The sequence below is a fragment of the Simkaniaceae bacterium genome (assembly GCA_021734805.1).
Classification (GTDB): domain Bacteria; phylum Chlamydiota; class Chlamydiia; order Chlamydiales; family JACRBE01; genus Amphritriteisimkania.
In genome coordinates this window covers 1-46,079 of record JAIPIG010000015.1, presented here as the reverse complement: position 1 = coordinate 46,079, position 46,079 = coordinate 1, and the positions used below count along the sequence as shown (strand labels likewise).

General features: G+C 42.5%; 45 protein-coding genes and 3 tRNA genes. 26 read left to right on the top strand and 22 right to left on the bottom strand.

The features are described from left to right. On the top strand, positions 1-1,082 hold a 1,082-nt coding region (locus K9M07_04210; GenBank protein MCF7852429.1), incomplete at its 5' end, for a phosphotransferase. On the opposite strand, the gene K9M07_04205 is transcribed toward K9M07_04210, so the two are convergent. From K9M07_04205 to K9M07_04195, 3 genes are all read right to left on the bottom strand, one after another. Continuing rightward, entirely contained in the window at positions 1,079-1,564 is a 486-nt protein-coding gene (locus K9M07_04205; protein ID MCF7852428.1) for a GNAT family N-acetyltransferase, read from the bottom strand. The genes K9M07_04210 and K9M07_04205 overlap by 4 nt on opposite strands. A gap of 92 nt (positions 1,565-1,656) precedes the next feature. Further along, positions 1,657-1,767 (bottom strand): DUF1016 N-terminal domain-containing protein, encoded by a 111-nt coding sequence (locus tag K9M07_04200; protein ID MCF7852427.1) that lies wholly within the window; start codon positions 1,765-1,767, stop codon positions 1,657-1,659. Between the two features lie 17 nt (positions 1,768-1,784). Then, positions 1,785-2,306 carry a hypothetical protein gene (locus K9M07_04195; GenBank protein ID MCF7852426.1) on the bottom strand — a complete coding sequence of 174 codons (522 nt, stop codon included), beginning with the start codon at positions 2,304-2,306 and terminating at the stop codon, positions 1,785-1,787. Between the two features lie 178 nt (positions 2,307-2,484). On the opposite strand from K9M07_04195, the gene K9M07_04190 reads away from it, so the two are divergent. Both K9M07_04190 and K9M07_04185 read left to right on the top strand, forming a co-directional pair. Then, on the top strand, positions 2,485-4,011 hold the full coding sequence (locus K9M07_04190) for an NAD(P)H-hydrate dehydratase (GenBank protein ID MCF7852425.1): 1,527 nt from the start codon (positions 2,485-2,487) through the stop codon (positions 4,009-4,011). Between the two features lie 153 nt (positions 4,012-4,164). Further along, positions 4,165-5,325 carry an ATP-binding protein gene (locus tag K9M07_04185; protein MCF7852424.1) on the top strand — a complete coding sequence of 387 codons (1,161 nt, stop codon included), beginning with the start codon at positions 4,165-4,167 and terminating at the stop codon, positions 5,323-5,325. 73 nt (positions 5,326-5,398) lie between these two features. Here the strand turns inward: K9M07_04185 and K9M07_04180 are convergent, their stop codons facing one another. Further along, positions 5,399-6,361 carry a GDP-mannose 4,6-dehydratase gene (locus K9M07_04180; GenBank protein ID MCF7852423.1) on the bottom strand — a complete coding sequence of 321 codons (963 nt, stop codon included), beginning with the start codon at positions 6,359-6,361 and terminating at the stop codon, positions 5,399-5,401. 60 nt (positions 6,362-6,421) lie between these two features. Here K9M07_04180 and K9M07_04175 point away from each other — a divergent pair, with 60 nt between their 5' ends. Beyond that, complete coding sequence (locus K9M07_04175) at positions 6,422-7,474, top strand: polysaccharide biosynthesis/export family protein (GenBank protein ID MCF7852422.1); 1,053 nt, start codon at positions 6,422-6,424, stop codon at positions 7,472-7,474. 11 nt (positions 7,475-7,485) lie between these two features. Next, positions 7,486-9,876, top strand: a complete 2,391-nt coding sequence (locus K9M07_04170; protein ID MCF7852421.1) for a hypothetical protein — start codon at positions 7,486-7,488, stop codon at positions 9,874-9,876. Here K9M07_04170 and K9M07_04165 read toward each other — a convergent pair. Both K9M07_04165 and K9M07_04160 read right to left on the bottom strand, forming a co-directional pair. Then, on the bottom strand, positions 9,838-11,046 hold the full coding sequence (locus tag K9M07_04165) for a hypothetical protein (protein ID MCF7852420.1): 1,209 nt from the start codon (positions 11,044-11,046) through the stop codon (positions 9,838-9,840). The two genes, K9M07_04170 and K9M07_04165, sit on opposite strands and share 39 nt — an antisense overlap. A gap of 64 nt (positions 11,047-11,110) precedes the next feature. Further along, positions 11,111-14,467, bottom strand: a complete 3,357-nt coding sequence (locus K9M07_04160) for a hypothetical protein (protein ID MCF7852419.1) — start codon at positions 14,465-14,467, stop codon at positions 11,111-11,113. A 92-nt stretch (positions 14,468-14,559) separates the two neighbouring features. Between K9M07_04160 and K9M07_04155 the strand changes: the two genes are divergently transcribed. The 7 genes from K9M07_04155 to K9M07_04125 all read left to right on the top strand — a co-directional run bounded on the left by K9M07_04155 (position 14,560) and on the right by K9M07_04125 (position 18,741). After that, positions 14,560-14,630 (top strand) — tRNA-Gly (locus K9M07_04155). A gap of 521 nt (positions 14,631-15,151) precedes the next feature. Next, complete coding sequence (gene rpsB / locus K9M07_04150) at positions 15,152-16,030, top strand: 30S ribosomal protein S2 (protein ID MCF7852418.1); 879 nt, start codon at positions 15,152-15,154, stop codon at positions 16,028-16,030. A 2-nt stretch (positions 16,031-16,032) separates the two neighbouring features. Then, the gene (tsf, locus tag K9M07_04145; GenBank protein ID MCF7852417.1) at positions 16,033-16,875 is read left to right on the top strand and encodes a translation elongation factor Ts; all 843 of its coding nucleotides are present in this window, start codon (positions 16,033-16,035) and stop codon (positions 16,873-16,875) included. 20 nt (positions 16,876-16,895) lie between these two features. Next, positions 16,896-17,621: a UMP kinase gene (gene pyrH / locus K9M07_04140; GenBank protein MCF7852416.1), complete on the top strand. Its 726-nt coding sequence runs from the start codon at positions 16,896-16,898 to the stop codon at positions 17,619-17,621. 5 nt (positions 17,622-17,626) lie between these two features. Next, a complete protein-coding gene (gene frr / locus K9M07_04135; GenBank protein MCF7852415.1) occupies positions 17,627-18,178 on the top strand; it encodes a ribosome recycling factor in 552 nt (183 codons plus the stop codon). A gap of 409 nt (positions 18,179-18,587) precedes the next feature. After that, positions 18,588-18,662, top strand: a tRNA-Glu gene (locus tag K9M07_04130). 7 nt (positions 18,663-18,669) lie between these two features. Then, positions 18,670-18,741, top strand: a tRNA-Lys gene (locus tag K9M07_04125). 124 nt (positions 18,742-18,865) lie between these two features. Here K9M07_04125 and ispD read toward each other — a convergent pair. The 4 genes from ispD to K9M07_04105 all read right to left on the bottom strand — a co-directional run bounded on the left by ispD (position 18,866) and on the right by K9M07_04105 (position 22,309). Further along, positions 18,866-20,167, bottom strand: coding sequence for a 2-C-methyl-D-erythritol 4-phosphate cytidylyltransferase (gene ispD / locus K9M07_04120; protein ID MCF7852414.1), 1,302 nt, complete (start codon positions 20,165-20,167; stop codon positions 18,866-18,868). Between the two features lie 21 nt (positions 20,168-20,188). Beyond that, positions 20,189-20,674, bottom strand: a complete 486-nt coding sequence (locus tag K9M07_04115; protein MCF7852413.1) for an 8-oxo-dGTP diphosphatase — start codon at positions 20,672-20,674, stop codon at positions 20,189-20,191. Between the two features lie 65 nt (positions 20,675-20,739). Further along, a complete protein-coding gene (locus K9M07_04110; GenBank protein ID MCF7852412.1) occupies positions 20,740-21,798 on the bottom strand; it encodes a hypothetical protein in 1,059 nt (352 codons plus the stop codon). Further along, positions 21,791-22,309: a UvrB/UvrC motif-containing protein gene (locus K9M07_04105; protein MCF7852411.1), complete on the bottom strand. Its 519-nt coding sequence runs from the start codon at positions 22,307-22,309 to the stop codon at positions 21,791-21,793. The genes K9M07_04110 and K9M07_04105 overlap by 8 nt, the downstream gene beginning before the upstream one ends. 280 nt (positions 22,310-22,589) lie before the next feature. On the opposite strand from K9M07_04105, the gene K9M07_04100 reads away from it, so the two are divergent. The 3 genes from K9M07_04100 (at position 22,590) to pgeF (ending at position 25,092) form a co-directional block, all read left to right on the top strand. After that, complete coding sequence (locus tag K9M07_04100; protein ID MCF7852410.1) at positions 22,590-22,916, top strand: hypothetical protein; 327 nt, start codon at positions 22,590-22,592, stop codon at positions 22,914-22,916. A 251-nt stretch (positions 22,917-23,167) separates the two neighbouring features. After that, positions 23,168-24,361, top strand: a complete 1,194-nt coding sequence (locus tag K9M07_04095) for a methyltransferase domain-containing protein (GenBank protein MCF7852409.1) — start codon at positions 23,168-23,170, stop codon at positions 24,359-24,361. Further along, entirely contained in the window at positions 24,358-25,092 is a 735-nt protein-coding gene (pgeF, locus tag K9M07_04090; GenBank protein MCF7852408.1) for a peptidoglycan editing factor PgeF, read from the top strand. Before K9M07_04095 ends, pgeF begins: the two co-directional genes overlap by 4 nt. On the opposite strand, the gene K9M07_04085 is transcribed toward pgeF, so the two are convergent. After that, a complete protein-coding gene (locus K9M07_04085) occupies positions 25,089-25,502 on the bottom strand; it encodes a hypothetical protein (protein ID MCF7852407.1) in 414 nt (137 codons plus the stop codon). The genes pgeF and K9M07_04085 overlap by 4 nt on opposite strands. A gap of 186 nt (positions 25,503-25,688) precedes the next feature. On the opposite strand from K9M07_04085, the gene rfbC reads away from it, so the two are divergent. Genes rfbC through kdsB form a run of 4 tightly spaced genes read left to right on the top strand, consistent with a single transcriptional unit; the run spans position 25,689 to position 28,874 of the window. Next, a complete protein-coding gene (rfbC, locus tag K9M07_04080) occupies positions 25,689-26,219 on the top strand; it encodes a dTDP-4-dehydrorhamnose 3,5-epimerase (protein MCF7852406.1) in 531 nt (176 codons plus the stop codon). Then, positions 26,216-27,070, top strand: a complete 855-nt coding sequence (gene rfbD / locus K9M07_04075) for a dTDP-4-dehydrorhamnose reductase (protein MCF7852405.1) — start codon at positions 26,216-26,218, stop codon at positions 27,068-27,070. The genes rfbC and rfbD overlap by 4 nt, the downstream gene beginning before the upstream one ends. Further along, a complete protein-coding gene (gene rfbB / locus K9M07_04070) occupies positions 27,064-28,137 on the top strand; it encodes a dTDP-glucose 4,6-dehydratase (protein MCF7852404.1) in 1,074 nt (357 codons plus the stop codon). Before rfbD ends, rfbB begins: the two co-directional genes overlap by 7 nt. After that, positions 28,134-28,874 (top strand): 3-deoxy-manno-octulosonate cytidylyltransferase, encoded by a 741-nt coding sequence (kdsB, locus tag K9M07_04065; protein MCF7852403.1) that lies wholly within the window; start codon positions 28,134-28,136, stop codon positions 28,872-28,874. Before rfbB ends, kdsB begins: the two co-directional genes overlap by 4 nt. Positions 28,875-28,897: 23 nt before the next feature. On the opposite strand, the gene K9M07_04060 is transcribed toward kdsB, so the two are convergent. Continuing rightward, the gene (locus tag K9M07_04060; protein MCF7852402.1) at positions 28,898-29,386 is read right to left on the bottom strand and encodes a tryptophan-rich sensory protein; all 489 of its coding nucleotides are present in this window, start codon (positions 29,384-29,386) and stop codon (positions 28,898-28,900) included. Between the two features lie 135 nt (positions 29,387-29,521). Here K9M07_04060 and sufB point away from each other — a divergent pair, with 135 nt between their 5' ends. From sufB to K9M07_04040, 4 genes are read left to right on the top strand one after another with little or no spacing between them, the layout of a single operon-like run. After that, positions 29,522-30,952, top strand: a complete 1,431-nt coding sequence (sufB, locus tag K9M07_04055; protein MCF7852401.1) for a Fe-S cluster assembly protein SufB — start codon at positions 29,522-29,524, stop codon at positions 30,950-30,952. Between the two features lie 3 nt (positions 30,953-30,955). Beyond that, positions 30,956-31,711 (top strand): Fe-S cluster assembly ATPase SufC, encoded by a 756-nt coding sequence (gene sufC / locus K9M07_04050; protein MCF7852400.1) that lies wholly within the window; start codon positions 30,956-30,958, stop codon positions 31,709-31,711. Positions 31,712-31,722: 11 nt separating this feature from the next. Continuing rightward, positions 31,723-32,931 carry a SufD family Fe-S cluster assembly protein gene (locus K9M07_04045; protein MCF7852399.1) on the top strand — a complete coding sequence of 403 codons (1,209 nt, stop codon included), beginning with the start codon at positions 31,723-31,725 and terminating at the stop codon, positions 32,929-32,931. Continuing rightward, complete coding sequence (locus tag K9M07_04040) at positions 32,907-34,145, top strand: SufS family cysteine desulfurase (GenBank protein ID MCF7852398.1); 1,239 nt, start codon at positions 32,907-32,909, stop codon at positions 34,143-34,145. Before K9M07_04045 ends, K9M07_04040 begins: the two co-directional genes overlap by 25 nt. On the opposite strand, the gene K9M07_04035 is transcribed toward K9M07_04040, so the two are convergent. The 10 genes from K9M07_04035 to K9M07_03990 form a co-directional block, all read right to left on the bottom strand. Next, on the bottom strand, positions 34,123-35,232 hold the full coding sequence (locus K9M07_04035) for a hypothetical protein (protein MCF7852397.1): 1,110 nt from the start codon (positions 35,230-35,232) through the stop codon (positions 34,123-34,125). The two genes, K9M07_04040 and K9M07_04035, sit on opposite strands and share 23 nt — an antisense overlap. 311 nt (positions 35,233-35,543) lie before the next feature. Further along, positions 35,544-36,629, bottom strand: coding sequence for a hypothetical protein (locus tag K9M07_04030; GenBank protein MCF7852396.1), 1,086 nt, complete (start codon positions 36,627-36,629; stop codon positions 35,544-35,546). Positions 36,630-36,869: 240 nt separating this feature from the next. Beyond that, complete coding sequence (locus tag K9M07_04025) at positions 36,870-37,718, bottom strand: flagellar biosynthetic protein FliR (protein ID MCF7852395.1); 849 nt, start codon at positions 37,716-37,718, stop codon at positions 36,870-36,872. 4 nt (positions 37,719-37,722) lie between these two features. Next, the gene (gene sctS / locus K9M07_04020; protein ID MCF7852394.1) at positions 37,723-37,992 is read right to left on the bottom strand and encodes a type III secretion system export apparatus subunit SctS; all 270 of its coding nucleotides are present in this window, start codon (positions 37,990-37,992) and stop codon (positions 37,723-37,725) included. Positions 37,993-38,013: 21 nt separating this feature from the next. Further along, a complete protein-coding gene (gene sctR / locus K9M07_04015) occupies positions 38,014-38,844 on the bottom strand; it encodes a type III secretion system export apparatus subunit SctR (protein ID MCF7852393.1) in 831 nt (276 codons plus the stop codon). Positions 38,845-38,851: 7 nt separating this feature from the next. Next, on the bottom strand, positions 38,852-39,478 hold the full coding sequence (locus tag K9M07_04010; GenBank protein MCF7852392.1) for an HrpE/YscL family type III secretion apparatus protein: 627 nt from the start codon (positions 39,476-39,478) through the stop codon (positions 38,852-38,854). 6 nt (positions 39,479-39,484) lie between these two features. Next, positions 39,485-40,345, bottom strand: coding sequence for a hypothetical protein (locus K9M07_04005; GenBank protein ID MCF7852391.1), 861 nt, complete (start codon positions 40,343-40,345; stop codon positions 39,485-39,487). Between the two features lie 25 nt (positions 40,346-40,370). Further along, positions 40,371-41,300, bottom strand: a complete 930-nt coding sequence (sctJ, locus tag K9M07_04000; GenBank protein ID MCF7852390.1) for a type III secretion inner membrane ring lipoprotein SctJ — start codon at positions 41,298-41,300, stop codon at positions 40,371-40,373. A 139-nt stretch (positions 41,301-41,439) separates the two neighbouring features. Further along, positions 41,440-42,390: a glycosyltransferase family 2 protein gene (locus tag K9M07_03995; GenBank protein MCF7852389.1), complete on the bottom strand. Its 951-nt coding sequence runs from the start codon at positions 42,388-42,390 to the stop codon at positions 41,440-41,442. Then, complete coding sequence (locus K9M07_03990) at positions 42,387-43,463, bottom strand: glycosyltransferase family 9 protein (protein ID MCF7852388.1); 1,077 nt, start codon at positions 43,461-43,463, stop codon at positions 42,387-42,389. The genes K9M07_03995 and K9M07_03990 overlap by 4 nt, the downstream gene beginning before the upstream one ends. Before the next feature lie 43 nt (positions 43,464-43,506). Between K9M07_03990 and K9M07_03985 the strand changes: the two genes are divergently transcribed. Genes K9M07_03985 through K9M07_03975 form a run of 3 tightly spaced genes read left to right on the top strand, consistent with a single transcriptional unit; the run spans position 43,507 to position 45,773 of the window. Next, positions 43,507-44,289: a ParA family protein gene (locus K9M07_03985; protein ID MCF7852387.1), complete on the top strand. Its 783-nt coding sequence runs from the start codon at positions 43,507-43,509 to the stop codon at positions 44,287-44,289. After that, a complete protein-coding gene (locus K9M07_03980) occupies positions 44,282-45,019 on the top strand; it encodes a pGP6-D family virulence protein (protein MCF7852386.1) in 738 nt (245 codons plus the stop codon). The genes K9M07_03985 and K9M07_03980 overlap by 8 nt, the downstream gene beginning before the upstream one ends. 7 nt (positions 45,020-45,026) lie before the next feature. After that, on the top strand, positions 45,027-45,773 hold the full coding sequence (locus tag K9M07_03975) for an ABC transporter substrate-binding protein (GenBank protein MCF7852385.1): 747 nt from the start codon (positions 45,027-45,029) through the stop codon (positions 45,771-45,773). The last annotated feature ends 306 nt before the right edge of the window (positions 45,774-46,079 follow it).

Sequence of the window (46,079 nt, the reverse complement as noted above, 5' to 3'; positions counted from 1 at the left end):
ATAATGGATTAAGCTTAAGTGATAGAATCTGGGAGTGTCCTTCTTGTAAGAAAACGCTCGATAGAGATATCAACGCAGCTAAGAATATTTTAACCGTCGGGCTGGCGGGGTTAGCCTTTGGAGAGAGTGGAAGACTCGGCAACAATAATTTGTTGCAAAGCTGTTCTCTGTGGATTAGGAATCCCCTGGTTTTAGCCATGGGGAGCTGTCAAAAAGAACAGTTTGCTCTGCAATCGGCTACATTTACTCATATCGATCATACTGATACCATCATCGCAGAAGTCTATAAAGTCACCACTTCTGACAATCAATCTTTCATTTTAAAGATTTGTCCGCGCGTTGATGATTATTTTCGAGAAGTCTACTTTCTTTGCCGGCTCAAAGGCTGCATCCCCGTGCCCCGGATGATTGCCTCTGTCGAACCTTCAAGTAGCCATTTTGGAGCCATTTTAATGGAATATCTGGAAGGTGAACTTCTGAAAGAAGAGGATTGGACAGATGACCTAGCTTTTGAAATGGGTGTTGCCTTGGCTCGCCTTCATAACAATCGAATAGATGGGTATGGGGATTTAACAAAACCTAAGACTTTAACTCGAGATGCTATTTTATACTTCAACAAAAAGTTCCTGGAAGAACTTGATGAATGCAAGGGACATCTTCCGGAAAATCTCATTGAGAAATGTAATGCGTATCTTGATAGTTCTCAGAGCCTTTTGGCTAACGTTGATGGTCCCTGCTTAGTACACCGTGATTTTCGATTGGGAAACATGATTGTCTGTCACGGTCAGTTGCAGGGCATTATTGACTGGGCTAGTGCCCGTTCCGGATTTGCTGAGCAAGATTTTTGTTCAATAGAGCAATTTAAATGGGGCCCTCATGCGAGATACAAGAAAAGTTTTCTAGACGGCTACTCTAGTGTTCGACCCATTCCAAACTATCAATTGATCATGCCACTACTCCAATTAGGAAGGGCTCTTGCGGTGGTTGGATACACTGTCAAAAGCAACACATGGAACAATAGCAACTCAAGTTTATACACACTTAATCGTCAGTTTCTAGATTCATTCGATGACTCAAATTAAAAAAAATGCAAGTTGATATTTCGAGCAATCATTAAGACTTCATCCGCTGAAAATAATTCACGAATAACCATCTCCGGCCGGGCATTGAGTATCTTCTTATACAACGCTTGGGCGCGATTATCCGTTCTTGTTGAAACTAGAATATGCTTTATACAAGCTTCTCTTTGATGGTATAATTCGTCTTTGATTGCCTTTAAAGATTCGCGTATCAATGAGGATCCAATTCCATTTTTTTGCTTGGTAGGTAGCACCGCAATTTGCTCTAATTCCAAGACAACTTCTTTGCGAAACCCGCTTTTTTCTATCCATTGAATATAGCCCAAAATATTTTCTTCGTCTTCCGCAACAAAATACTTTATCCTGGGATAGGAACGCAAATTGCATTCAATCCACTCTTTAGACAGTGTTTGTCGTGGAAATGTTTCTTGATGTACTTTGGCAACACGGAGTAAATCTTGGTCTGTCATTCTTCTAATTTTCATCTAAAGCCCTACCACTCCATCCATTTTTCAGCACTTCTCGAGCATACAACTCCCTTATCAAAGGGCTTTTTAATTTTTCTAATAAAAGTATATTATGCCACACAAGGCAATTGTGCAAGCAGTGCCTGCACAATTTGCTCCTCAGGGTAAACCTCTGCAAATTTCCGCATGTATTTTAAGTTCCGAACTGAGAATCCAGATATTGCGGGGAAGTTTGTAGCTAGATTCCTTCTCTGTTGGCCATTTTAGGTTTTACGCCTATGGTGATATGAAAAGCATACTCTCTTTTTGGTAACCTATATTTCTCTCTAATTCGATCAAGTTCAGGTGCTTCTACAACAAGAAAATAAACTTCATCGATTTTTTGCCATTTAGGAGGGTGCACTATTTGACATTCCTTTGGGATGAAATAAATCGTTTCTCCACATTCTTGAATCCTCCCAACTCCATATTTCTTTATTTCACCTGGATATATAACAGTGATATGAGCCCCAACTAAACCCGAATCTCCAAAATAGGGAGGTTTCTCAAATCCATCTTTTTGAATGAATGTGACAAGCTTGTGAATGTATTTATCATCCACATCAACATAAACAAATCCGTCAGAATTTTTTAACACCCCACAATTAGGTAAATTCTGTTGGATGTAATTTAAGATCATTGGACAAGAAGACGCTTCTTGAGCGATACAACTACTGAAAATTGTGATTAAAAAGACAAATAAAAACCTCAAAGAACGCATATTTTTCCTTATCAGATGTGCTTAAGAGTGAGTTTTTGATAATAGCCAATTTTTGACATAAAAAAACATTATACCGAAATGAGTTGAAGAATTGGAAGTTTAGCTTTGATGGCGCTTCGAATTTTTATCAGGCTTTAGCCGGCTCTGATTTGAGCTTTTTGAATTCATTTCGGTATAAATGGGTATTTTGCTACGATCCGCCTTTATGGAAGAGATTAAAGTTATCACAGCCCTTCAAATGGCAGAAGTTGAGGCAAAAAGCATTCGCGAAGGTGCCAATGCCGATGGTTATATGAAAGCGGCAGGTCGCGCTCTTGCCGAGGTCGTCGAAGAATATATTTTAGATCATGAGCTCTCTAAGCGACTGGTTCTGCTTATTGGCAAGGGCAACAATGGCGGTGATGCGTATACCCTCGGTGAAATTCTTGTTAGGGCCAAATATGCAGTGCGTGCCTATGCACTTTTCCCGGATAGCGAAGTGAGTGAGCTCAATCGCGCGCATAAGAAAAAATTTATGAAGCAGGGGGGAGAGATTGTTTCTATTTTATCGGCGCAAGAGATTGTGCTGCATGAGAATGAACTCGTGATCGATGGGTTATTGGGAACGGGATTTCAGGGAAAAGCGGGGGGGATTATCGCCGATGCCATTGCGCACGTAAACAAACATCCCTGCCTGGTGATCTCAATCGATATCCCTTCAGGCCTTAATGGCAGCACGGGTGAAGTGGCGAGCTTTGCAATGAAGGCAGATCTCACCATTTATTTAGGTCAGCCCAAACTCGGGTTTTTTGTGGGAGAGGGGTATGACTATATTGGTCATTTATCCGGAGTGGAATTCGGTTTAGATAAAAGTGAAATGGATCCAATAGATCCTAAGGCTTTGCTTATCGATAACCACTCGATTAAATCGCTCTTGCCTACAGTTAAACGGACGCGGCATAAATATGAGGCGGGATATGTCCTTGGCTTTGCCGGGACACGAGAAATGCCCGGTGCGGCTGTTTTATCGACCCTGGCTTGTCTCAGGGGAGGTGCCGGAATCGTGCGGTTATTTACGCCGGAAGGCACGATGATTCCCGGGCTTGCTGCGGAGGTGATCCATGCTCATTGGGATCAAGAGCAGATCAAGAGCGAACTCAAACGGACAAAAAGTCTATTTCTCGGCCCCGGGATGGGGCGCAATGAAGCCTCAAAAGAGATGCTGTTTTGGGTACTGAAACAGGCTACGCAGCCTTGCGTGATCGATGCCGATGCGCTCATGTTGTTAAAAGGAGTTGATCTTTCGATCTATCAACAGCCGCTGATTCTAACGCCCCATCGCAAAGAGTGCTTTGAGTTAACGGGCATTGATTCCATTGGGCAGGGGGAAGAGTGGATTCGGAAAATGCGGGCCTATGTCGATCAAAACCGGGTGATTCTTGTTTTAAAAGGAGCGCCTACTTGGGTTTTTCGTCCGCAAATGCCCCCTTCGATCATGACACATGGAAGTCCTGCCATGGCAACAGCGGGAAGCGGAGATGTTCTCACCGGAATTTTAGCGGCTCTTCTAGCGCAGGGAATGGATCCCATGCAGGCTGCACTTCTGGGAATCGGGTTGCATGGAATTGCGGGGGAAATGGCAGCTATTGAAAAAACAGTCTACAGTGTGATTGCCTCAGATCTTATTGATTATCTTCATGAGGCATTTTTTCAACTCATTAAATAGCCTCTGGATATCATGGTTTGGCAAGGGTTGAAAAGTGATAATTTTCCCCAATCAAAAGTTCTGAACGCGTCTCTCCACCTCTTAACTTTTATAATTTTTTGCTTGCATTTTGGATAATCTAAAGTTACACTTTAGATTATCCAAGGTGATCAAATGTTTAAAAGATTTTTAAAAACTCATATACAAGGACTTAGCGAAAAATACCCGGTTGTAACTCTACTGGGTCCTCGTCAATCTGGGAAAACCACCCTTGTGAAAGCTGCATTTCCTCATAAACCCTATGTCAATATGGAAGATGCCGAAAATAGAGCCTTGGCCACCGAGGACCCAAGAAGCTTTATGAGCTCCTATCCTGACGGCGCAATTTTCGATGAAATCCAAAGAACTCCGCATCTTCTTTCCTATATCCAGGTTCTGGTCGATGAATCTAATCAAAAAGGGATGTTTATTTTAACCGGAAGTCACCAAGCAGAACTTCATTCAGCAGTATCCCAATCGCTTGCAGGACGCACTTCACTTCTAAGGCTTCTTCCACTCAGTATTAAAGAAATTCGTGAAGCAAAAATCAACGACTCCCTAGATGAAATCATTCTAAAAGGGGGATATCCCAAAATTTACGCAGAAGACTTGCCAATTACCAATGCTTATAGCAGCTATTTTCAAACGTACGTTGAAAAAGATGTTCGTCAATTACTTCAAGTTAAAGATATCATGCAGTTTGAACGGTTTATCAAGCTTGTTGCAAGCAGAGTTGGTCAGCTTATTAACTATGCTAGCCTGGCCACAGACGTGGGAGTCTCCGCAGTTACAATCAAAGAGTGGATTGCAGTTTTACAGGCAACCTATGTTTTAGTGCAATTAGAGCCCTATTTTGAAAATTTCGGAAAACGATTAATCAAATCGCCCAAACTCTATTTTGCCGACACAGGTCTCGCTTGTCATCTCCTTAACATCGACTCGGTAGAACAACTAAAAAGAGATGCTCTATATGGAAACCTGTTTGAAAATTGGGTTATTATTGAACTCATGAAGGCACGCTACAACCAAGCTTTAGATCCGCGCCTCTATTTTTATCGGGATGTTGCGGGAAAAGAGGTTGATCTTCTCTACCAAAGGGGAAGTAGACTTACGCCAATTGAAATCAAAAGCAGTAAAACTTTTTCAGCCTCTTTTTCCGAAGGTTTGAACTATTTTCATAAACAAGCAGCCGCACGTGCTGAAGATGGAGCTGTGATCTACGGAGGTGATAAATCCCAGAAAATTGGGAAATATGAACTTTTTTCAGCTGAAAATTGCTCTGAATTGATGCTTTAAAAATGAATATTTATGATTTTTATGAAAGCGTTTTCCTTATGAAAAAGGTCTAAAAAACGCAAAAAAATCTTACCTAAGAAACATATTTGAGATACCAGTCGATGAAGCGGTTAACGCCTGTATCAAGCGGTGTTGAGGGAGTAAAGCCAAGGGCTTTGCGGCTTTTTTCAATATCGGCGATATTCATCGGCATGTCGACAGAGGGGCGTGGTTGATAGTCGATCTTTGCTTTTTTACCGAGTCGGTTTTCAATGATCGAAATGAGCTTAGTCAAATCATCGGTATGGCCTTTTCCTAAATTAAAAACATCAAAAGAGGTCTCATATTGAATCGAGGCAATGATGCCTTGAACAATATCGTCAATGTAGGTGAAGTCGCGCTTCATTTTCCCCTCATGATAGACAGTGATGGGATCGCCATTAATAATATTTTGAGTGAAAAGATAAATGGCCATATCAGGGCGTCCCAAAGGGCCGTAGCAAGTAAAAAAACGCAAGCCGATCATTGGGATCTGTGTCATGGTGTGGTAGGCATAAGCGATCAGTTCATTGGCCTTTTTAGTCGCTGCATAGAGAGAAACGGGATGATCCGTTGGGTCTGATTCGGATAAGGGGAATTTGGTGTTGTCGCCATACACGGAAGAGGAAGAGGCATAGATAAACTTTGCAGGTCGGAAAATCTTCATTAACTCGAGTTGATTGACAAAGCCGGTCACATTGGTATCGATAAAGCGTTGGGGATGATGAATGGAAGCCCTAACTCCTGCTTGCGCAGCGAGATGAATCACAACCGTCGGTCGTTCTTTGCTGTAGATTTCTTCTTGTTTTTTGAAATCGGAAATATCGGCATTGTAGATGGGAATATTTTTTTTCTTTAAGATGGCCGTTCGGTCATGCTTGATTTTTGGAGGATAAGCATCATTGTAGTTGTCACAACCAAAAACTTTTACACCTAATTGATGCAAAGCAGAGGCGAGATGAAATCCGATAAATCCCGCAATACCCGTAATATAAATCGATTGATTCTCTATTCTCATGCAAGTTATTGTAGTTCATTAATGATAAAAAGACATCCATTTTGTAAACAAATTTTGAATATGAAAATCAGACACCTATTCTTTTTATTTTGCAGTATCTCACTGCTCGTTGGCTGCGGTAATCGACCCTATATGGGAGATGATGTTCTTGGAGCCAAAGACTTTGTTATGGATTCTTATCAAATCCAAATGGGGAAGACATCGATTTTGAATTTTGAAGGAGAGGTTTTTCAACCGATTTCTTCTCAATTACTCGAAGAGTATCCCGATGCGATTGAAAATGGGGATGTCCTTGTGATCCAACTCTTTCATCCGACGCGGCATGATGAGATCAATCGATTAATGAGTTTGACGATGCAGGGATTTTTAGTCCAGCAAGAGCAGCTCGTGTTGCCGCTGATTGGTTCAGTACAGGTTAAAGGGCTCACGTTGCTGCAGGCACAAAATGCCATTCAGCAAAAATACCAAGATGAAATGCAGGGCATTGAAGTTTTTTTATCTTATAAAGAGAGGCTCGATCAAAAAGTGGAAATTGCAGGGCTCTCTTCCGTTCATTCGATGCCCGTCAATGGACACTTGCGCTTATTTGAAGTGATTGCTGCAGCTAAAGTTCCTGTCCAAGCCAATTTATTTAAGAGTTATCTCGTTCGCGATAATAAATTGTTGTCTATCGATTTTGAAAAATTGATAAGAGAGGGCAATATGCAACAAAATGTTGTGATGCGAGGAGGGGATAAGATCTATATTGCAGGCCCGGAAAGTTCTAATGTATATGTGATGGGAGAGGTGAAGAGAGAGGGGGCCTTCCCGATGATTAATAATGCCATGCCGCTGAGAGAAGCCCTTGCCCTCGCCGGGGGGATCTCCTTTACGGGAGATAAAGCCTATATTCAAGTGATCCGCGGAAATTTAACGCGCCCTAAGATTTACACACTCACATGGAATCACATCATCCATCTCCCCACCAACAGTATGTTATTGATTCCCGGGGATATTGTGTATGTAGCAGCAAGCCCCATCACTCAGTGGAATCGCTTTATTAATCAACTCTTCCCCAGTTTTACCGCCTATGAATTCTTCAATAAGGGAATACAGGGTGTGATTGTACAGTAGAAGGTGATAGGATGAACGGATATTTTTTAACGATTGCAGATTTGGTTCTCTTTTTTAATCGGCAGAAAAAAAAGCTCGCTTTGATTTTTATCATGACCTCTTTGCTATTGAGCCTAATGTTGATTATGCGCCCCCCTAAATATGAAGCGATTGCGAGTTTTCAAGATACGGGACATGCCGGATCAGAGGAACAAGTGAGGGCGCTTAAAAAAATGATGGATACGAGCCAATCCCAATATTATAAGGGAAAAGCCGCTGTTTGGATTCCTTCCTCACAGGTTTTAGAAAGAGTGATTCAAGATGAGGGACTACAGTGCCAACTGATGCCTCAGTCGTTATGGAAGCGCTTTACTCTGATGCTAAAAGCTCATTTCAAATTAGAGGCGTATCAAACAGGGCAAATGGTTGTAGATCGCATTGTAGATGCCACCTATAAGGGCGATCAAGCGAAAGAAATGACACTGCATGTGCAGGGTTCTCACTTGCTTCGCATTGTGATGGATAATGAAGTTCAAGAGGTGACAATTCCGGGACGCTTCGAAATAGGTCCAATCTCATGCGCAATCAAAGAGCCTTTCACCCAAAGGGAAGTGGGTTCTTTTCTCCCCGTTACATGGATCGGATTGGATCAGGCGCTCCTTAAAACCAAGCACGATTTTCATATTCGGATGAATGAAATGGATCGCAATGTTCTCAAACTCTCATTTCTACACCCATCGAAATCAAAAGCAAAATCGGCTTTGAATGCGATGATGAAAATATATCAAAAAGTATTAAAAAATGACTTGGATCGGGTCATCATGTCGCAAATGGATTATTTAACCTATCGACAAGAACAGCTTTTTGATCAGTTTGAGGGAGCCATGAAAGAGCATGTGGGTTATTTCAAGAACAATATCAAAAGCCATGGATTTATGATGACATCCGATTGGCTGTCTCAACGCAATGCGCTTGATATTAAATTTGAAGATCGGCTTCAAAAAGTGACGGGGGAACTTGAAAATAGCCTCTTTATAAAAGAAGCGGAGCTTTTGCTTCCCGATGAAAAAAACCGTGCACTATTAAATGTCCTTGCCGAACTAAGACAAAAAAGAGAGGCGCTCCCCTCTTCTCTCTCCACGGCAACTTTGTATTCCGGCACCACAATGGATTTGAAAACGTGTGAATCACTTCTGGATGCCAATGTCCGCCGTATGGAGGCCCTCAAAAAAGAGATCAGCGAGCTCAACTATGTTCATGAGCATATTTTGCAAAATGCATTTGATTTAAGCGGTTTATCCATGCTTTTTGGCGATCCGATGGCAGAGGAGCGGATAAGAGAAGGCGCTTTGCTCATGCAGCAACTCAATGCCCCCGAGCAGCTAGGCCAAAAAGAGCTTGAAAAAGCGGAAAAAAAATTAAAACAATGCCGTTATTCTTTGAAGCGATATATCGAGCAGCGCATTGAAATCGGGCGCAATGAAGAGGCGCTCTTGCAAGAGCAAATCGATGCCATCCAATCGAAATATCTCACGCGTCTTGATCGAGAAATTCAAACGCTGCAAACACAAAATCAACACCGGACAGATGAATATATCAAACTGCTCCAAGGTGAGAAACTATTCCTCGAAAAGAAGCGCTCGGAATTCAAACAGGAGCTCGAGTATATTCCTAATCAATGGATGTCCGAGACGCTTTTAAAGCTCAAATCGGATCTCAATTATAGTATCTTAGAAGGGTTATCGCAGTTGATTGAATCGACAAATGTGAAGCACCATATGATGCAAGTGGAGGCGCGGCCGATTGATTTTGCGCGGGTTGGGCGTACATTTTATACTTTCTCACCCCTTTTAAGTGGCATCATTGGGGGAGGATTGGTGGCGCTGATTGTTTTGGCGGGGATGATCTTCCGCTCTCTTCGCCAAGGATTTCCTATTGCTTTTGAGACGCTAAAACATCTCAACGCCATCGTCTATCCCCATTTTACAGATGAGCGCTCCCCCTCTTTTCGCTCATTGATTCATGGACTGTCCGGGGCAAAATATATCGCTCTATTTCAATCAAATGCATTGACATATGCCCAGACGGTTGCTCAATTTTACGCAGAAAAACTCTCTAAAAAAGTGTTATTCATTCAAATCAATGAGGGTGCAGTGAGTGCCGATTTGCCTAGCTCTTTTGATCAAATCCATTTTGACAAAGGATATTTATCCTTTTTTAGTGAAGAAGAGATCAAAAAAAGAGAAGCGCTTTTGCATCAATACGATCAGGTCATTGTTGCTTTTGATTTAAGAGCCTGTGATCCGGAAGCAGCTCTCGCTTTGCAGCATTTTGATCGTGTTGTTATGAGTGTACAAAAAGAGACCTATTTTGAATTGGCTCCACTAATAGGAAAAAATAACGCGATCTTTATATACGTATAAGTCAAGGGCCTCATTTTGCTCGTTACAGACTTTTTCGTACTCCTGCAAGAGAAGGCATAGATATTGCAATATGGCCTCTAAAGAGAGGTTGTCTTGTGCAAATTGAGTGGCGTTGTCGGCAATTTGATGCGCCTTTTCGTCATGGTCTTGAGCCCATTTGAGTTTTAAAATGAGATCGGCCATATCTTTTTCAATAGAAATATAGTGATAGTCGGGGATCAGTCCTTCATAATACCATTGAATAGAGGACGAGTCAGGTTTGAGCACGACACTATTTGATAACAATCGCCAATGCAAGCCGGGATATGTGCATGCATTTCCATCCAGGCAAATGAGGTATTTATATTTGAGGTGCGCTTCGGGTGTGAGAAAAGAAGCGATGTGGAATTGATCGAGAAACTTATCTTTAAGCGGTTTGGGAACTTGTATTGCATCGGTAAACCTTGCGTCGAGGAACTCGGGATAGAGTTCTGAAAGAGTGCATGCTTTGCAGCGGGGGCTTGCTGCGTAGTTTCCGTTGACAAAGTCAATGCCCGTCGCACCGCCGCGCCAAAGACAGCGGTTGATTTTTTCCTCCCAATGGATTTTTTCATTAGCCCGCATAATTTTAGGCATTAAACGATGTGTCCAAGCATAAGATGTTGTTTTGCTCGCAAAGCAAGTAAAATCGGGAATGAGGATTTGGTGGGAATTATAGCGGTGTTTGGCAAAAACGAAAATGGGGGAGTCAATCCCTTTCATATCATCTTCGAGCGATACGATAAAATCGATATTGAGTTTTGGATAGAGTTGGCATAGTGTTTCAAGTCCTTTTTTCATCGCTTTAAAGCGAATATGGTCTTGGCAGGTTGTTTGATAATTTAACTGAGAATAACTGATTTGAAAGCGGGCAATTTTTTGTGATTGGAGTTGTAGATATGTACTGTCGAGTTTGCGCCGGGAAATCGGCTCATTGCGATACCGATTTAAGTCCTGCTCAATGCGCTTAAGCATCCAAGGCGGGGGTGGGGATTGCATCCGTTTGGCAAAACTCTTCGGACACAGCGCTAAAGTGACGGGGCTGAGATTGCGATTGTATATAAATCTCTTGACGGTTGATCGCTTGGCATAAGCAAAGGAGGCGAGAATAATCGCAAAAATGAAGATCAAAAACAATACTCTGCGTCTCATAATGATCCATGAGGTTGTCAGGGTAAAAAGCCTAAATCAGCCGGGATCTTTTGTCTAGTCTTTTTTAGAGATCTTTGGATAGTTCGCGGTATTTTTGAATCATTTTTACGGCGAGTGGCGCTGCTTCTTTCCCGAAATCGCCAAATTTTAGGTAGACAATGACGACAAGTTCAGGTTCGTCGTAGTTGGGTTTTTGTGTGGCGGGATCCGGGCGAAAGGAGACGGCGCTCGTCCAAATGTGTTTACAGATAATGGGTTTAAAAGCGCGGTCAAGACAAGGTTTATAGAGGATTTCAGCTGTTGCCGTTTTGCCGATCATGCTTTTAATGGTTTGGCTATATTGTTTTTTTTCAATATGTGATTCGAGTAGACCATGAATGGCGCCGGGACGTGCAGAGCCATGGGCTCCATTCAGCACGCGATAGAGCGCATCAAATAAATAATGTTTCACTTCTTTCGGGTAGTTGAGTTGTCGAATAATAGAGGGGCAAATAGGGTGCGATAGGATTTTTTTCTCCCTTTCAACGGTCTCCGTAAAAAGGGGGAAATCGATTCCAACGGAGTTGAGATAGTCTTTATAGGGGAAATATTGGCGGGTCAAATTGCGTTCATGAAAATGCTGCTCGCTTTCAATTTTATGAATCATTTCGGGTTTGAGGACTCTGCCCCCATTGCTTACGGTAGACATCATCACTGCCGTTTGAATAGGAGTCACAACCATGGAATGTTGTCCAATTGCAAGAGCGTAAAGTCCCGTTAAATTATCGACAATATCAGTAGGAAGGATGCCGCGCACTTCACCGGGAAGATCGAGCCCTGTTTTTTCACCTAAACTCATTTGTCTGGACAGGCGCGTGAGATCTGTTGGTTTTTTTAAAATATCCGAGGCTAAGAGGGAAAAATAAATGTTACTCGAGTATTCAAAAGCTCCTTGCAAATCAATTTTACCCACTTTTTTGTAACTGGCGGGGAGGCGTCCTCCTCGATAATGCCTGGTGATTTTACGCCCGTCTACATGATAGCCGAGGATCTGTTTGGCTCTCTCCTTCATTTTGGGGTCGGAATTGTCAATAATTGTCATAGGATTGAGTTTATCGGGTCGATCCGGGGAATAGATTTGGTCTAGCGATTCGAGTGCGGTGATGATTTTAAAAATGGATCCCAAAGGGGCGGACTCTTGAAAGGCATAAGAGCGGGCATATCCAAATCCGGATAAGGGGTAAAAGTGCATGGCAAGTTCTCTTTGTGTTTCGTTTTGCAAAGAGATATGTCTGAGATGGTAATAGCCCCAGAGAGGGGCGTTTAAATCGTCAAAAGTAGCAAAAGATTGAAGTAGAGCAAGGGCTTCGTCAGAAGCAAAGCGCTTGAGGGTATGGCGCAAAACTTGGAAATCGGATTCCGCTTGAATCAGTTTAAATGAGAGTTGAGTGCACGCCTTGCAATAGAGATCAATTGTTGGCTCATGAGGTAAGGGAATAGATAGGAAAGCGGCGATAAACTGCCATCGATTTTTGTCATAAAACGCGGTGAAGAGTTCCTTTTCTTTTTGCGTTAAGTATTCCAGATAGGGTTTTTGATAGGTCTTGTTTTCTTTTTCCCGTTGCCGCATTTCTTTTAAGTAGGATTTAAAATGCGTCTGTCTCCATTGAAGAAAATCTTCCTGTTTGTAGAGATCGCGGATTAAGGGTTTGAGATGATCTTCGATTTGAGCAAAGGCCTGATTGAGGCGGCGATATTCCGAGAAAGAAAAATCTTGCATCACTTCAATGAGCGCACTGCTAAAGCGCTCTAAAGGGGAGACCAAACGGCATAAGTCAAGGAATAGGAGTTTATCGTCATTATAGTCGAGGCCTAATAAATAGGGATCAAGGGCTAGTTTAATATGGCTGATTTGTTCCGCATTTTTTAAGAAGCAATCTTGGGTGTACTGGAGTGTGATGATATCGGTAGACTGTCGAGATAGCCGGCTTTTTTCTCCGGAGTAGAGAAGGTCAATGATGATATTGAACGGGGCATCATCGCATAAGTCGATGAGAGTTTGGCACAGCTTTTGGATTTGAAGAGAGACTTTAATTGAAGAGACGTTTTTAAGAGCTGCTTTGACCTGAGAATTTTTAGATAGAATATAATCGAGATAGGTTTCCCAATCCAGCTGTTGCGTTTGAGTATAGTATCCCCCTTTGAGAGGAGAAAATAATTCGCGCTCTAAAGGGCATTTGCCATCCCAAATTTTGCCAATGTATTGAGGTGTTTCCAGCCACTTTGCAATGTTGACTTGCTTAGCTTTTTTTTCCTCATGACTTCCGGAAAAAATAAAGTCATTCGGATCAAAACGGGGATATGAGGCAAGAGCCAAGATAGCTCCCGTTTTTGGGTCTATAGCGATGATAGCGCCTCCTTTAATCCAAGGGGCATGAATCAAATTGTGATTCTTACCCGCGATGCGAAATCTCTGGTCTCGTTTGATTTCATGTTGAGCGAGAAGCTCTTCAGCCAAGGTTTGCATCTCAGTCGAGAGGTTGAGATAAAAGCGCTTTCCGGGCGTTGCATGGTATGAATCGGGGAGTTCTCTGATGAGATGGCCATGTGTATTCACTTCATATTTTTTTCTGCCATAGTAGCCTCTCAGTTCGGTATCAAAACACTTTTCAATCCCGGCTTTTCCGATAGAAGTGGTAATTGAGTAGGACTTCTCTTTTAATTCTGCCAGACGTCGTCTTGCCGACTCAACGGTGTTGTGATTGGGGGGGAGAATTTCAGGGAGGCCCTCTTCTCTTTTTTGAAGAAAGGTGCTCAGCTTCTCGATTTCTTGCAGGATTTTAAAGTGTTCACTCCCATTAATGGCTCCCATATATCCCAATACATGACAAGCCGTTTTCCCATTGGGATAAGTGCGCTTGGCTTGCATTTGCGCTTTAAGCCCCGGCATTTTTCTCTCTAGCATGCGCAGTTCATAATAAGTGGCCTCATCAATCCCCTCCTTGATGATAAAGGGGGTACTTGGGAAAATCGCCGCGTTGCTATAGATCATGTCCTCGATATAGAGGGGGTTGATATGCAGTTTTTCCCCAAGGATGGAAGCGAGCCGTTCAATATAGAGCTTGCGGTATTGGATTTTTTCCCGTTTTCTCCAGGGTCTTTTCTTCCAAACTATTTTGGGAATGGTGCGGATCTCATCAAATTGGACGGCGGCATTATACTGGATCCGGTTGGCTGCAAGGAGGTGGTTGTCTCGATCGACAATCGAGCCGCGATTAGCCGGCTCAATTAAAGATTTATATTGGGGTTTTTTGGACAGCTCGGAGTAATAGGGATATTGTAGCGTCGTCAAAATAACGACCCTAATCCCGATGAGAATAAAAATGACTAAAATAAACATTAAAAGGCGATTAGCCTTTTGGGGGATATCATCTTTGAGCATAGGCTCAGCATATGAAAGGGGCTGATTTTCTTGAACTGATTTTTCTTGAATTTAAATCGATCGTAGAATTAATCTTTAGTTCAAGTTTTTTTGCGCCTGTAGTTCAATGGTAGAACAATAGCCTTCCAAGCTATTAGTGACAGTTCGATTCTGTTCAGGCGCTAAGTTCGAGTTCAAGCCGTTAAATATATTTTTATTTAACGGCTTTTTTTCTTCCCAAATAAGGTTCAAAACCGAGATGATTCGACCGCTCGATTTTGCAACTTTTTGGGTCTGCCTGCCTCGATCTTTTGCGCATCATGCGCTCGATCTATGGTCGAACTGGGAGATTATTAAAACCGGGAAGGGGTAAAAAACCCCTTTCCCGGTTTTAATAACTCCCCCGAAAACAAAGATATCGAGGCCTTCAGATCCAAAAAGTTGCAAAGTCGAGCTCTGAATTTACGAGAAATGAGGGCCGGCCTTGTTTTAAATTCCCGGGAATGGTATTTTTTTAACCAAACTTTGGATGATTTTTGTCATTTTGAGTTTACAGCAGATATAAAGATTTAAAAAATCTCCTCTATGGATAGAGGAGATTTTTGACGGTTAAGGAATAATTAGCTATCACATCGGCGGCAGCTTAACTCCCCGCACTGGAGCAGGGAGATTGCAGCTCGGCCTCCGTTCAACTATGAGGATGATTTGGAACAAACTAAACAACAAGTTACAGTAAAGGACCTTCTTGAGTCAGGAGCTCATTTTGGCCATCAACGCCATCGCTGGAATCCCAAAATGAAATGCTATATTTTCAAAGAGCTCAATGGGATTTACATTATTGATTTGTCAAAAACGATCCAACAGCTTCGCGATGCGATGCGCCTCGTAGAAGAATATGTTGCGGACCATAAGAGCATTCTCTTTGTCGGAACAAAAAAACAAGCAAAAGAAGTGGTTCGTGAGTGTGCAGAAGAGTGTGGTGAATTTTATGTCTGTGAGAGATGGCTCGGCGGTATGTTAACGAACCTGACAACGATCCGCAAATCGGTCAAGAAACTGGAAAAAATTGAAAAAGACATCACTAAAGGTGGTGAGGGGTTAACAAAGAAAGAGCTTTCGAAATTATCTAAGACACACCAAAAGCTTGATAAAGGTTTATCCGGGATTCGCACTTTGAAAAAAATGCCCGGGCTTCTTGTCGTTGTTGATCCGGGTAGAGAGCATATTGCTGTCGCCGAAGCGAAAAAACTGGGAATCCCCGTCATGGCCTTAGTCGATACGAACTGCGATCCGGATCCAATTGATCATGTCATTGCATGTAACGATGATGCGTTAAAGAGTATCAAGTTGATTCTTTCGTCTTTAACACGCGCCATCATTCAAAAGAAAAATGAGATGAATATCCCCGTAGCCAAAGAGGACTCTTTTGCAAGTGCTGTAGCTAGGGGTGAAACTAGTGCTGAGTTCAGAGAAAAAGCGGAAGAAGAGTCAGAAGAAGCTGCACCGAGAAAGGCACATGCTCCCCGAGCTAAATATGCAGCCCCAACTAAATCAAAACAACAGTCGCAAGAAACGGAGAGTTAATCATGTCTAATGTGACCGCTTCAATGGTTAAAGAACTTCGCGATCGTACCGGTGTTGGCATGGGGAAATGTAAAGAAGCCCTAGACAAAGCCAATGGTGATATCGAGGAAGCTATTAATATTCTAAGAAAAGCCGGAATGGCTTCAGCCGTCAAAAAAGAGTCTCGCGAGACAAATGAGGGAATGGTTAATTTTGTCGAAGACGATCATTCGATTGCCATTGTTGAAATTAATGCAGAGACGGATTTTGTTGTTCAAAATGAGCGTTTCCAAGAATTTGCTAAAATGGTTGCTGAAGAGTTGCTTAAGCACCAATCAACAGATCTCGATCAGTTTTTAACATGCCAAACAAGCAGTGGAATGACAGTTGACGAGTGCCGTGCCGAGCAAATTCAAAGTCTCGGAGAAAATCTCCGTATTCGTAGAATTGAACTGATTAAAAAACCGGCGAATCATTCTTTTGGTGTTTACTCACATATGGGTGGAAAAATTCTATCTCTTGTGGAAATTGCCGGATCAGATCAAGAACAAGAACTCGCTCGCGGTATTGCAATGCACGTTGCTGCTGAATTTCCCGAGTATCTCTCTCCTGAAGAGGTGCCTGCCGATATTAAAGCGCGTGAAGACGATATCGCTCGTAATCAAGTTCAAAATAAGCCTGCAAATATCCAAGATAAAATCGTTGAAGGTAAACTCAACGCATTCTTCGATCAGGTGTGCTTAATCCGTCAAAAATACGTGCGCGATCCTTCAATGACAATAGAACAAGTCATTGCAGCTAAAGGAAAACAAGAGGGTAAGGCTCTGACTTTACATCGTTTCCTCCGCTGGCAAATCGGCGCATAAAAAAAAGAGGGGCCTAGCCCATGCCACAATTAGCATATGATAGGGTCCTTCTCAAGTTATCCGGTGAGGCTCTTGCAGATCACAAGAGCCCCACAGGAGTTGACCATACTGCATGTCAACACATTGCCGATGCAATCATTGCAATGAAAAAGACCGGTGTTGAAATCGGTGTTGTTGTGGGTGGTGGTAATATCTTTCGTGGAAATCAAGCTCCACAATTTGGTCTTTCTAAAACACCTGCCGATCATATTGGAATGCTGGCAACAGCGATCAATGGCATCATTCTTTCGCAAATGATTCAAAAACTCGGGTTTAAAAGTCATGTGATGAGCGCTATCCCGCTCAATCACATTGCAGAGCCCTTTGAATGGGCAAAAGCCAAAGCGCTTTTATCGGATCAGACGATTTTATTTTTTGTCGGCGGTACGGGGAATCCCTACTTTTCAACCGATACGGCTGCAGCCCTTCGAGCGATTGAAATGGACTGCTCGATTTTAATTAAGGCGACAAAAGTAGATGGTGTTTATGATAAAGATCCTAAACAATATGCTGACGCTCAAATTTTTTCCAAATTGACCTATAACGATGTCTTAAATCAAAGACTCAATGTGATGGATGCAACGGCGATCGCCTTGTGCCGCGAAAACCAAATTCCGATTCAAGTTGTCAATTTATTTTCAAAAGAAGCGTTATTAAAGGTGTTATATCAAGAACCCATTGGAACCATTGTAACTGAAGGTGAATAACGATCATGGATGTAAAAAAAGAAACAAAGAAAATGATGGAAGAGGTTTTCCAACATTTTTTAAAAGAGATGAAACATTTAAGAACAGGCCGAGCCAATCCGGGTATGCTCGATGAAGTTCAAGTTGAAGTCTATGGGACACACATGAGCATCAAAAGTCTTGGGAATGTCACTGTGTCCGAAGGGCGTCAATTAATGATTTCACCCTTTGATCCTCAAACGGCAGGAGCGATTGCTAAATCCATTGAGAAGGCGAATTTAAATCTCCAAGCGATTGTCGATGGACATACCGTGCGCGTTCCCGTTCCACCGCTTTCTGAAGATGTGAGAAAAGATATCGTGAAGTTGGGTAAGAAAAAAGCGGAAGAAGCCAAAATTTCCATCCGCGAAGTGCGTAGAAAAGCCAACGATATGGTCAAAAAGAAAAAAAGCGACGGTGATTTTACGGAAGACCAAGTCAAAAAAATGGAAAAGGAAGTTCAAACTTTAACGGATGACTTTTGTAAGCAAATTGATGAGAAATTTGCCGAAAGAGAAAAAGAAATCCTCTCTGTTTAAACTTTGCTCTCGACCTATGGTCGAGCCGGGAGATTATTTAAACTAGGAAGGGGTAGAAAACCCACTCTCTAGTTTAAATAACCCCCCGAAAACAAATATATACCGAAATAAATTGAAGAATTGGTTTTTATCTTCGCCGGCATCTTCGACTTTTTACCCTTAATTTTTTGACCTATCTTCAATAGGATCAAAAAATTAAGCCGGCTAAAGCCTGATAAAAATTCGAAGCGCCATCAAAGCTAAAACCCCAATTCTTCAACTCATTTCGGTATATCGAGGCTCTCAAACTCAAAAAGTTACAAAGTCGAGATAAATCACTTGTGAAAAAATAGGTCTCTTCAGTAAAATTTGGCCTATGTTTAGCGGGCACCTCTATTAAATAGAGGAGCCAACCAGATTCTAAATTATTGGCCCCATCGTCTAGCCCGGTCTAGGACATCAGGTTTTCATCCTGGCAACAGGGGTTCGAATCCCCTTGGGGTCAACGTAATGAGACTTTAGCTCAGCGGTAGAGCATCTCCCTTTTAAGGAGAGGGTCGATGGTTCAAATCCATCAAGTCTCATTCTCTTTTTTCATTCAGATTCATAAAATTACGTATCAACGATCCTCGGTTATAACACAGGTATAATTCAAGGGTTGTATGATTATGTGAATAAGGCAGAAATAGTAAGACCTATTTTTTATATCTATAGTTCTATGTGATGTGGAAGTATGAAGTGTTGGGCGGTAACTTGTGAAGACAAGATATCGATCACTCGCTTTGCGACATCGGATGGTTTGAGTCGGGTGTTTGGATCCTCATTGGGGTAATATTTTTGTCTCAGGGGCGTATTTGTCCTTGAAGGGGAGAGGATATTGACATAAAGCTCGGGGCGCTCTTCTGCTAGCCCTTGTGTAAAGTTGACAAGGGCGGCTTTACAACTCGAGTAGACGATAAAATCTTTGCGGCCTTTACTCCATGAAGAGGAGCCGATATTTAAGATATGCCCTCCTTGTTGGATGTCTGCGACTCGGCAGCAGTGCATTAAGGAGAGGTAGTTGTCATAGGCCATTTGATCGACCATGGGACCGGTTAATTGATGCAACGGAGAGACGATAAGTGATCCCATGCAATTGATGAGGCCATCCAGTGCGCCCAGTTGTTGAAATGTTTTTTTGATCGTTTCAGGATCTTTTAGGTCAGCGCGAGGGAGGGGAATTGCAATGCCTTCAGAAGCTTTGATCGCTGCGCAAATAGCTTGTCCAATGCCTCCATGCCCACCGGGGATAGCAAAGCGCTTATTTTTCAAAGATAGGGTTGGTTTGCATTCGGCTTGATGGATACGGTGATAGAGAGAGGCCATTTCATAATCAAATGTAGTTGTAATTTTAAAATTTTGGGGTGAACCGAGTACGATATGAATCGGTTTCCCCATGGCATGCACAAGGCGGCAATCATCCGTTTGATCGACGAGTTCCTTGGAGAGGGCCCATTCATGGGCCTTTAGGATGAGATCTAGGCGAAATGTTTGAGGGGTTTGACCCTGATAGAGTGAGGAGCGGGAAGGCATTGCCTCGATGGTGTCTCCTTCTCGAGATTGAATGAGCGTATCTGTAGCCGGGATACACGTGTCGACTGCTCCATACCGCTTGACTGCATCGAGATTTTTTTGAATGATCTCAGGGGTGATAAAAGGGCGGACAGCATCGTGGATCATGACAAATTCGATAGAAGAAGCGCACTGTTGAAGCGCTAGATAAGAGGAGGCTTGACGCGATGCCCCTCCTTTAATGACCATGACGTGGGGCCATTCTCGTATTTCTTTTTGTACAGACTTAATCCACTCGGGATGAGTGGATAAAATGATTTGTTGAAAGGGGTGTGCTGCCAGGCATTTTTTCAATGTGATGAGATAAATGGGCTCGCCATCGATGCGAAGAAATTGCTTAGGGTGTTGAGCTGAAAGCCTCTTTCCATCGCCTCCCATCAAAAGAATGAGTGCTGTCATACATCGCCTTCCTAAAAGTTTTTAGCGACAAAATTGAAAGGATAGCGGTTTATCCCGATCATACGGCATATAGCCGTGAAAAGGACGGGGGTCTTGATCAAAGATGAGCGGAAGAAAGTAACGGTCGCCCTCCCACATGGGAAGGGTTGAGATTTGATCGAGGGGAATCCATTCAAGAGGCCCTTCGGGGCTCTCATCAAAAGGAGTTCCCTCGAATGCCGTAATAAGGAAAATAAACCCGAGCCAATCTTCACCTTTGGGGCCAAAATTAGTCCAATTAATTGTGCCCCGCAGTTGCATCTCGCGGCATTCAATGCCCGCTTCTTCATAAATTTCACGTCGCATGCAGGTATAGATATCTTCATCGCGTTCCATTTTTCCACCGAGGCCATTATATTTCCCCAAATGATCATCACTTGGGCGCGCGATGCGATGCACGAGCAAAACGCGCTCCTGATCAGGAGATAAAATATAACCTAAAGTTCCCATAATGGGTTGATAGGGCATGGCAATATCACTCATCCATTCAATTTAATTGAGATGATAAAAGATCAAATGCTTTTTTCACAAAGTCAAATTGTGATCGAGAGGTCCTTCAGTGTTTCTTTTAAAAAAGAGGATCGGTGTTCTTTCAATTCCGAAAGATCATTAGGCGCGTCCATTGCATAAAGCAAATGAGCGCGCTGTACTTGAAAGAACAGGTGATGGATTTTGTTTAAATCAATACCTGTGACCCATCCAAGTTGGATACCGAGTTTAATTTGACTTAAGGAGGAGAGTGCTTCCTTCGCATCAATCTGATAATTATTTGTGAGAGAGCCGATCGCTCTAGAGATGCGATCTTTAATTTGTGTTGAAGGCTTTTCAACTAGCTTGGATTGCAACTCTCGTTCGAGATGCATCAGTTTTAAAGCATTTGTGTGGAGTAGATCAAGGATTTGATCTTCACTAATCCCTAGGGTATAGATGTTTTGAATCATCCCGATATCGCCCGTAAAATCGAGATTGCGCGATAAACTCGAGAGCATGATGCCATTATCCATATGATTCATAATATCAATCGGTTTTTTCAAGTGCAAAAGTAAGGGGAGGTGTAATAGCGATTCAATAATAAGCCCCGTTCCACATTGTGTAGGATCGGCAGTGAGGAACCCAAATTGCTCTGAATAAGCAAACTTAAGCAGCGAATTGAGCTCCTGATCAAGTGCCATAAGTTTTTGAAACGATTCTTCCCATTTGCTACTTGAATCTTTGATATGAATGCATAAATGATCGATAAAATTGACTGAGATGAGGATGGAGTTTGTCTCATCAATGCAAAATCCCTGCCCGGCACCAAAAGATTTCATTTCCGGTAGAGTGAAAAAATGCTCGTGTAAAAAATCTCGATCATTTTGAGAGAGGCAATCGGCATCTAAAAATACCGGATTGATGAGGATTTTCGATTTGAGCAAGACGGTTCTGATGATATTTTTGACATGAGAGAGTTCCGTCGTGGAGAGGTGTTCCGGGAAAAGCATGTTGGCGAGATTGCGCTGCAATATAAATGTTGAGGCGGGCCAAATAGGAGTTAAATTCGAGTCCCAAGGTGTGTGCTTCAGTAGGGATAGAGGGAGATTATATTTATTCATGGGTTGACTCCTCCATTAAAGTATTGATTCGATCTCTAAGCCAAGCTGCTTGTTCATAATTTTCTTCCTTGACTGCAGTATCGAGGGCTAAGTTGAGTTCATCGAGTTTATCGCATGTCGCATTTGAAACTTGAGGGTGTGAGCGGCCTTTATGGAGAACGACAGTGGAGTAGGTGATATTTTTTTTCGGGAGATCCTTAATCCGATTGAGCTTTGTCAGCTGTTCAATAATAAGATCATTAAAAATGACATAGCATTCGGAGCAACCGATATAGCATCCCATGGTGATGGCGTCGACTGAGGTGTTACAGCGGGGGCAGCAGCGTAAGCTTTGCTCTTCATGGGTAATCTCAGTCTCTTTATTAATTTTTTTGCCCTGATAGAGTTTCGCATTGATGACAGGGCAATCTTCACATGCATGAGAAACCGTTACCTCTTTCCCTTTTACTTCCTTATAGACAATCTTTGTCTGCTTTTTACATTGATTACATTCTAAGGGGCGATCAGTCATGAGGTACCTCATTTATATATTTTTAGTATCCTTTTTAGGAGTATCAAGCTTGTTAAAAAAAGTAAATTAATGAATAAGTAGGAATATACCGGGAGTGATTCAAGAGTTGGAATTTTTAGAAGCCGGCGCACCGATGGTCGATCAGGCCGAAGGCCTTTTACCGAACCGATGCGCTATTGACAATAGGCAGAGGTGAGGTAAATCGACCAAGCGGGGATGCCGGCGACAAAAAAAACAACTCTTGAATCGCGAGCGGTATATAACCGAAATGAGTGCCGCTATGAAAAAGTTATCCTTGTCTTCACTAATCATTGCTTTAGCATTAACGGGTTATTGTTCTGATCTTCTCTCAAGAGCCCCCGATGTTTTACCCGTTCAAAGAACCTCAGCGCCTCTTTGCTCTCATCTATCTCCGGCTGAACAAGAGTTTGCAATGCAGCTCTCTGATTTACATCAAAGGGTGTTTTGTGGGAATTTTACGGGGGATCAAAGGGCCGAAGCCCTTGCCCTTTTGCTTTCTAAATCCCCTAAATATAAAGGTCTAACTCCTGATGAAGCTGTCGAAATGGTCATACAAAATGCGCGCACTCCATCTTCTCCTCAATAGCAAGGGATGGGCAATCGTCAGGGAATGCAAAATTCCAATATGCAAGAGCGCCAAGGGGGCATGAACCGGGCCAATATGCGCAGCAATCCACCGCCACCGCCACAACGTTCGAATCCACCTTGCAATCGAAGTGGTCCCTGCCCATCAAATCAATAATCGCGCCAAAAAGTGTACAAAGTCGAGATAATGTGATGTGTGGATTATTAATCATGACAATTATACCATTACTCCCGGTATACCGGGAGTAATCCATGACAGCAAGACAACTCGCTCTATCCGCTCTTCTCGAGTTTCATTTTCAAGATCGAAACTTGGCTGATTTTTTTGCATCCTGTGGGGAGGGCGATGAGAGAGAGCGGCGCCAAGCAAAAGAGATGGCTTATGGCACGCTAAAACATAGCCTTAAATTAGGTGTTCTTCTTGAGAGGCTCAACCAACACAAGCCACTCAAAATTAAGATCGCGCTGCGCTGGATTGCAAAGCTCGCGCTGTATCAGCATCTGCATATGGCTAGCATTCCCCTTTATGCGATTGTCGATGAGAGTGTTGCCTTGGCAAAGGACTATTCGGCATTTCAGGCAAAGTTTCTCAATGCCTTGTTGCGCAAACTTCCCGAAACTGATTTGACAACTTCGCTGAGGGATCCCGGTCTCGAATATAGCCTTCCTCCATTTATCTTAGAAAAACTACCGCGCGATGAGGTGTTATACCGCGCGCTCCTCGATCGCCCCCAAGTGATGATGCGTTTTAATCAACCTATTAAAGAAGAAGGGCTCAAACCAATAGCTTCTTTTGAGGCATGTAGTGTCTATGAACTCATTCAGAGCGATCAACTCCTCGATTTCTTGAAATTAGAGGGAGCCTATGTTCAAAATATCACACCGATACGCCTCATGATGGGGCTATATGAGCCGGGCTTTCAACCCAAATCGATTTTAGATTTATGCGCATCGCCGGGAGGCAAACTCTCTTTAGCAGCGCGTCTCTATCCCCAAGCTCAACTGATTGGCAATGATATCTCTGCCTTGCGTCTCAAGCGTTTGCAGGAAAATTTTGCCCGTTTAAAAATCAAAGCCTCTTTCACGGAATGCGATGGGAGAGCGTATCCCCTTGATCACCTATTTGATCTGATTATTTTAGATGTCCCCTGCTCTAACTCAGGTGTACTGCATAAAAAACCGGAAGCTAAATACCGGCTCGACGCGCTAGAGTTCCACCGGTTAATTGATTTGCAGCGTGCCCTTTTACTGAGAGCAAAAGCACTGCTCTCCTCTCAGGGGCAAATTTGGCTGATGACATGTAGCGTCATTCAAGAGGAAAACGAGGGGCTGCTCCACTTTGCAGAGGAGCATGGGCTCAAGTTAAGGGGCGCACCGTTAAATATGATCCCTTCACTAAATGGAGGAGAAGACGGCGGTTTTGGCATGTGCTTAGAGTCGGCATGATCATTGAGCAAAAAAAAGATTTGAGGATAGGGCAATTTGAAAAGCTTCTCGCTTTTCCTGAGGTTGAACATGGGGTTGTCTTGCGCTCGCTGCCCGAGGATAGTTCTTTTGATGCATCCATTCATTGCGGTATTGAAAAAGGAATGGCCCGGCTTAAAGAGAATTTTTCTCTGAATCAAATCGTGATAGGAAAACAGGTCCATTCAGCGCATGTGAGTCTTGTTCAAAAGTCTTTAAACAGTTTAACAACAATCGATCATTGCGATGGTCTTATCACTGTTCATAAAGGGGTTGCGCTGATGGTGTTTCATGCCGATTGCCAAGCGGCTCTCTTCTATGATCCCATCACACAAGTCATTGCAAATGTGCATTGTGGGTGGAGAGGGCAGGTGAAAAATATTTACAAAATAACTGTGGAAAAATTGAAAATAAGTTGTGGTGTCGATCCTAAAAATTTGATCGTGTGTCTCTCGCCATCACTGGGTCCGGATCATGCACAATTTATCCATTACCGACAAGAGTTTCCACAAAGCTTTTGGAAATTTCAAGAAAAAGACTGCTATTTTAATTTGTGGGAGATTGCCAAATGGCAGCTGATGAATGAGGGGATTTTAGAATCAAATATAGAAAGTGCACAAGCTTGCACCCATTGCGATTCCAAGCACTACTATTCCTACCGGCGCGATCAAACCACTAAGCGCCATGCAAGTTGGCTGTTATTAAAAAATTAAAAATGCTCTTTTTTTTCTAACATTGATCTTAGTGCAGAGGGAATATTTTTGTATGAATCATAAAAATGCTGTCTTTGACTATTCCCATTACACTCATCGGTAAGATGCTTTTCTACCTTTTGAATCATCTGGTTATTATTGAGAGTATCAGATGGAGTTGAACCCATGATTATTTGATAAAACAATTTAACCAATGCGCTTCCATGTTCTTTATTAAATGACGCAGTAAAATGAATCTGTGATCTGCCGGCTAAAGAACGGGGTAAACTATTCACTGTCCTAGCCATCCCGAAAAATTTCTGTATGATAACTAATAGCTTTTCAACGAGGCCTGTTGCTTGTTTGTAGTCAACTTTTGAGGTGTTACCATCTACAACACTTATTGAAATACAGTTTGTATTGATTTTCATTATTTTAATCCCCTTATTATTGTATTAAATATTAATTATAACATTTTGATGTTATTTTTGCATCTAAATGCAAAAATAAGTTGTATGCCATAATGCATTGTTATTTAAGTGTTTGCAGTTGATTGTTGTCTCTTTTTAATGAAGAAGTTATACTCGCGCGCTTAAAACAGCAGAGAAAAGTGCCCTATGCAGACTGAAGAGTTAGAGTTAAAAGGTGTTTATTTAATTAAGCCTAAGGTGTTTACGGACGAAAGAGGCTTTTTTTACGAAAGCTATCAGAGAGAGCGTTACCGCGCGTTTGGAGTGGGGGTCGAATTTGTTCAAGACAACTATTCCTTTTCTAAACAGGGGACTATTCGAGGGATGCATTTTCAGACCACGCCGGGGCAGGCTAAGCTTGTGAGTGTGAATCATGGCGCGATCTATGATGTGGTGGTCGATATTCGGAAAGATTCGCCCACGTTTAAGCGTTGGATTGGGGTGTATCTGGATGATGCTAATCGCCATCAACTCTTTGTTCCTGTAGGGTTTGCGCATGGGTTTTGCGTCGTTTCTAAAGAGGCTCATGTACAATATAAGGTAAGTAGTCTCTATGCCCCGGAGACCGAAAAGGGCTTTTTCTATGCCGACCGGGAGATTGGCATCGAGTGGCCTGTGGAAGCGAAGAGCCTTTCTGAGCGAGACCTCAATAGCCCCCGATTTTGTGAGGTGGTGTGAGAGTTTTACTGCTTGGTAAACGTTCGATGTTGGGATCTCATCTCGCAAGTGAGATGGGGATTCGGGGGATCGATTATACGTGGGTCGGCTACCGCGAAGTCATGGCCTTTATGTCACATGACTTTGCTGCATACTCTCATATCATCAATTGCATTGCATATACGGCGGTTGATCTTGCAGAACAAGATCGTGATGAGGCAATCGAGGTCAATATCCGGTTTGTCGAGCGGTTAGCCGAACATGCAAAGGCGGCGAATTGTCATTTAATCCATTATTCAACCGATTATGTCTTTGATGGGAAGTCGCACTTCATGTATGATGAGGAGTCTGAATCGAACCCCCTTAACATCTATGGAATGACAAAGAGGGATGGAGAGTGGCGATTGCTCGACATATTGCCAAAGGCTTTGATTATTCGCACTTCATGGCTCTATGGTTTTGGAAAGGGGAATTTTGTGACGGCAATTTTAAAACGTATGTCGGAAAATCGAGACATTAAAGTTGTCGATGATCAGATCGGAACAAGTACGTATGCGGGTGATTTGGCAAAGGCGAGTTTAGAGCTGCTCGATGCACAAGGTTTAATCCACTTTGCAAATCGTGGAGTCAAAAGTCGATATGAATGGGCGGTTGCTATTTTCAACGAAGCTAAGCAACTTAACATGCCACTTCAAGTAGAAAATATTGTTCCGGTTGATTCTACAGCATTTGATTTTCAGGCAATGCGGCCCGGTTTTTCGGCATTATCGACAAAAAAATATGAGGAGATGGTGAGAGAGAGTCCGCGCCATTATCGAGAGGCTCTGCGAGATTATCTCATCAATGCCCATCAGCGAGGTGAATTATGCTAAATAAACTAAAACAATCGACTCTTTTAGTGACCGGTGGAGCGGGATTTATGGGATCCAGTTTTATTCGCCGTTTGCTCAATCAGGGCGATTTTCAAGGGCGCATTATTAACTTAGATCTTCTCACCTATGCCGGTAATCTGGATAATTTAAGCGGTTATGATTTTGATGAGCGGTATCAATTCTATCAGGGCGATGTGCAAGATAGCCGCCTTCTCAGACGCCTCGATGATGAGTATCAAATTGATATCATTATCCATTTTGCTGCCCAAACGCACGTTGATAAAAGCATTCAAAGCCCGCGCACTTTTTTAGAGACCAATATTTTGGGGACGCAAAGCTTACTGGAACTCGTTAGGGAAAGGCCGCGCATCCAGTTTCATCTCGTCTCGACCGATGAGGTTTACGGCTCTCTTGGAGATGAAGGACAATTCAATGAAGATTCCCCTTATCGCCCCCGCTCTCCTTATTCGGCATCCAAGGCTGCGGCAGATCACTTGGCTTTTGCTTATCATGAAACATACGAGATGTTTGTAACTATTTCCCATGCATCGAATAATTATGGCCCCTGTCAATATCCGGAAAAATTTATTCCGTTGATGATTCTCAATTGTATGGAGAGAAAACCGCTTCCCCTTTATGGCAATGGCCGCAACGTACGCGATTGGATGTTTGTCGATGACCACTCAAAGGCTTTGATCTGTGTTTTGGAAAAAGGGGTCAATGGACATGTTTATAATCTCGCTTCGAATGAAGAGATTGCAAATATTGATTTGCTTCACTTGCTTATCGATCAATTTGCCAACATTACGGAAACGGACCCGCAAATATATAAAAACTTGATCACTTTTGTGTCCGATCGACCCGGTCATGATTTCCGCTACTCTCTCAATACCGACAAAATGAAAAAAGAGCTCGGTTGTGTTGCGACGCATTCTTTAGAAGAAGGGATGGGGAAAACCATTCGATGGTATCTCAATAATTTAGATTGGGTAGAAAGAGTGAAGAGCAAGACCTATTTTGATTGGGTTAATCAACAATATAAAACCATTGCCGTGAGATACGAATGATTGGCAAAAGCCGTGTAGTGTGTATCATTCCGGCACGTCTCAATTCGAGTCGATTCCCTGAAAAAGTCCTCAAATTGATTCAGGGTAAGCCCATGCTACAATGGGTGTGGGAGAGCGCTAACCATTGCCCTCAATTTGATGATGTCTGCTTTGCCGTTGATCATGAAAAAACTGCGCGCTTAATTGATTCTTTTGGCGGAACTTGGCAGATAAGCGGCAGTCACCATGCGAATGGAACAAGGCGTCTGATTGAAGTGATGCAGAAAAAAGAGATCAAAGGTGATATATGGGTCAACTGGCAAGCCGATGAGCCTTTTATTCATGCCGATATCATTCAGGATTTGCTCCCTAGTGATCACAATGATCAGAGTGATATTTGGACGCTTAAAAAGCGTATTGATAGTGCTGATGAACTCACCGATTCTTCGGTTGTGAAAGTTGTCACGCGCTCTGATGGGAAGGCCCTCTATTTTTCGCGCCATTCGATTCCGTTTAATCGATCCAATCGCCCTATCTCTCTTTATAAACATATCGGTCTGTATGCCTATTCTCAAAGGGCACTTGAAGTCATTGCCACTCTACCCTCTTCCGATCTCGAAGAAATCGAAGGGTTAGAGCAACTCGGCTTCCTCTATCACGGCTTATCGATTCAAGTATTTGAAACGGCATTTGAAACGCTTGGGATCGATCTTCCTTCCGATCTGGATAAGGCCAATGCCTTATCCTCGATTTTGTAAATTTTTGGGGCCATCTGCCTCGTCTAATTTAAAACTAGAATGCTCGCGTTGAGGATGGTTGCGAAGATCACCCAGCCTAAATAGGGGATCAGCACGAAGCAGGCGCATTTGGAAGTGCGAAAAAAAGCAATCATGGTCCATAAGAGCGAAATGATCAAAAGAACGACCCCAATGAATCCGAGAAGTGGGCTTCTCAAAGAGAAAAATAAAAATGACCATGAAAGATTAATTGAGAGCTGCACTAAAAAGGGAGTGAGCCATTTTTGTTCATAGCGTCCTTGTTTGAAGCGCATATGCGTGATGGCAAAAGCCATCGAAAGGTATAAAATGGGCCACACGATAGGAAAGAGGATATTGGGGGGAGTCCAACTCGGTTTGTGAAGCGATTGATACCATGTTTTGACGCTCATATCGGTGAATAGCGATCCGGCCCATTGGACGAGCATGATGACAATCACCCAGATAATAAAATGTTTAATATAAGATTGTTTTGTTGAATTTTTTAAAGTCATGGTATTTTCCTTATACCACAAAGAATTGACCGGGTATATATTTTTTTTTAAAAATGCACGAGTGGTATGCTTTGACATTTTCTTGTTTTTTGATTAAACTACTACTTTATAATAGGTCCCTAAAGGGTTGCCGGAATGGAAATTTTAGACGAAATTAAAGAATATAAATATGGGTTTTCTACGCCTATTGAATCTGAGGTCTTTGAAAAAGGGCTTTCCGAGGAGACGATTCGGGCGATTTCCGCAAAGAAAAATGAACCTGCATTTGTTCTTGATTTCAGGCTAAAGGCCTATGAAAAATTCAAGGAGATGGCCCCGCCCGAGTGGGCTAATGTCAATTTTCCTCCTGTCGATCTTCAAGATATTCGCTACTATTCCGCTCCCAAAAAGAAACAATCACTCGATAGTTTAGATCAGGTCGATCCTGAAATTTTGCGCACCTTTGAAAAATTGGGTATCCCTCTCGATGAGCAAAAGCGCTTGACCGGGGTGGCCGTCGATATTGTTTTTGACTCGGTCTCTCTTGGGACGACATTCAGGCAATCTTTGGCTGATGCCGGGGTTGTATTGTGCTCAATTTCAGAAGCCATGCACAAATACCCCGACCTATTGGAAAAATATTTGGGCACTGTCGTTCCCATCGGAGATAATTATTACGCCGCACTCAATTCGGCCGTATTCACAGACGGTTCGTTTGTGTATATCCCCGAGGGGGTCAAATGTCCTGTTGAGCTATCGACGTATTTTCGCATTAATGAGAGAGAAACGGGCCAGTTTGAAAGAACACTGATTATTGCGGAAAAAAACTCGAGTGTGAGCTATCTCGAGGGGTGCACGGCGCCTGCCTATGATCAAAACCAACTCCATGCAGCTGTTGTGGAGCTCATTGCGCTTGAGCGGGCGGAAATCAAGTATTCTACAGTTCAAAATTGGTATGCGGGCGATCCTAAAACGGGGAAGGGCGGAATTTATAATTTCGTCACGAAGCGAGGGCGCTGCAAAGGCGACTATTCGAAAATTACCTGGACGCAAGTGGAAGCGGGCGCAGCGATTACGTGGAAATACCCGAGCTGCATTTTGCAGGGGGATTATTCAGTAGGCGAGTTTTATTCGGTTGCATTGACGAATGGAAAAATGCAAGCCGATACGGGGACTAAAATGATCCATCTCGGCAAACATACCAAATCGACGATCATTTCAAAGGGGATTTCTGCGGATCAGTCGCACAATACATACCGTGGTCTTGTCCATGTGGCAAAGTCTGCACAAGGTGCGCGCAACTATACGCAGTGCGATTCAATGCTTGTTAAAAATGAATGTTCGGCCAATACGTTTCCCGTCATTGATGTCTATCAAGAGGATGCGGTGATTGAACACGAAGCTTCGACGAGTAAGATGAGCGAAGAGCAACTCTTTTATCTCAGATCGCGAGGGCTTTTACTCGACGATGCGATCAATATGATCGTGAGTGGATTTTGCAAAAATATTTTGCAAAAATTGCCGCTGGAGTTTGCCGCTGAAGCTGAAAAATTATTGACGCTAAAATTAGAAAACTCTGTGGGTTAAGGAATGGAAAAAGAGGTTTTAATTGAGATTCGGGATTTACATGTCGCAATTGATGGTCAAGAGATCATCAGGGGACTCAATCTCAAAATCCATGCAGGGGAAATCCATGCTATTATGGGGCCAAACGGTGCAGGAAAATCGACGCTGGCTAAGGTCTTAGCGGGGCATCCCGCTTATGAAGTATTGGCAGGAGATATTGTATTTAAGGGAGCCCCTCTTTTAGAGCTTGATCCCGAAGAGCGTTGCCATGCAGGTCTTTTTATGAGTTTTCAGTATCCTTTGGAAGTTGAAGGGGTCACCAATTTCGAATTTTTGATGAGTATCCGTAATGCGCACCGAAAAGCTGCCGGTGAAACTCCCTTATCAGAAGAAGCCTTTCGCAAAGAGCTGCAGCCGCTTTTAGAGAAAATGTATATTGCCGAGCATTTTTTATATCGCGATCTCAATACCGGGTTTTCAGGCGGAGAGAAAAAGCGCAATGAAATTCTGCAAATGGCTGTGATGAATCCAACACTTGCTATTCTCGATGAAACCGATTCGGGACTTGATATCGATGCGCTTCGCATTGTCTCTGAAGGAATCAATGCTTTCATGAGTCGCGATAAAGCACTTCTTTTAATTACCCACTATCAGCGCCTTCTCGACTATGTCAAACCCGATGTTGTACACGTGATGATAGATGGGCAAATTGTCCGATCAGGTGGAGCTGAACTGGCTCTGGAACTCGAAGAAAAGGGCTATGCGCTGCAAGAGGTATGATGCTAGAGCGAATGACAATATTTTCTCATGGTTTTGAAGAAATGATCGCTTCTCGAAAGGCATCTTTTTTTGCACGCCATCAACAAAGAGCTCATGAAAAATATTTGCAGGTGGGTTTACCCACGCTAAAACATGAGGCATTTAAGCAATGCCAACTTAAAAAAATATATAGTATTGATCCCAAGCGCCCTTTATATGGCGAGAGTCAGTCTACTGAGGCTGATATTGTCATTTGCGATCATAAGGTCACTATTCGGCAACCTATTGAGGGGGTCGATCTCATCGATTTAGTGCATCTTCCGCCTTCTTATACGCCATTCATCGACCGGCGCATGCAGCTTCTGGTGAAACAGATTGAGTGCCCTTTTGGGCTGCTCAATTTATCCTTGAATATGGAAGGGATCTTTATTTTTATCCCCAAAGGGAAACAATTAAGTCGCCCTATTCATATTGCCATTGATCGAAACTCCTCGATTCAGCAACAGACAAAAATCTTTTTTGTGGCAGGGGAGAGAAGTTCTGCACAGGTCATTCTTTCTTATATAGGGACTGAAGAGGGATTTGAAAATGATCTCATCGATGTCACCCTTGAAAAAGGGGCAATGCTTGATTGGATGATTGAGCATCGCGGGTTGAGTCAGGGTGTGACTCATGCACAAATGCAAGCGAGTATCAAGCGCGATGCAGAGCTCAAGGTGCATGTGCTTGAAAAAGGATCCCCTCTCTTTCGCTTTATTTTTGAAGCACAATTATTAGAGGAAGGCGCCTTTTGCGATATTAAGGGTCTCGCTATTGCAGAAGCTCAGGAAGAAATGCATAATGTCATTAAAATCCATCATAAAGCAGAGTCTACGCGATCTAATCAGCTCATTAAGCATTTACTTGTCGAGCACTCAAAAACGAGCTTTATGGGAAAGATTTACGTCGATGCATGTGCCCAGATGACCAATGCCTACCAACTCAATCGCAACCTACTCTTGTCACCCACATCAAGTGCCCATTCAAAACCGGGTCTTGAGATTTTTGCCGATGATGTGAAAGCTTCTCACGGAGCCACCATAGCGCATCTCGATGAAGAGCTCGCTTTTTATTTAAAAGCGCGCGGACTATCTCAAGAGGAGGCGCGCCATTTTCTCATTCGCGCCTTTGTAAAAGAAATTTTCGAATCAATGGCTTATCAACCCCTCCAAGATCAATGGCAAGCACTCCCACTCTATTAGATGATAAAACAGTGAAGGCTGATTTCCCCTTATTTCAATCGGGGATTTGCTATCTGGATAGTGCTGCAACAACACAAAAACCGGCATGTGTTATTGATGCCATGACACACTTTATGGAGCACGATTATGCTACAGTGAACCGCGCTGTCTATGATCTTGCAATGGAGAGCACGGCACGCTACTTTCTTGTGAGAGAAAAAGTCGCGAGATGGATTCATGCAAAACGCCCTGAAGAAATTGTCTGGACAAGAGGGACAACGGACGGGATGAATTTACTTGCGATCTCACTTGCGCGCACCGCCCTTCAAGCGGGCGATGTTATTTTGATTTCGGAGCTTGAGCATCACTCTAATATTGTTCCTTGGCAACTCATTGCAAAAGATAAAAAAATTGAAGTTAAAGCCATACGGCTTAAAACCAATGGAGAGCTCGACCTCGATCATATGCGGGCTCTTTTAGCTGAGGGAAATGTCAAAGTCATGAGCATTGCACATGTGAGCAATCTCCTCGGAACGATCCATCCTATCCGTGAAATGATTCGGGAAGCCAAAAAATATAGAGTCATTACCATTGTCGACGGAGCACAAGCACCCTCTCATTGTTTAGTGGATGTGCAAGCGCTCGATTGTGATTTTTATCTCTTTTCAGGGCATAAAATATATGGACCGACAGGCATCGGTGTCCTTTACGGCAAATATGAGTGGTTAGAGGCACTATCTCCTTGTCAAGGGGGAGGTGATATGATCGAGCTTGTCACGCTTGAAAAAACGACATTTCAAAAACCCCCACTGAAATTTGAAGCGGGGACCCCGCCCATTACGGAAATCATTGGGCTCGGAGCTGCTATAGATTGGATAGAAAAGATTGGCATCAATAAAATTCAGGCGCACGAAAAAGCTCTGTATGACATCGCTTTTCAAAAGCTTTCAGATCAAATCGGCGTCAACATTATAGGAAATCCTCCGCATAGGAGCGCGATCATTCCTTTTGTGATTGAAGGAGTGCATCCTCTTGATCTTGCAACCATGCTGGGGGCTCAGGGAATTTGTATCCGTTCAGGACATATGTGCGCGCAACCGGCACTGCAAAAGCTGGGGATCTCTTCGATTTGCCGCGTATCCTTTGCTTACTACAATTCGGCCGAAGACGTGGAGCGATTCATGCAAGCGCTCCATAAGCTATGCCATATTCTCAAAAATCAAAGCGCGCTTTAAAGACAAAGCCTTGGATTGACATGTCGGCATTTCCGCCTGACAAAGAGCCTAAGATGTAATTGTTATTGCCAAACCACATCTGCTCTTCCCAGCCGATTTTAATTCCGAGATGATATTCATCATCTTGCATCCACATATCCCAACCGATTCCTAAAAGCATTTCAAGAAGAGGCTGAATATAGGATATTTTTTTCTCAATATTTTGAAAGTAGGTGACACTTGAGGAGTTGGCGATGACAAACTGCTTATTTTGAGCTAAAATATGTGATCGAGTTGATAATACATTGGCTGCAAAATCTCCAAAAAGCGACCAATTTCTGTTGAAACTCCAAACGGTATGAGCCCCGGCTCTCAAACCAATTCCAAAGCTCTTAGCGCTTTGATAAATGTTGTTTTGTGTGGGAGTATTGCGGTTATTGTCATCATTCCATTGATAGATCGTATTGAAGTTCTGGTTTTGCCATACGGCTTTTAAACCATAGAAGGTATCAATTGCGAGATATTTACTGACATACGAATCGCGCCCCAGTTCTCCGTCAATCATATTGAGCATGAGCTTCCATTCACCTTTGGCATATGTAAAAGGGGGCGTTGGGGGAAGGGTAGTATAGACATTACTTTCTGTTGAGGTGAGCTGTGCAATGGAATTATTGGGATGGCTCACGCTTGCCGGATGAAAGTTTTGATGATACCAAGTGTATTGGACGGATAAGGACCAAGCATCATGCCCTAAACCAATTCCAAGACCGACTCGAAATCCGGGATCATATTTAAATTCCGGATAGAAGATATTTCCCTGGGGCAAACGGGTTGATCCACTCGATGCCCTTGATACGCCTGTCATCGCATAGGAAAGACCCTCTTGCCGCGCTTCCCAATAAAGAAAGTCGGCTGTGATAAAGGCATCGGCACCTTCTTCAGCGCGGTACCCCCCACTGGGAAAAATCACTTTAGGTTGGTTTGTTGTTGGCGAAGAAGACAAAATGGAATCGATATCATTATCTGAATTTTCAGATCCAAAAAGACAACAGCTCGATGTTAAACACAATGCGCTGATGAATCCGGTGATCAAAGATCTATTTTTCATAATTTCCCCATGCTTTGTTGCATAATTCGATAAACTATCAGGTTATTGACCATAAGGACTTTAACAACCACAGAGTACACAGAGAAAAATCAAGAAAATGCACATTCCGGGACCTCTGTGAGCTCTGTGCTCTCTGTGGTAAAAACTAATAATGAAGTTAGAAGTGTAAATTAATTTTGATGAATGGTGTTAGTTGCTGGAATCCTTTTTAAAGAAAAAATTCAATTTCAGTCAAGGAATACCCACATAACATAAAAAAAACCTGAAGGTTGCCCTTCAGGTTTTTTGTAACAAATCAAACTAGCTTACGACTAGAAGAAGAAGCGAGCTCTGATGTTGAAACCTTGGATTGAAAGATCTCCGTCATCTTGAGATGCGTTAGAGAACTTAATATGGTTAATCCAAACTTGCTGTTCCCAACCCGCTTGGAGAAGGAAAGCATAGGTGTTGTCATCAAAGCACATTTGCCATCTGAAGCCCATTTCTAGGTCAAGAGTTGGCTGAACTCCGTACTCTGTGCCATTCCAGTTTTCTGTGTAAGGCTGAGAGTCTTCGCTCGTTGTGTTTTTCTGTTTATTTGTGAAGCTATATTTACCCCACATTAAAGATGTACCAAAGTTAGCATAGATTGCCCAGTTTTCATCAAACCAGAAACCGGCATCTGTACCTGTTTGGAAACCAACTCCCCACCAATTTTGTTTTTGGTTGATGTTGAAGTTTGATAAAACATCTTCCGAAGTAGCAAACGTGTAGTTGGTAATATTGTTTTGGTGAACCCAAGCACCTCTAATTCCATAGTAAGGTCTGAAAGAGAGGTTCTCAGAAACGAGGAAATTACGTCCGAGGTTCAATTGAACAACGTTATAACGCATGTTCCAACGGCCGTCTCCGCCGATTAACTCAGTGCTGTCCGGTTGAGTCATCCATATCGGAGCGTATGTTGATTCGGCATTAGTTGTTGTTGTAAGTGTTGTTTTCTTGTCGTTAGAGTGAAGCCAAATGTATTGAGCTTCTAAATCCCAATTATCATGTCCGAGCATCGCTGAGAGACCGACTTTAAAACCGGATTGATATTTAAATCCCGGTGTATAGACGGTACCGCGAGATAAATTGGCTTGTCCGGCTGTTGCATCTTGAGCAATGCCGGAAGTAGCAAATGCGGTATCACCGGCTCTTGCTTCCCATAGAATATAGTCGGCAAAAATGCTAAAACCAACACCGTTGTCAACATTCGGGCCTGCTGGAGGTGTAATTTCTTTGTATACTTTTGTCTGTTGATCTTGATGACTGTTCATCATGTTAGAGTCGTAACTTGAGTCTGCATTTGAAGCAGCAAACGCTAAAGCGCCGCTAAAAATCCCGAGTAACGGCAACCACTTTTTCACTGTGTTATTCATTACCTTTCTTTCTCCCTTTTGATAGGTTATGTGAGGCGGATAGTTGTTAACTTTAAAATTAATAGTTGTAAACCTAGAGTATTCACAACATTTAATACTGTCAACAAAAACAAAAAAAAATATTTTTTTGCTCCGCGCCAAGTTTTAAATCACATCTTTCACTCTTAGTTGATTAACGATTTTTTTTGCAAAGAAAATTTGCAAATTATATTTGCAGCGAGGTGATTTTTTAAACACGACCTAAGGAATATTGAGTTTTTGTAACATTTGATCGATGAGTTTGACAAACGTTAATGATTCGGAGACCATGTTTTTTAAAATGAATGCCCACCCGATTGTTAAAAGCAATAATCCCATCAGAGATTTAAGCGCCATTCCCAAAAAGGCGATTTGGACTTGAGGCGCTAAGCGGTTAGCAATACCGAGAAAAAATTCGGCCATTAAAATTGCAACGAGAGACGGGGCTGCAAAGCGGATGGCCAAACCAAAAATTTGTCCTAAAATATCAGAGGATAGTTTCCAAAAGTCATTCTTTATGTTGTAAAAACTGGCAGGAAGAATTTTATCAATCGGCAATACTTCATAAGAGGTCATAACGGCATTAAAAAAGAGTTCCATTCCCCCAAGTTTATAAAACATAAAGATGAGGACAAAGTTATAAAAAATACCAATAGGAGAGGCTTGGTTCTGCGTCAAAACATTTTGTCCGATTAAACTCGAAGATCCCCGTGCATAGTCAATTAAAATACCTGAAGCTTCAACGGCAAAGAAAGGCATTGAAGCTAAAAAAGAAAGGACAAACCCAATGAGAATTTCCTTAATGGAATAGCCAATAAATTGAGGGTCAAATAGCAGGGGATGTTGAGATGTCGTGATTGCCATCGGCATGAAGACAAGAGCTAAGAAAATAGCAAAGCCGGCTCGCGCTGTCATAGGCATTACTTTACCCCCCAAAAACGGGGTCAGTGCCGCAATGGGAGCCATTCTAAAAAAGGTGAGGATAAAAAAGGTCAGCAGGCTATTAGGGCTCAGATTAAAACTGAGCAGATAGTTGATAAAACTACTGTCTGTGACTGAAGAAGTTGTCACCGTATTAACCGCGCCACTTATAAAAATTATCAAAAATGTAATGAGAAAATTGCATAATCTGGCCACTTAAAAATCCACCCATGATCATCAAAACTAAAATTACGGCGACCAGTTTAACCGTAAATGATAGGGTTTGCTCTTGAATTTGAGTTGCCGCTTGAAAAATGGCAACAACCAGACCGAAAATCATACTGATAATGATCGGCGGTCCTGACAAAATCATAATCAGGATGAGGCATTGATACGTGAGTTGGTAGATTTCAGATTGATACATCTCTCTCCAATCGATAGGGCTTTAGCGATATGATAAAACGAGACCCTGAACAATCAGAGTCCATCCGTCAATCATCACAAGTAATAGTAATTTAAGGGGCAGGGCAATAGTCAACGGCGATAGCATCATCATCCCCATTGCGAGTAGGATGTTAGAGGTGACAAGATCGATAACAAAGAAGGGGAGGTAAATAAGCACGCCGACCTCAAATGCAGCCTTAATTTGTGATGTGACAAAAGCGGGAACCAGAACAATAAAATCGGTTTTTGTCATTTTATCGCGGTAGTCTTTCGGGAATTTTTTATAGGCAAGATCATAAAAATAGCTGATATGTTTTTGGTCCATGTTGCGTATTAAAAATCCGCGGAAGGGCTCTTTGGCCCTTTCAACGACATTGACAACATAGTAGGCCCCATTTGTCGAAAAGAGTTCTTGCGGATTGGTCGAATTAATAAAACCGCTTGTCGCATTGTACATTTCTAAACCTGTTGGAAACATGACATAAATCGTCATGAGAAGTGCCATGCCATTGATTGCCTGGTTGGGTGGCGATTGTTGGACACCGATCGCGTTGCGCAGCAAAGAGAGGACGACGACAATTTTTAAAAAAGAGGTGAGCATCATGATGGCAAAGGGTAGAATGGCCAGCATGGCCAGCACGGCCATTTTTGTAATAAGCGCCGGCTGTTTCGAGTCCAAACTCGCATCAGAACTGAGAAACTGTTGGCCTACATCTGAGATCCCCATGGGTTCATCAGCCGCAAAAGAGACAACCGATGGCAATAGAAAAAGAGCGCAGAGCACCAAAAAAACCAAGGTATTGCGGGAGGAAAATAAGCTCTTTGCGTTCATGTTGACTCTATTTTTGTTTCATATAATTTTCAAAGGCGGCTTCAAGAGCTCTCCATTGATTTTCAAGGGTGGCATTGATGATCCCCACTTCAGTCTCGATAATACAGCTTCCTGCAGAAACATCTGAGCGGGGGGAAATGGTCAAAGATTCCAATTTTTCAAATTTTCTTCTTATTTCATCTTTATGTTGTAATACGTTTTCTAAATCGTCTTTATTCACATAGATTTTAATTTGACTGTGAGCCGTTGCGGGTTTGATCGCCTGTTGAATAATGTGAACAATTGTTTCCGGGTTAGTTAAAAGCTCTTCTCCAACAATGCGCTTGCTTGCTTTGAGGGCGAGAGGGAGGATTTGTAGCTGCATTTCATGCCGCTGCAATTTAATGCTATTTTCAAGACCGAGAATATGCTCATTGAACATTTCAAGCCCCTTTTGGAACCCTTGAGCCTCTGCTTGTTTTTTTAATTCAATACATTCGTTGCGCGTTTCCTCTAATAAATCTTCTCTCTCTTGTTTGGCTTGGGCAAGAACTTCTTGTGCGTTTAGAATTTCGCTAAAATCAGCTTGTGGGATGATTTTTTGCTTGCTTGCAGTGTGAATCGTTCCCGATTTAATCAAGGAAAATAAAAACATGACTTATCACTCTTCAGACGTTAATAAAAAATCAAGGGCGCGATTGAGCTCTTTATTTAATACTTCTAACACTTTTGGATTTTTTTTCTTAGTGTAAAAACTTTTAAACATTTTAGCCTCATCTTTGGATAACATATAGGCGAGATAGCCTAAAAAATGTTCGCTGGCGCCACAAAGGGCTTTGGCTAGACGATTGAGACCGCGTTGATGGATGATTTTCTTAAGTTTTTCTTGGTTTTGATCCCAAGAGGAGAGATGCATTTTTCCAAATGAAACCGTTTCTTCGCTGGTGCGGATCTGTTTTAGAAAAGTGATTTTTCGCTCATTAAACGTCTCGAGGATGGCGCGCACCTGTTTGCCCTGGATCACTTCGCTCAATTCAATTGCCATGTCACTCATTCCAAGTAAATCGATGAGATCGATTAGTTCGTCATAACTCAGAGTTAGCAAGCGGAAGAAAGGATCTTTTGAAATGAACGGAAAAGGGAGGAGCCCTTCTTTGACAAAAAAAGTATGATACAGATGTTTAAGGATAAAGCTTTGGGCGATAGGGCTTAGGGCAATAGGTTTGATCTCCAATTGGAAGGCTTTGGCCAGCTCCTCTTTTCTTTTCACAAATGCTGAGAGAAAGAGCTCTCGGTCATTTGAAGACAATTGATCGAAAAAAGGCTTTATCCAGCTGGGGTGAATTTTAGAGAGAAAGGCATATATCGGCATTTGATCGACTGCAGTCCAATCAAATGAAGGCATCTCTTTAATTTTGTTCATTTCTTCTAAAGGGAGGAAATGGAGCAAACTATTCTGTGTCTCATGACTTAACATATCGAGATGCGCTTTAAATGAGGCCGATTGCGTGAGTTTACTCATATGCATTTCCTACCCATTTGGTGCATTATTCGGAAGGAGCCTCACCCTTTTCTTCAGAAACACCGGTTTTTTCTGGAGTGAAGGGCTTGATTTTGAAAATATCGCGAAGACCACCGGAACGGCGCAGCGTGGGGTAAAATTTCCAAAGAAGCCAACCAAATAGGGCTGCAAAAATGGTTCCCAGAATCATGATAGTGAAAAAAATGGCTCTGAACTTGAGAGCGGATTCACGGCTCATCACAATGGACCAAATGCGGACATAATCATTTGTTTTGGGGACCATAGACAATTCGGCAACGCTGATATCGGTATAGCGCGATCGATCTGATACAACAGTGACATTGTTGATATCGAGTCCATTGACGCTTCCTGATACGAGGCGTTTGATTTTTGTCTCTAAATGGGAATTGGGGTCTTCTAAAATTCCTTGATGTTTGACATAGACTGCAGCGGTCACAGCTTGCGTTGGCTGTTCGCCCCCTCCCGTATCGGTCGAGGGGAATGAGAGCTGTACGCTGGCATCGATGATGCCATCAATCATCAAAATCATGTTGGCGATTTGTTGTTCGAGACCTGCTTGGTAGCGAATGGTTTCTTCTTTGTCTGTGGTCATGAGGCCTTGTTTAGCAAAAAGTTCTAGAAGCGTTGTTCCTTGCCTTCTCGGTAAACCGTTTTGATTTAAAATGGCCATCGCATCGATCATTTTTGATTCTTCGACGAAAATATTGTATTTAAGAGCGCCGCCCTGTCCACCGCCGATAGCGGAAACGGCTTGTTGCTGTTTAGTCGCTTGAATGCCTTTACTATCCAGAAAGACAATAATGAGATTAGCCTCACGTTCATCGACACCGCTCACGACAGTCTGAGACTTTTCACATCCCGTTAGTAATAGGAGGGTGCTGAACAAAAATAAAAAAAATGTGTTGGATTGTTTAAATATTTGAATGAATTTCATCATTTTTGCTTATCACTGTTTAAATCAACACGACAATACTAGTCGTTTTAAGACATTCTCTAAACTAAAAAAAACTAAAACACAAAATATACTGCTCGTTATTCAGGTATATAGGACGCCTTATGGTTTTTCTCAATCTCTATTTTGTAATCCATTCCGGACCCGGACCAAATTTTTGGCGCGTATAATCCCATATTCCACGTAAAGCGGCGCGGTATAATTTACATTGCTTGCGTCTTTGTACAGGGGATTGACTGAAGGGAATCGACAATGATTTAATCAAATAGAGTTTTAAGATGTGGGCGATTTCGGGAATCAGGATTCGATAAAAAGCCCTTTTTCGCTCGTCTTTGGGAAGATTGCGCTGAATCCAGAGCAATCTGTTACGCCACCAAAAATAATATGTATGAGGTTTACCCCCCACAAAAGAATGCGAAACTTTATGATAGACAATCGCCTTAGGGCAGTAAATCGAGTCAAAACCGGCTTTTTGAGCGCGGGCACACAAATCGCTCTCCTCCCAAATGAGAAAAAATCGACTTTCTAATAATCCCACAGCTATAAAGAGATCTCTTGGGGCAAAAAAGGCCGCACCGCACACAAAGTCACAGGTGATGGGAGAATCATACTGAGGAAGAAAAGCCTCATCTCCTTGCGCGATCAGATCAAAATTGAGTGTGTTAGGGTTCCAGTATCCACCTAAATGATCGAGCTTCGTGCGATCGTGATATTGGCAAAGGCGCGCACCTAAAATAGCTTGTGGATGCTTTTGAGAAAATTGAACAAAGGCCTCAATGCAATGAGGATCTATTGACGTATCGTTATTGAGAAGAAAAATAAAGGCATAGTTGTGTTCAAGGGCAAAGCGAATGCCCACATTATTGCCTTCGGCAAATCCTAAGTTGGCATGATTTTCAATGAGCGTTATCGCAGGATATGCTTCGCGTATCGCACGGCAGGAATCATCAACTGAACCATTATCAACGACGATGGGGTGGATGTTTCGATAGGTTTGCCGATCAAGCGAAGCTAAACACTCAAGGGTATCTTCTTTGCCATTCCAGTTTAAAATTAATACCGCTACGCTCATGATCTATCCTCTAAAATTTGCCGCGCTAAAGAGACCACATCTTTAACCGGAATTTGTCGCATGCAAAAGGGGTCTCGACACCGTTTTTTCAAACAGGGAATACACGTGCGCCGTTTAGAAATGACAAAGGCGGTTTGGGCAAAATAAGGGCCGCAAAATCTGGGGTCAGTTGGTGCAAAGAGGGCAATCGTGGGAGTGTTTTGTGAAAAGGCGAGATGCATAGGACCCGTATCATTGGTGATCATTAAATCTGCTCGATGAATCAAACAAATTAGCGATCGAAGCGAAATTTGACCGAAGAGGGGAATGCTATTTGGAATATCTCTTGCGATGTTTTTGACAAATGCCGCTTCACTCATACTTCCGGTAATCAAAAAGAAAGGAGAAATGTGGGCTAATGCATGAGCCGTTTCAATGTAATATTCAGCCGGCCATAATTTAAAATGATCCTTGGCTCCCGGCTGGAGCACCACGAGCGGTTGTTTCCCATCCCAACCCGATTTTTTTAAGAAAAATAGAGCCTCTTGCATTTCATCTTCTTGAATGGGGATTTCGAGGGGGCCGCGTTCGATCTTAGGATAAAGCACTTCAACGAGTCGGAAACGGCGCTCAATCTCATGGATGGGGGCAGCGGGGATTAAATCGGTGATCAATCGATCAAGGCCTTTATTTTGATGCTGTGTGGAGATGGTTTTTCGTGCTCCAATGAGTGCACTCAAGGGAAAAATAAAGCGTTGAGACGCATGAAAAATTAACACGGCTTCATAGCGGTTTCTCCATAAGATTTTCCGGAGCGAAAGAAGAGACTGGTAGGTTATGACGTAAACTTCATTGAGGTGGGGGTTGTGAAAAAGGGCCTCTTTGCCTAAACCCGTTGTCAATAAATCAATGCGCGCGTTTGGAAAAGCTCCCTTTAAACTTCGAATAGCGGGCGTAGCCCAAATCGTATCACCCAGCCCTGTTGTCGATATGATTAAAATGGTTTTGGATGCCGTGACGGGAGCCTTCGGAATCAGCCATTGAATCATTTTTACAAAAAAAAGAATGAGGAAATTTTTACAATGTGTCAGCATATGAAGATATATTACTCGATTCACATTTATTTTGGGTAGGTTCATGGTTAAGGTTATTACATTTTGTAGTTTTAAAGGCGGAACGGCGAAAACGTCGACATGTCTACATCTCGGAAGCGCGCTGGCTAAGTTCCATCATCAACGCGTGTTGCTCGTCGATTTTGATGCGCAGGCTAATTTAAGCACCGGGCTTGGCCTTGGTGTAGATCATCTCAATACGATGGCGGCCGTATTAAAAAATGAAAAAACAATGCACGAAGTGATTCAGGATACATCCGTCGAAGGGTTGAAAATTGTTCCTGCCAATATCTATCTCGATGGCATTGAATCGACCTCTCCGATTGTGGGAGATTTATATGGGCATGAGAGGTTAAAAAAAGCACTAAGACCGCTTAAGGAGTTTGATTATATATTAATCGATACGCCCCCGAGTCTTGGTTGGCTGACTCAAAGCGCCCTTTTCGCAGCGCACCACTCGATGATTTGTGCGATGCCGGAAGCGTTTAGTATTCTGGCGCTTGATCGCCTCCGCCTTTATCACGAGAAAATTAGGGAGCACCATCACCTGGAAGTATTAGGTGTTGTCCTTTCTTTTTGGTCGGATCGGAGTACGACCAATCATGCTTTTTTAGACGCAATTGAAGCGGCATTCCCACACCGACTGTTTGAGACAAAAATTCATCGGGATGTTTCCGTTTCGAGATCGGTATTGAAGGGGATTCCCGTTTTCAGTTATGCGAATCATTCTAGAGCTGCTCAAGATTATCAATCCCTTGCGGCTGAGTTTTTAGCGCGTGTTGAATCAAAAGAGGTGGCATATGTCTAAAAGCGATTCACTTGTTGCAGGATTTTTAGAAAAAAATCGACAAAAATCGCTAGAGAACACGGCAAAAATGCCAAACTCTTTTCAAGGCTTATTTGGCATTAAGGAACTGGAAGAGAGCGAAAAAAATCGCCTTGAAGCGCTGTTGTTGCCGGATATTCATGAAGGGGAGCAAGAGCAATTTCAAAGCGATTTTGCTCAATTAGTGAGTACGGCTGCAGAAGTGAGGGCTATTCAAAAACAGGGAATTTTACTTCTCGGGGAGCGTATCCATAAAGCAAGAGAAATACTACTGGCTTATTCCGGTGCAAAAAGTCTTTTATCTAAATGGATGCAGTTTTCTTTCCCCAGTTTAAAAACAGCCTATAATGCGCTCGGCTTTTACGAGCTCTACCGCGCGCTTCCTTCGCAAGAGCTTAAAGATAAATATCAAAAAATGCCGGCAAAAGCCGGATATATTCTCGCTTCAAGGGAAGGGGATATCACAAAAAAGTGTGCATTTATTGAAAATCATTCCGATCAATTGGCTAAAGCGTTGATTGAAGAGATACAACACGTATTCCCGCTTGAAGCAGAAGATAAAAGGGTTAAAAAAGTCAGTGGCGCGCATGTCATTGCAGAAATTAAACATCTGCTCAACCGGCTCAATCATGTGAGGAGTCATTTAACGCTCAGTGAGAAGAAAGAACTTCTTGAAATAGCCGATGACATTTATCAGCATTTTAGAACATAATCGTCACATGAAAAAGATACTCATTACCTTTTTTGCCTTTTCTCTTTTTTTTGCTGTAGGTTGCCGCTCTCATCAACCTAGGAAAGTCTATTTTGTCGCCATTGATCCCACATTTTATCCCATGAGTTTTGATGCACAACTTCCATATGTATTGGGATTTACTAATGAACTTTTAATGGAAATTGCCGATCGGCGCCATATTATTATCCATCATGTTCCTCGTAGCTGGGATAATATCATCCTCGATTTGAAAGAGAAACAGTATGATGCGATGCTCAGCGGAATGGATCCGATTTTGACCAATGAAAAGGAATATGAGTTTTCCAATGTCTATTTGTCAACGGGACCTGTCTTAGTCTGTCAAAAAGAGGCGCCTAAAAGATCCCTATCAGAGATGAAAAATGCATTCATCGGTGTGTTGCCGAGAACGCGGAGTGCATTTTATGTTGAAACACAGGACAATCTCATGCCTCACTATTATCCGAGCAATGGAGAGATGTGTTTTGCTGTTGATCAAGAACAAATCGATGGAGCGCTCATCGGAAATATTGCGGCAATGGCTTATGTTGCCGATCTTTTTGAGCAAAAGCTTGCTATTATGTCTGAGCCTATGTTCAACGAAGGCCTTCGCCTTGTGGTGCTCAAAGGGCAGCATAATGATCTCATTGAAGAATTTAATGAGGGACTTAAAGAGCTCAAAAAGAAGGGAATTTATCAAGCTCTGCTCTTGAAATGGCACCTTTCAATAGACTGATTGAATTTGATTTTTCTTTTATAAAATCTTTAAATTACCTAGTGTTTTGTCATATTTTTTAGCAATTTTAGGCACAGATATGCGTCTTATTTTCCTATTCATTATTTTTAGTTCATGTTGCTGTAGAAATTGTTTTTCCTATAATTTCCCCGAATGGCAAAAATATTCTTTGTACAGGACAAAAAATAATTTGATGCAAAGAACTCGCTGAGCATAGATTATATCTACCTGAGTTTGGTCTACTTAGGAGTAGTTATGCACCACGTCAGCGAGTTAAAAAAACTGTTGTTCCAAAGTTTAAATTGG

Excerpts from the sequence above, each read along its gene's own strand:
- K9M07_04205 (MCF7852428.1), bottom strand. The coding sequence starts at position 1,564 with ATGAAAATTAGAAGAATGACAGACCAAGATTTACTCCGTGTTGCCAAA.
- K9M07_04195 (MCF7852426.1), bottom strand. The coding sequence starts at position 2,306 with ATGCGTTCTTTGAGGTTTTTATTTGTCTTTTTAATCACAATTTTCAGT.
- K9M07_04190 (MCF7852425.1), top strand. The coding sequence starts at position 2,485 with ATGGGTATTTTGCTACGATCCGCCTTTATGGAAGAGATTAAAGTTATC.
- K9M07_04185 (MCF7852424.1), top strand. The coding sequence starts at position 4,165 with ATGTTTAAAAGATTTTTAAAAACTCATATACAAGGACTTAGCGAAAAA.
- K9M07_04180 (MCF7852423.1), bottom strand. The coding sequence starts at position 6,361 with ATGAGAATAGAGAATCAATCGATTTATATTACGGGTATTGCGGGATTT.
- K9M07_04175 (MCF7852422.1), top strand. The coding sequence starts at position 6,422 with ATGAAAATCAGACACCTATTCTTTTTATTTTGCAGTATCTCACTGCTC.
- K9M07_04170 (MCF7852421.1), top strand. The coding sequence starts at position 7,486 with ATGAACGGATATTTTTTAACGATTGCAGATTTGGTTCTCTTTTTTAAT.
- K9M07_04165 (MCF7852420.1), bottom strand. The coding sequence starts at position 11,046 with ATGAGACGCAGAGTATTGTTTTTGATCTTCATTTTTGCGATTATTCTC.
- K9M07_04160 (MCF7852419.1), bottom strand. The coding sequence starts at position 14,467 with ATGCTCAAAGATGATATCCCCCAAAAGGCTAATCGCCTTTTAATGTTT.
- tsf (MCF7852417.1), top strand. The coding sequence starts at position 16,033 with ATGTCTAATGTGACCGCTTCAATGGTTAAAGAACTTCGCGATCGTACC.
- pyrH (MCF7852416.1), top strand. The coding sequence starts at position 16,896 with ATGCCACAATTAGCATATGATAGGGTCCTTCTCAAGTTATCCGGTGAG.
- frr (MCF7852415.1), top strand. The coding sequence starts at position 17,627 with ATGGATGTAAAAAAAGAAACAAAGAAAATGATGGAAGAGGTTTTCCAA.
- ispD (MCF7852414.1), bottom strand. The coding sequence starts at position 20,167 with ATGACAGCACTCATTCTTTTGATGGGAGGCGATGGAAAGAGGCTTTCA.
- K9M07_04115 (MCF7852413.1), bottom strand. The coding sequence starts at position 20,674 with ATGCCCTATCAACCCATTATGGGAACTTTAGGTTATATTTTATCTCCT.
- K9M07_04110 (MCF7852412.1), bottom strand. The coding sequence starts at position 21,798 with ATGAATAAATATAATCTCCCTCTATCCCTACTGAAGCACACACCTTGG.
- K9M07_04105 (MCF7852411.1), bottom strand. The coding sequence starts at position 22,309 with ATGACTGATCGCCCCTTAGAATGTAATCAATGTAAAAAGCAGACAAAG.
- K9M07_04100 (MCF7852410.1), top strand. The coding sequence starts at position 22,590 with ATGAAAAAGTTATCCTTGTCTTCACTAATCATTGCTTTAGCATTAACG.
- K9M07_04095 (MCF7852409.1), top strand. The coding sequence starts at position 23,168 with ATGACAGCAAGACAACTCGCTCTATCCGCTCTTCTCGAGTTTCATTTT.
- pgeF (MCF7852408.1), top strand. The coding sequence starts at position 24,358 with ATGATCATTGAGCAAAAAAAAGATTTGAGGATAGGGCAATTTGAAAAG.
- K9M07_04085 (MCF7852407.1), bottom strand. The coding sequence starts at position 25,502 with ATGAAAATCAATACAAACTGTATTTCAATAAGTGTTGTAGATGGTAAC.
- rfbC (MCF7852406.1), top strand. The coding sequence starts at position 25,689 with ATGCAGACTGAAGAGTTAGAGTTAAAAGGTGTTTATTTAATTAAGCCT.
- rfbB (MCF7852404.1), top strand. The coding sequence starts at position 27,064 with ATGCTAAATAAACTAAAACAATCGACTCTTTTAGTGACCGGTGGAGCG.
- kdsB (MCF7852403.1), top strand. The coding sequence starts at position 28,134 with ATGATTGGCAAAAGCCGTGTAGTGTGTATCATTCCGGCACGTCTCAAT.
- K9M07_04060 (MCF7852402.1), bottom strand. The coding sequence starts at position 29,386 with ATGACTTTAAAAAATTCAACAAAACAATCTTATATTAAACATTTTATT.
- sufB (MCF7852401.1), top strand. The coding sequence starts at position 29,522 with ATGGAAATTTTAGACGAAATTAAAGAATATAAATATGGGTTTTCTACG.
- sufC (MCF7852400.1), top strand. The coding sequence starts at position 30,956 with ATGGAAAAAGAGGTTTTAATTGAGATTCGGGATTTACATGTCGCAATT.
- K9M07_04045 (MCF7852399.1), top strand. The coding sequence starts at position 31,723 with ATGACAATATTTTCTCATGGTTTTGAAGAAATGATCGCTTCTCGAAAG.
- K9M07_04040 (MCF7852398.1), top strand. The coding sequence starts at position 32,907 with ATGGCAAGCACTCCCACTCTATTAGATGATAAAACAGTGAAGGCTGAT.
- K9M07_04035 (MCF7852397.1), bottom strand. The coding sequence starts at position 35,232 with ATGAAAAATAGATCTTTGATCACCGGATTCATCAGCGCATTGTGTTTA.
- K9M07_04030 (MCF7852396.1), bottom strand. The coding sequence starts at position 36,629 with ATGAATAACACAGTGAAAAAGTGGTTGCCGTTACTCGGGATTTTTAGC.
- sctS (MCF7852394.1), bottom strand. The coding sequence starts at position 37,992 with ATGTATCAATCTGAAATCTACCAACTCACGTATCAATGCCTCATCCTG.
- sctR (MCF7852393.1), bottom strand. The coding sequence starts at position 38,844 with ATGAACGCAAAGAGCTTATTTTCCTCCCGCAATACCTTGGTTTTTTTG.
- K9M07_04010 (MCF7852392.1), bottom strand. The coding sequence starts at position 39,478 with ATGTTTTTATTTTCCTTGATTAAATCGGGAACGATTCACACTGCAAGC.
- K9M07_04005 (MCF7852391.1), bottom strand. The coding sequence starts at position 40,345 with ATGAGTAAACTCACGCAATCGGCCTCATTTAAAGCGCATCTCGATATG.
- sctJ (MCF7852390.1), bottom strand. The coding sequence starts at position 41,300 with ATGAAATTCATTCAAATATTTAAACAATCCAACACATTTTTTTTATTT.
- K9M07_03995 (MCF7852389.1), bottom strand. The coding sequence starts at position 42,390 with ATGAGCGTAGCGGTATTAATTTTAAACTGGAATGGCAAAGAAGATACC.
- K9M07_03990 (MCF7852388.1), bottom strand. The coding sequence starts at position 43,463 with ATGCTGACACATTGTAAAAATTTCCTCATTCTTTTTTTTGTAAAAATG.
- K9M07_03985 (MCF7852387.1), top strand. The coding sequence starts at position 43,507 with ATGGTTAAGGTTATTACATTTTGTAGTTTTAAAGGCGGAACGGCGAAA.
- K9M07_03980 (MCF7852386.1), top strand. The coding sequence starts at position 44,282 with ATGTCTAAAAGCGATTCACTTGTTGCAGGATTTTTAGAAAAAAATCGA.
- K9M07_03975 (MCF7852385.1), top strand. The coding sequence starts at position 45,027 with ATGAAAAAGATACTCATTACCTTTTTTGCCTTTTCTCTTTTTTTTGCT.